The following is a 53320-nucleotide window of genomic DNA, read 5'->3' as shown; positions in this document are numbered from 1 at the left end:
GTTGTCGATCGACCAGCCGCCCGGCATCCGCGCCGCGCACGACAAGCTGGCCGCGAAGCTCGACTCGACCCACGACGCGCAGCACGCGATCATGGAATGTCTCGGCGAGACGATCTGGGAAGCGCAGCGCACCAACACGCCGCCCGATACCGACGCGTACCTGCAGCGCATCCTGCGCCGCGCGTCGCGCGACTGAGCGCGCAGGCCCGGCACATCCCGCCGCGCCGGGCTGCGGACAGCCGGGCCGCGGACAAAAAAATACCCCGCCGAGGCGGGGTATTCTTGCTGCGCGAGCCCGTGAGGCCCGTCGCGCTTACTTCTTGAACACGAGGTCGGTTTCCTTCAGCGATTCGATGTAGGACGCGATGTCCTTCATGTCGCTGACCGACAGGTTCTGTACCTGCGCCTGCATGATCGCGTTGTTGCGGCCGATCAGCGGGTTCGTCAGCCCCATCTGGTACTGGCGCATCGCCCACACGAGATAGTCGGCGTGCTGGCCGGCGAGGCGCGGGTACTCCGCGTTGATCGGCTTGTTCAGCTGCGCGCCGTGGCAGGCCGCGCAGTTGTGCGATTCGACCAGTTCCTTGCCCTTCGAGATGTCCGCGGCGTGCGCGGTACCGATCGCGAGGCCGGCCGCCAGTGCAACCGCCGCCGTCTTGAATGCGTTGTTCATGAATGCTCCTGTCCCGCCGGAGAGATCGGCGGCGCGCGCTTTACTTGTAGGGGTTGTCCTTCGTGTCGGCCTTCTGGGCGGCGTAGTACGCCGACAGATCCGCGATGTCCTGGTCGGTCAGCGAGCCGGCGATCGCATTCATCGACGGGAAGTGACGATCCTTCTTGCGGTAGGCCTTCAGCGCGTTCTCGAGGTATTGCTGGTTCTGGCCGCCGAGGACAGGCACCCGGTAGACCTCCGGGTACGCCGCGCGGTAGTCCTGGATGCCGTGGCAACCGATGCACATGGCGGCCTTGCTCGCCCCGTCCTTCGGGTTGCCGACCACACCGGCCGCCTGCGCGCTGCCCGCGAGCGCCACGAGCGCTGCGACAACGACGTGTTTGCCGACGAATTTGTTCATAGCTCTTGTAACCTAGCTTGAGGGGAAACTGGCGCCGAAGCGGCAACGGCCCGCGCCGTTTTGCTTGTCGGTCGCCACGCAGGCCAAAAAAAACGGCCAGATTGTACCGCGTCGGCGGGGAACGCGTCCATACGGCGCCCCGGTTCGCCCCGCCACAGCCCTGCAACGATACGCGGGCGCGGCCCGCCCGGACAGCCCTTCTGACTTATACTGGGTTTTTTCCCCGATGAAGAAGAGCGTCGCCATGCGTTTCGAAGGGTCCTCGCACTACGTCGCCACCGACGATCTGAAGCTCGCGGTCAATGCCGCGCTGACGCTGCAACGCCCGCTGCTGATCAAGGGCGAGCCCGGCACCGGCAAGACCATGCTGGCCGAGGAAGTGGCCGCCGCGCTCGACATGCCGCTGCTGCAGTGGCACATCAAGTCGACCACCAAGGCGCAGCAGGGCCTGTACGAATACGACGCCGTGTCGCGGCTGCGCGATTCGCAGCTGGGCGACGAGCGCGTGAAGGACATCGCGAACTACATCGTCAAGGGCGTGCTGTGGCAGGCGTTCGACGCCGAGCAGCCGAGCGTGCTGCTGATCGACGAGATCGACAAGGCCGACATCGAATTCCCGAACGACCTGCTGCGCGAGCTCGACCGGATGGAGTTCCACGTGTACGAGACGCGCGAGACGGTCCGCGCGAAGCACCGCCCGCTCGTCATCATCACGTCGAACAACGAGAAGGAGCTGCCCGACGCATTCCTGCGCCGCTGCTTCTTCCACTACATCCAGTTTCCCGACCCGTCGACGATGCAGAAGATCGTCGCGGTGCACTTCCCCGACATCCGCGAGGAACTGCTGCGCGCGGCGCTCGAGAGTTTCTTCGAATTGCGCGGCGTGTCGGGCCTGAAGAAGAAGCCGTCGACGTCCGAGCTGCTCGACTGGCTGAAGCTGCTGCTCGCCGAGAACATCCCGGCCGACGCGCTGCGCGGCGCGGACGCGAAGCAGATCGTGCCGCCGCTCGCCGGCGCGCTGCTGAAGAACGAGCAGGATCTGAGCCTGCTCGAGCGGCTCGTCTACATGAACCGGCACAACCGGTAATCCTCCCTCACCCCGCGAAGGCCCGGCCATGCTGCTCAATTTCTTCTACGCGCTGCGCGCAGCCAAGCTGCCCGTCTCGGTGAAGGAATACCTGACGCTGCTCGAATCGCTGAAGGCCGGTCTGATCTCGCCGTCGATCGACGCGTTCTACTTCCTCGCGCGGATGACGCTCGTCAAGGACGAGCAGTACTTCGACAAGTTCGACCAGGCGTTCGGTGCGTATTTCCATGGCGTGTCCGCGCTGCCGTCCGAGGCGTTCGACATCCCGCTCGACTGGCTCGAGAAGCGCCTCGAGCGCGAGCTGTCGCCGGAAGAGAAGGCGCAGATCGACGCGATGGGCGGGCTCGACAAGCTGATGGAGCGTTTGAAGGCGCTGCTCGACGAGCAGAAGGAACGCCACGAAGGCGGCAACAAATGGATCGGCACGGGCGGCACGTCGCCGTTCGGGCACGGCGGCTACAACCCGGAAGGCGTGCGCATCGGCGGCCCGTCGAACGGCAACCGCACCGCGGTGAAGGTGTGGGAAGCACGCGCGTACCGCGACTACGACGATTCGGTCGAGATCGGCACGCGCAACATCAAGGTCGCGTTGCGGCGGCTGCGCCGCTTCGCGCGCGAAGGCGCCGCCGAGGAGCTCGACCTGCCCGGCACGATCCGCAGCACGGCCGCGAACGCGGGCTGGCTCGACCTGCGGATGGTGCCCGAGCGCCACAACAACGTGAAGGTGCTGATGCTGCTGGACGTCGGCGGCTCGATGGACGACCACATCAAGCGCACCGAAGAGCTGTTCTCGGCCGCGAAGGCCGAATTCAAGCACCTCGAATTCTTCTACTTCCACAACTGCGTGTACGACCACCTGTGGAAGAACAACCGCCGCCGCCACGCGGAACGCACCGCGACGTGGGACGTGCTGCACAAGTTCACGCCCGACTACAAGCTGATCTTCGTCGGCGACGCGACGATGAGCCCGTACGAAGTGCTGCAGCCCGGCGGCTCGGTCGAATACAACAACCCGGAAGCCGGCGCCGTGTGGCTGCGCCGTCTCGCCGACCAGTTTCCGCATCATGCATGGCTGAACCCCGAGCCCGAGCGACTATGGGAGTACCGGCAGTCGGTCGCGGTCATCCGCGACCTGCTCGGCCATCGCATGTATCCGCTCACGCTCGCGGGCCTCGAAACCGCGATGCGCGCACTCAGCAAGTAACGACACCCACTCGCAGATATACAGGCCGCATCCGAGCGGCCGCCCCGGAGAGAGCATGAACCCTTCGTCCACCGCGAGTGCCGGCCGCGCCGGCGGCCGCCGCTTTTTCGCCGATACGTCCGTGTCCGCGCTCGTCGCCGGCTTCGTCGCGATGATGACCGGCTACACGAGTTCGCTCGTGCTGATGTTCCAGGCCGGCCGCGCCGCCCACCTCACCGATGCGCAGATCTCGTCGTGGATCTGGGCGCTGTCGATCGGCATGGCGGTGACGACGATCGGCCTGTCGCTGCGCTACCGCGCGCCCGTCGTGGTCGCGTGGTCGACGCCCGGCGCCGCGCTGCTGATCGCGTCGTTGCCCGGCGTGCCCTACCCCGAGGCGATCGGCGCGTTCGTCGTGTGCGCGCTGCTGCTGACGGCCGTCGGCGTGAGCGGGCTGTTCGACACGCTGATGAAGCGCATTCCGGCCGGCATCGCGGCCGCGCTGCTCGCGGGCATCCTGTTCGAGATCGGCATCGAGATCTTCCGCGCCGCGCAGTTCCAGACCGCGCTGGTGCTCGCGATGTTCTTCACCTACCTGATCGTGAAGCGCCTCGCGCCGCGCTATGCGATCGTGACGACGCTGATCGTCGGCACAGTGGTAGCCGGCGGCCTCGGCCTGCTCGATTTCAGCCGCTTCCACATCGCGCTCGCGCAACCCGTGTTCACGATGCCCGCGTTCTCGATCGCGTCGATCGTCAGCATCGGCATTCCGCTGTTCGTCGTCGCGATGGCGTCACAGAACGTGCCGGGCATCGCGGTGCTGCGCGCGGACGGCTACCCGACGCCGTCGTCGCCGCTGATCGCGACGACCGGCCTCGCGTCGCTGCTGCTCGCGCCGTTCGGCTCGCACGGCGTGAACCTCGCGGCGATCACGGCCGCGATCTGCACCGGCCCCGAAGCGCACGAGGACCACGCGAAGCGCTACACGGCCGCCGTGTGGTGCGGCACGTTCTACCTGGTCGCCGGCGTCTTCGGCGCGACGATCGCCGCGTTGTTCGCGGCGCTGCCGAAAGCGCTCGTCGTGTCGGTCGCGGCGCTCGCGCTGTTCGGCTCGATCATGAGCGGCCTCGCGAACGCAATGCAGGACGTGAAGCAGCGCGAAGCGGCGCTCGTCACGTTCATGGTGACCGCGTCGGGCCTCACGCTGCTGTCGATCGGCTCGGCATTCTGGGGGCTCGTCGCCGGGGTCGTCACGCAGGTGATCCTGAACGCGCGGCGCCCCGGGTGACGCGGCTCGGCCGCCTGCCGCGGCGCGCGCCGCCGCGCCCGCCCGGCACGCCAAAACGTGCGCGACACGAATCGGGCCTAAAATGATGGATCGGAAGCGGCGTCCGGCGCCGCTTCGCTTCGCCGCCGCGCTCGCGCGGCCCGTGAGAACCCGGCGCCCCGCGCTCTTCTTCCGAATCGCCATGACTACCGCACTCGACCAGTTGAAGCAGTACACGACCGTCGTCGCCGACACGGGCGACTTCCAGCAGCTTGCGCAATACAAGCCGCAGGACGCGACCACGAACCCGTCGCTGATCCTGAAGGCTGTCCAGAAGGAGGCGTACAAGCCGATCCTCGAGAAAACCGTCCGCGATCATCGCAACGAAAGCACCGATTTCATCATCGACCGCCTGCTGATCGCATTCGGCACCGAAATCCTGAAGCTGATCCCGGGCCGCGTATCGACCGAGGTCGACGCGCGCCTGTCGTTCGATACGCAGCGCTCGATCGACAAGGGCCGCGAGCTCATCAAGCTGTACGAAGCAGCCGGCGTCGGCCGCGAGCGCATCCTGATCAAGCTCGCGTCGACGTGGGAAGGCATCCGCGCGGCCGAGGTGCTGCAGAAGGAAGGGATCAAGTGCAACATGACCCTGCTTTTCTCGCTCGTGCAGGCCGCCGCGTGCGCGGAAGCCGGCGCGCAGCTGATCTCGCCGTTCGTCGGCCGCATCTACGACTGGTACAAGAAGCAGGCCGGCGCCGAATGGAATGAAACGCGCGACGGCGGCGCGAACGATCCGGGCGTGCAATCGGTGCGCCGCATCTACACGTACTACAAGACGTTCGGCTACAAGACCGAAGTGATGGGCGCGAGCTTCCGCACGACCAGCCAGATCACCGAGCTCGCCGGCTGCGACCTGCTGACGATCAGTCCCGATTTGCTGCAGAAGCTGCAGGAGAGCAACGAGACGGTCGCCCGCAAGCTGTCGCCGGAAACGCTGCAGGACAAGCCGGCCGAGCGCGTCGCGATCGACGAGGCGTCGTTCCGCTTCCAGCTGAACGACGAAGCGATGGCCACCGAAAAGCTCGCCGAAGGCATCCGTGTGTTCGCCGCCGACGCGGTGAAACTCGAGAAGCTGATCGACGCGCTGCGCTGAGCCGCACTGCGCGTCAGCGGCTGTCAGCAAGACTGACAACAGCCGTCAGCAAGCGCTGCAAACGGTCGCGAACATGATGTTCGCGGCCGTTTTTATTTTTCATTCCATCGTCAAGCGCGCGCACTACAATCCACGTCACGGGTGCGACGGCCGCCTCCCGATGCGCCCTTTCCCCAGTCAATCTTGCACGACGCCACGCCGGCGCCGACGCGCCGGCACGGCTCATTCCAGGAGACAACGATGCAAGTTCAACCGTACCTGACGTTCTACGGTCGTGCCGACGAAGCCCTTCAGTTCTACGAAAAGGCACTCGGCGCGAAGACGATGTTCAAGATGCACTTCAAGGACGCCCCGCCGAATCCCGATTACCCGATGTCGCCGGAGATGAGCGACAAGGTGATGCACGCGAGCTTCACGATCGGCGACTCGATGATCATGTGCTCGGACGGCGATTGCAGCCAGCCGGCGGGCGCCGCGCACGCCGGCTATTCGCTGTCGCTGAACCCGGCGACGGTCGAGGAAGGCCAGAAGCTGTTCGATGCGCTCGCCGACGGCGGCGAAGTGACGATGCCGTTCGGCAAGACGTTCTGGGCGCTCGGCTTCGGGATGGCGAAGGATCGCTTCGGCGTGCACTGGATGGTCAACGTCGAGGATCTGTCGCAGCGCGAGGAGCTCGCGAAACGCGCGCAGGGCTGACGCAAAGGAAACGCCCGCCACCTTGCGGTGGCGGGCGTTTTCGTTGCCGGGCAGCCGGCAATGCGTCGTGCGCGGCACGCGGCCGCGCACGGCCCGTATCAGCTCTCGACGACGTCGAGATAATCCTCCGGCCGCGTGCGATCCTCCGCATGCGCCATGCCGATCACGCGCACCAGCACGCTCACGACCACCGATACCACCAGGTTCACGATCAGCGACCACACGGCCGCGTAGCCGGGAATTGCGAGGCCGAACAGGTGGATCGTGAAGATCGAACTCGCCAGCTTCAGCGAGACCGCCATCCACGTGCCGCAGATGATGCCGGCCGCCCAGCCGGCCAGCAAGCCGCGATGGTCGAGCACGCGCGTGTACAGGCCGAGCACGATCGCCGGCAGCGTCTGGATGATCCAGATCCCGCCGAGCAGCTGCAGCTGGATCGCGTAGGTCAGCGGCAGCCCGAGGATGAACGCGACCGCGCCGACCTTCACGATCAGCGACACGAGCTTCGCGACGTGCGTCTCCTGGTCGTGCGACATGTTGCGGTTCACGAACTCGCGGTGGATGTTGCGCGTGTACAGGTTCGCGGCGGCGATCGACATGATCGCCGCCGGCACCAGTGCACCGATGCCGATCGCCGCGAACGCGACGCCGACGAACCACGACGGGAAGTACTCGAGGAACAGTGCGGGCACCGCGAAGTTCGGGCCGAACGCCTTGAAGTACGGCGCGTACTGCGGCATGTCCTTCACGCCGGAGGCGAGCGCCATGTAGCCGAGCAGCGCGAGCAGGCCGAGCACGAACGAGTACGCGGGCAGCATCGCCATGTTGCGGCGGATCGAGTTGCCCGACGACGACGACAGGATCGCCGTGACCGAGTGCGGATACAGGAACAGCGCGAGCGCCGAGCCGATCGCGAGCGTCGCGTACGCGCTGTAGCCGTTCAGGCTCATCGCGTCGGGCGCCTTCAGCAGCAGCTTCGCGGGCGGCACGGCGGAGAAGATGTGCCCGAAGCCGCCGAGCTTCGCGGGGATCACGATGACCGCGGCGGCGATCGTGACGTAGATCAGCACGTCCTTCACGATCGCGATCATCGCGGGGGCGCGCAGCCCCGACGTGTACGTGTAGGCGGCGAGGATCGCGAACGCGATGATCAGCGGCAGGTCGCCGACGAAGCCGGTCGTGTCGAAGCCGAGCGCGCCGATCACCACCTCGATGCCGACGAGCTGCAGCGCGATGTACGGCATCGTCGCGACGATGCCCGTCACCGCGATCGCCAGCGCGAGCATCCGGCTGCCGTAGCGCGCGTTGACGAAGTCGGCGGCCGTCACGTAGCCGTGCCGCTTCGCGATGCTCCACAGTTTCGGGAACACGACGAACGCGAACGGATAGATCAGGATCGTGTACGGCAGCGCGAAGAAGCCCATCGCGCCGGCGCCGAACACGAGCGCGGGCACCGCGACGAACGTGTAGGCCGTGTAGAGGTCACCGCCGAGCAGAAACCACGTGACGATCGTGCCGAAGCGGCGTCCGCCGAGGCCCCATTCGTCGAGATGGGCGAGATCGCCACGCCGCCAGTTCGCGGCCAGGAAACCGATGATCGTGACGCCGATGAACAGCAGGACGAAGACGAAGGTCGCGCCGAGATTCATTGCGCACCTCCTTGCGTACCGCTCGCCTTCCACGCGTTCTTGGTCTTGAAGTACACGAACGCGGTGATCACCGCGCTGATGAAGACCCAGAGCAACTGGTACCAGTAGAAAAACGGAAAACCGAACCATTGCGGTTCGATCTTGCTGTACGACGGCACCCAGACCATCGCGATCAACGGCAGTACCAGCAGCCAGAGCCAGCGCTTCGCGGCCCGGTTGGCGTCGGCATCGTGAGCCATGACGTCTCCTCTTCTATCCCGGTTATCGATCTTGTTGAGCGGGTACGGCACCGAGAGGAGCGGCGAAACGGGTAGGCTGCGGCTCCCCTGGCTTCGCGCCAGTATAGGAGCCGCGAGTACGCGGTCAAGCAGGGGCGAACCCGAGGTGATCCGCCCCTTGTCACTGGGATGCGCCGGCCTGCGCCGGCGCATCCGGCGTCAGATCGAGAACGCGGTATCGCGTGCGCCGTCCGTTGCTTTCAAAGCTTTCACCCACTTGCGCGCGGGCAGCTTGAGCGTGTCCTCGATCAGCTTCGCGCGGGCGTCGAGCTGGGCGAACGGCACGTCGAGCGCGGGGCCCGAGAACGCGATCGCGATGCGGTTGCCGTCGTGCACTTCGGGCAGCGCGATCACGCGGTGGTCGAACGCCGCATTCAGGTGCTTCATGTTGCGCACGAAGCTCGGATGATCGCCGAACAGGTTGATCGTCGCGATGCCGGCATCGGCGAGGCAGCCGCGCACCGCGCGGTAGAACGCGACGCTGTCGAGCACGGGGCCGCGCGCGGTCGCGTCGTACAGGTCGATCTGGATCGCGCCCGCCGTGCCGCGGTTGGCCGGGTCGTTGACGAAGTCCCACGCGTCGGCTTCGTGCACGGCGAGGCGCACGTCGTCGGGCGGTAGCGCGAACATCGTGCGCGCGGCGACGATCACCGCCGGGTTCAGCTCGACGGCCTCGACCTTCGCGTGCGGCAGGAAACGATGCGAGAACTTGGTCAGCGCGCCGGTGCCGAGCCCGAGCTGGACGATCCGTTCCGGCGTTTCGAGAAACAGCAGCCAGGCCATCATCTGCTGCGCGTATTCGAGCTCGATATGCAGCGGCTTCGAGATCCGCATCGCGCCCTGCACCCACTCGGTACCGAAGTGCAGGAAGCGCACGCCGCCTTCTTCGGAGAACGTCACGGGCGCGAAACGCGGCTTGCGCGGCGCTTCGAGTACCGGCACGTCGTCGTGTTCGTCGATGTCCGGGCGGCGCTTCACGCGCGGCGGCTGGAGTTTTTCGGAGCCGTTGTAGGCGGACGGCTTGCGTTGCTTGAACGCGCGTGCCTCGGCGGACGCACGCTTGATCAGTCGGGTCATGATGGTTGAATCTCGCTGGGTGACGCTGGATGAGCGGACGAGAGGATAGCATTGGTGGGAGGCGGAGGCCGCCGACGCGTGCCCCGCCACGCGTGACGTCGAATCCCGTCGGCGCTACGCTGCATTCGCGGACCCACAGGAGAGCGCATGACCTCGCACGACAAGAAGATCTGGTTTCCGGCGAAGCGCTACGGCTGGGGATGGGGATTGCCGGTCGCGTGGCAGGGCTGGGTCGTGCTGCTGTTCGCGATCGGCGTCATCACGAGTGCATGGCTCGTGCCGCCGCATCGGTCGCCGGTGGCGTACGGGGCATGCCTCGTGGTGCTGGTCGCGCTGCTGACTGCGGTGTGCTGGCTCAAGGGCGAGAAGCCCCGGTGGCGATGGGGCAACGACGATTGAGCGTCGACGCGATACGCGAGCCCATGCGTTTTTGCTGCCTGACGACCGCGCGTCGTACGGCAGTGCATGCAACGTCGGCTCGCCGCGCACCGTGCCCGGCAGCCGCCGGAACGGGTCGCCATTTTGTTCAGTTTGACACCGGCGTTGGCCAGACAGCATGCTGGTGCCGCGCACGCATTTTCTTTCGACGGGACCGGTTGCGCCGTAACGTCATCGAAGCCTGCCAATATCCGCTCTGGCCATACCTGCTCCATCACACGGGATTTCGTAAGCATGAGTCACATCCACTTCATTGGCGGGGAAAAGGGCGGCGTCGGCAAATCGCTCGCAGCCCGCGTGCTGGCCCAGTATTTCATCGATCGGAGCATGCCCTTCGTGGGCTTCGATACCGACCGATCGCACGGCGCGCTCCTGCGGTTCTATGCCGATTTTGCCGCGCCTGCCGTGCTCGACCAGCATGACAGCCTCGATCCGGTCATGGAATCGGCGCTCGAAGATCCGCAACGGCGCATACTGGTCGACCTCGCGGCCCAGACGCGGCAGTCGCTCGCCAAGTGGCTCGACGATTCCGACGTAGTCGACTTCGCCGAGGAACACGGCCTAACGCTGACGTGGTGGCACGTGATGGACACTGGACGCGATTCGGTCGATCTGCTGCGGCAATGGCTCGACGAATTCGGCGGACGAATCAAGCTGGTGCTGGTGCTGAATGAAGTCCGCGGCGATCGCTTCGAGATTCTGGAGGCCTCCGGCGAACGCGAGCGGGCCGAAGCCCTCGGCGCCAGCGTGATTACGCTGCGCCGCCTGCCCGATACGACGATGCAGAAGATCGATCGACAAAGCGCGAGCTTCTGGGCGGCGGTCAATCATCCCGACCGCGCCGCCACGGGGCTCGGCTTGCTGGAGCGGCAGCGCGTCAAGGTCTGGCTGCATCGTACTTACGAGGAGCTGGGCACGCTCGCCCTGTAGCACGGGCCCGTGACGGCACGGAGTGTGCGGCGGGTTGCCCGCGTGGCTCATACCGGGAAAACTTGGAGGTTCGATGGCCGAGCACGACAGACTGCATCCACTCCGTCCGTTCCTGAAAAACTGGGTCTGGGAGCACGGTCGAATCGGGACGCGCTATCTGGACTGCGTGGATGGCGAAATCAAGTTCGACGAAGGCAAGAAATCGCATTTCGCCGCCGAGCAATATACCTACGTGCCGCTGGGCAAGAACGCTGAGGACGACACGTCCGCGGAGGGTCCCGCGATCCACGATGCCGGACTTGCCCGCTTTTTGCGGGCGGCTCAATTGGGCACGCCCGGGGAAGCCGGTTCCGTGGCGGAGGTTCAGCGCGCCGTGCAGGATTGCGTGGAGATCGGCCTGTTCAGCGCGTATCAACGGGAGGCTCGCCAGGCATGGGCCCGCTACGCGCAGGAACCGATGTTCGAGGACGAGATCCGCGCGGCGGTCGTCGACGACATCCGGCGAATTTACGTCGGCATGCGAGAACAGCTGGCGCTGTACGATTTCAGTGTGCTCTACGGCTTGCCCACGCCGCTGCTGATCAGCGACACACCGTTCATCGACTGGCGCGTGATCGCCAGTCCGGCACTGCCGTTCGTCTCGCTTCCGCTGGGACCTTATTGCCTGCTGGTAGGCGCGCCATCGGGCAGAAGTAGCCGAATCGGCCCGGTGGTCTGGAAGGCCGCTGCCGCGCTGGGGCCGTTGAAGGACCACAACCGCCGGATCGAGGAGCATGCACGTCTGTGGCTGGTGGCGACCACCGATGATCAACTCGTGGCGGCACAAAGCCGCATCGTCTCGGCCGCGGGCGCTAGGCAAGGCGAGGCAAAGCCTTGACCGGTAGCGTCGAGTGGCGGCGCGATCGCATCAGGTCCGGTTTGTCCTGTTGCCGCTCCCGCCCCTGCGACCGCTCGCCGTGGCCATCACCAACGTCTTGCGATATCCCCGCTATCTAGATCCGCCGAACGGTCGCTCATCGAGCTTAAATTTGGCTCGATCGTGCTAAATTTTGGCTCGATCGTGCTAATATCACGGCTTATGACAAAGCTCGGCGACGCCCTCTTTTCCAGCGCACAGCAACCCATTCTGGCCTGCCTGTTTGGGCAGCCCGAACAGTGGTTTCACGTCAAAGAGTTGATCCGGCTGACCAGTCTCGGTAGTGCCAGCGTCCAGCGAGAACTGAATCGTCTCGAAAAAGGTGGCCTCATCGAAACTCGACGCATCGCCAATCTCAAACAGGTGCGAGCGTTTGCCGGCAGCCCCATTTTCAGTGAGCTGCGTCTCATCGTCCTCAAAACCTTCGGGGTCGTCGAGGTGCTCCGCGAAGCGCTGTCACCGCTGACCTCAGAGATACAACTCGCCTTTGTATACGGTTCGGTTGCCCAAGGCAGCGACCACGCCGGTAGCGACGTCGATGTCATGTTGGTCAGTGAGACGCTCAGCTATGGACAAATCATGGCCGCACTCGAATCGGCTGAAAGACAGCTCGGCCGCTCGGTCCAGATCACACAATATACTCACGAGGAATTTCTCGAACGGAAACGCAAAAGTCATCCGTTCCTCGCGGAAGTGCTGCGCCAACCGAAGCTGATGATTATCGGAACCGAGGACGACATTGACCGCATTGGATAACCTCGTACGCATCGGAAAACTCAAACCCCTTCCGGCGAACCGCGGCGAATTCGAGCATCTGCTCGGCCTCGCTCGAACCTTGCTCGATACCGTCACAAGCAGTAACGGAATGGCGACGGAGAGCCAGTTCATCCTCGCCTACGATGCCGCTCACGCCGCGTCACGTGCTGCGTTACGGGCTCACGGATACCGGAGCGACGACCGATATCTGGTCTTTCAGTGTCTCGAACACACGATCGGCTGGCCGACCGAAAAATGGCGCGTGCTCGACACCTGCCATCGCAGGCGCAATGCGGCCGAATACGAGGGCAACATAGATCTTCCAGCGAGTCTGACCGCCGAGTTGGTTCGGCTCACTGCTGAACTCATTGAAACCGTATCTCTACTCGACCGCCTGCTGCCGTCCACCTGATACTGCTTCGCGGGATACTCTGAATCCAACGAGTTTCAGGCGCGAATCCCGCGCCAAAGCACCAGCTTCTGCTCGAACGACAGCATCGCGTTCGCCGGGCTCGACGAAGGCAGCACGAGCGTCTCGTACCCAGCCTGGCCGATCACGTCGGCGAACCGCCCCGCCGTCTTGCCGTTGAAGCACACGCGCTTCAGCAACGGCGCATGCTCGCGCAGCGAATCGAAGTCGTTCGGCTTCGCGTTCCTGATCGCGGAATCGAGGCTGCCCTGACGATGGCACGCATCGAGCACGTCCCAGATGCCGATGCCGTGCGACAGCACGCGCTCGAGCCGCGCGTCGTACGGCAGCTCATGCAGCGACGGCTCGCCGAGCACCGCGCCGAGCAGCCGCCAGAACTGGTTGCGCGGATGCGCGTAGTACTGCGCGGCGTCGAGCGACGCCTCGCCCGGAAAGCTGCCGAGGATCATCGTGTGCGTATTCGGCGCGACGACCGGCGGAAACCCTTGCAGCATCACGCGCCTCCGTGCGACCCGACGGACCGCGGCCCGTCGCCGTGCGCATCGAGGTGGCGCCACAGCGCCGGCAGCATGCACTCGGTGACCATCAGCGGCTTGCCGTGACGCTGGAACACCGAGCGTCGCGCGACGAACGCATGCGGCGCCCGCGCGCCCAGCAATGCATGGCTCGCGAGCGCATACAGCGGATGGCCGGCGATCACGCGCCGGCTCACGAGCGCCGAGCGCTCGACCTGCGGATCGCTGTACAGCAGCTCCGCGAGCGGTCGCGTGCGCAGCCGCCGCATCGCCTGCCACACGCCCTTGCTGGCCGCGAGCGGCGCGATGCTGTGCGCGGCGACGTACGGCATGCCGTCGACCGACAGGATCACCTCGCGCACCCACATCGGCGCGCGCGGCGAACTGGCGAGCGCGTCCGGCTCGTCGAACCACGGGCGGTCGACGGCCTCGCGCGTCACCCGCACGTTCACGCGGCCGAGCCGCGCGAGGTGCGCGGTCAGCGATCCGCCGCGCGTCAGCCAGTCGCGCTGGTCGAGCGTGCAGCCAGGCCGTGGCGTCTCGCGCCAGCCGGCCTGCCCACCGTCGAATCGCATGCGCGCGTTCACGCGGCGCGCGACAGCAGCAGCGCGTTGGTCCGCTTCACGAAGCTCGCCGGATCGTCGAGCATGCCGCCTTCGGCCAGCAGCGCCTGATCGAACAGCAGATGGCACCAGTCGCCGAAATCGGCGCTGTCGGCGTTCAGTTGCTTCACGAGCGCGTGCTCGGGATTGATCTCGAGGATCGGCTGCATCGCCGGCGCGTTCTGGCCGGCCGCCTTCAGCATCCGCTGCAGGTAGCCGCTCATGTCGTTGTCGTCCGCGACGAGGCACGACGGCGAATCGGTCAGGCGGAACGTGACGCGCACTTCCTTCACCTTGTCGCCGAGCGCTTCCTTCATCTTCTCGACGACCGGCTTGATCGCCTCGCCGGCCTGCTCCTGCGCCTTCTTCTCCTCGTCGTTCAGCTCGCCGAGATCGAGGTCGCCGCGGGCCACGCTGGCGAGCGGCTTGCCGTCGAATTCATGCAGGAACGACAGCATCCATTCGTCGACGCGATCGGTCAGCAGCAGCACCTCGACACCCTTCTTGCGGAACACCTCCAGATGCGGGCTGTTCTTCGCGGCCTGCCACGTATCGGCGGTCACGTAGTAGATCTTGCTCTGCTCGGGCTTCATGCGCGACACGTAGTCGGCGAGCGACACGTCCTGCGCGTCGGTGTCGCCATGCGTCGATGCGAAGCGAAGCAGCTTCGCGATGCGCTCGCGGTTCGCGTGATCCTCGCCGAGGCCTTCCTTCAGCACCTGGCCGAACGCGCCCCAGAACGTCTTGTACTTCTCCTTGCCGGCATCGTCTTCCGCATTCGCGAGCTCCTCGAGCATCGACAGCGCGCGCTTGGTCACGCCTTCGCGGATCGCCTTCACGTCGCGGCTTTCCTGCAGGATTTCACGCGACACGTTCAGCGGCAGGTCGGCCGAATCGACCACACCCTTCACGAAGCGCAGGTATTGCGGCAGCAGCTGTTCGGCGTCGTCCATGATGAACACGCGCTTCACGTACAGCTTCAGGCCGCCGCGATAGTCGCGGTTCCACAGGTCGAACGGCGCGTGCGCGGGCACGAACAGCAGCTGCGTGTATTCGCTGCGGCCCTCGACGCGGTTGTGCGTCCACGTGAGCGGGTCCTGGTGATCGTGCGCGATGTGCTGGTAGAACTGCGTGTACTGCTCGTCGGTGACGTCGCTCTTCGAACGCGTCCACAGCGCGCTCGCCTGGTTGATGGTTTCGTCCTCGTCCTTCAGGACCATCTCGCCCTTTTCCTGATCCCACTCTTCCTTGCGCATCAGGATCGGCAGCGCGATGTGGTCGGAATACTTCTGGATGATCGACTTCAGGCGGTGCGACGACAGCAGGTCGTCCTCGCCTTCGCGCAGGTGCAGCGTGATCGTCGTGCCGCGTTGCGCGCGCTCGATCGCGTCGATCGTGAAATCGCCCTCGCCCGCGCTTTCCCAACGCACGGCTTCGTTCGCCGGCAGGCCCGCGCGACGCGTTTCGACGGTGATCTTGTCGGCGACGATGAAGCCCGAGTAGAAGCCCACGCCGAACTGGCCGATCAGCGCCGCGTCCTTCTGCTGGTCGCCCGACAGCTTCGTGAAGAATTCCTTGGTGCCCGAACGCGCGATCGTGCCGAGGTTCGCGATCGCCTCGTCGCGGCTCATGCCGATGCCGTTGTCGTCGATCGTGATCGTGCGGGCGGCCTTGTCGTAGCCGATGCGGATGCGCAGGTTCGGATCGTTCTCGTACAGCGCGTTGTCCGCGAGCCCTTCGAAACGCAGCTTGTCGGCCGCGTCGGACGCATTCGACACCAGTTCGCGCAGGAAGATTTCCTTGTTGCTGTAGAGCGAATGGATCATCAGGTGGAGGAGTTGCTTGACCTCTGCCTGAAAGCTCATCGTTTCGTGTGCCATGGATGCTGTTTCCTCTTACTTGAACTGAAAAGGGTGACGCCGGCGCCCGGCGCGCGATGCCGGCGGACCCGTGAAGGACGCCCGGTTGGGACAACCGGGTTGGGGCGGCCCGTTCGGGACGGCCCCCTCTGGGACGACCGCCTGGCGCCGGCGGTTTGCGCGCGTATCTGGGGACGGCACGCGCCATTTCAAGAGCCGGCCTGCCGCGCCGCGTCACGACGCGCGCCGCACCGCCGAGTCGATATAGCCCGCCAGCAGCCCCGGCAGCGCCGGATCGCCGCAGTTCGCGACGTTGAAGCGCATCCACGTGGACGGCGACTGCTGCGGCGAGAACAGGCTGCCGGGCGTCAGCAGGAAGCCGGCTTCGTGCGCGACCGCCGCGAGCGCGTCCGAATCGACGCCCGTGTCGGCCCACAGGAACATCCCGGCCGCCGGCATCGTGAAGAGCCCGAGCCCCGTGCGCTCGAGCATCCGCGCGGTCTTGTCGCGCACGCCGTCGAGCCGCGCGCGCAGCCGCTCGACATGGCGCCGGTAATGCCCTTCGGTCAGGATCTTGTACAGCACGCGCTCGTTGAGCTCGGGCGTGGTCATCCCGACCAGCATCTTCTGGTCGGTGATGGCCTTCGCGATCTCCGGCGCGCAGGCCACGTAGCCGACCCGCAGGTTCGCGGCGAGCGTCTTCGAATAGCTGCCGAGATAGATCACGCGCTTCAACTGGTCGAGGCTCGCGAGGCGCGTGGCCGGATAGCTGGGCGGACACAGGTCGCCGTACACGTCGTCCTCGACGACGAGGAAGTCGTAGGCCTCCGCGAGCTTCAGGATCCGGAACGCCTGCGCGGCCGACAGCGACGTGCCGGTCGGGTTCTGCAGCACCGAGTTGATCACGAGCATCTTCGGCCGCCACATCTGCACCAGGGTTTCGAGCGCGTCGAGGTCGGGGCCGTCGGGCGTATACGGCATCCCGACGAGTTGCGCGCCCTGCGCCGCGAAACGGCCGAACATCTGGAACCACGCCGGATCGCCGACGATCACCGCATCGCCCGGGCGCATGTAGATCCGCGAGATCAGGTCGATCGCCTGCGTGATGCCCGACACCAGCACGATCTGTTCGGGCTTCGCGCCGATCTCGACTTCGGCGAGGCGCGTCTGCAGTTGCTGGCGCAGCGGCAGGAAACCCTGCGCGGTGCCGAAGCCGAGCATCTGCGCGCCCGACTGGCGCCCGAGCGCGCGCAGCGCGCCGGTGATCAGCTCGCCGTCGAGCCAGCGGCCCGGCAGGTAGCCGAGGCCCGGGCCCTTCTCCGGGCTGACCGTGTGCAGCATGTTGCGCAGCAGCCAGACGACGTCGATCGTGTTGTGCACGGGCGCGGCCTCGGCCACGCGCGCGACGCCATCGGCCGGCTGCGGGCCGGCGCCGGTGCGCTCGCGCACGTAGAAGCCGGAGCCGCGCCGCGAGTCGAGGTAGCCCTGCGCGACGAGACGCTCGTAGGCCTCGACGACGGTGAAGCGCGACACGCTCTTGTCGAGCGCGAGCTTGCGGATCGACGGCATGCGCATGCCGGGACGGAACACGCGTTCGTCGATGCGCCGCCGCGCCCACTGGACCAGCTGGTCGACGAGCGTGAGCGTGGCCGTGTCGTGCGGCGCGGGAATCTGGGCGAGGGGGACGGTGGACATGGGCGGCAGGCTCCAACTGTACCGAAGGCTATCGCGCCGATTGTACCGTTACTGTGCCGGTAGCGACGATTACAGTTGACCGGAATGGCGATCGTGCGGCCGCCGTTCCGGCCCGCCGCACGTGGCGCAGTGCACGCCGAGGCGCCTCGCGAGCGGTGCGCCGGCCGGTGCAGCCCCCGCCCGGCACGCCGTTCGCCTACCCTGACACTTTCGCTTTCCGACCGACCCTCATGCCAGCCCGCTCCCTGACACTCGACCATCTCGTGATTGCCGCGCGCACCCTCGACGAAGGCGTGCGCCATGTCACCGATGCACTCGGCATCGAACCGGCCGGCGGCGGCCGCCACCCGCTGATGCGGACCCACAATGCGCTGTTCGGCGCGTGGGGCGGGCTCTATCTCGAAGTGATCGCGATCGACCCCGACGCGCCCGCGCCGGAAGACGGTGCAAAACCGCCTCGTGCGCGGCTGTTCGGGCTCGACGATCCGGCGATCCAGGCGCGGCTCGCGCAGCAGGGCCCGTTTCTCGCGCACTGGGTCGCGCGCGTCGACCGCCCGCGCCAGCTTGCGCTGTGGCAGCGCCAGTATCCGGCCCGCATCGCGCCCGTCGTCGCGATGCGGCGCGGCGATCTGAGCTGGGGCCTCACGGTGCCCGACGACGGCAGCTTCCCCGCGTGGCAGGGTGCGGGCGACGGCCTCGTGCCGTCGCTGATCCAGTGGGACAGCCCGCGCCATCCGGCCGAATCGCTGCCGGCCGACGGCATCGCGCTGAAAGTGCTCAAGGGCGCCCATCCACGCGCGGATACGATCCGCGCGCAACTCGACTGGCTCGGCGCCGCCCACCTGCTCGACGTCGAAGCCACCGACGGTCCGCCGGCGCTGGTCGCCGAATTCGACACGCCGCAGGGCCCGCGCACGCTGCGCTGACGCCGCACGCGCGGCCGCCCTGCTCGTCACACCATACGCACCTCGCCAATACGGAGACACCCACGACATGAATTCGCGCGAAACCCGGGGCATGCTGCTCGGCCTCATCGGCGTGATGATCTTCAGCCTGACGCTGCCGATGACGCGGATCGTCGTATCCGAACTCAACCCGCTGCTCAACGGGCTCGGCCGCGCGCTCGCCGCCGCCGTGCCGGCCGGCCTGCTGCTGTGGTGGCGCCGCGAGCGGCTGCCGACCCGCGCGCAACTGAAAAGCCTCGCGATCACGTCGGCCGGCGTGATCATCGCGTACCCGGTGTTCTCGGCGTGGGCGATGAAATCGGTGCCGGCCTCGCACGGCGCGGTGGTCAACGGATTGCAGCCGTTGTTCGTCGCGCTGTACGCGGCGTGGCTGTCGCACGAGCGGCCGTCGAAGGCATTCTGGGCCAGCGCGGTGGCCGGCAGCGCGCTCGTGATCGCGTTCGCGCTACGTGACGGCGGCGGCACCGTGCAGGCTGGCGACGCGCTGATGCTCGTCGCAGTCGGTATCGGCGCGCTCGGCTATGCGGAAGGCGCGCGCCTCGCGCGCCAGATCGGCGGCTGGCAGGTGATCTGCTGGGCGCTCGTCGTGTCGGCGCCGTTCCTCGTGCTGCCGGTCGGCTGGCTCGCATGGATGCAGCACGCCGCGCATCCGGGGCCACTCGCGCCGCGCACCTGGCTCGCGTTCGGCTACGTGACCCTCTTTTCGCAATTCATCGGCTTTTTCGCCTGGTATGCGGGGCTCGCGATGGGCGGCACCGCGCGCGTCGGCCAGGTGCAACTGCTGCAGATTTTCTTCACGATCGCCTTTTCCGCGCTGCTGTTCGGCGAAACGGTCACGTCGTCGACGTGGCTGTTCGCCGCCGCCGTGATCGCGACCGTGGTGCTCGGGCGCCGCTCGGCGGTCGCCACGGCGCCGCGCCCCGCTCGCGCCGGCTGATGAGGTGCGCCATAATGGACGTTTTGCCTGATCGGTTTCGCCTGACTGGCCGTGCCCACCCAGCCGCGAAGGCGCCATCGTGCTCGCGCTCGCCCACCCGGCGGCGTCGAAGCGATCCGCCTGATCGACCTTTCTTGACTGACCACGATATCCGAACGAGGAGACTATGAATCCGAGCGACCTGCATCCGCCGCACTGGCAGCTTTCCGAACGCGCCCGCAAGCTGACGAGCTCGGCGATCCGCGAGATCCTGAAGGTCACGGAACGCCCCGAGGTCATCTCGTTCGCCGGCGGCCTGCCCGCCCCCGCGACGTTCCCGGCCGAACGCATGCGCGCCGCCGCCGACCGCGTGCTGCGCGATGCGCCGGCCGCCGCGCTCCAGTACAGCGCGACCGAAGGCTACCTGCCGCTGCGCGAGTGGATCGCCGAGCGCTACAGCGTGCGCGTGTCGCAGGTGCTGATCACGACCGGCTCGCAGCAGGCCCTCGACCTGCTCGGCAAGGCGCTGATCGACCCGAACAGCCCGATCCTGGTCGAAACCCCGACCTACCTCGGCGCGCTGCAATCGTTCTCGCTGTACGAGCCGCGCTACGTGCAGGTGCCGACCGACGAGCAGGGCCTGCTGCCGGAAGGCCTCACGCCCGAACTCACGCAAGGCGCGCGCCTGCTGTATGCGCAGCCGAACTTCCAGAACCCGACCGGCCGCCGCCTGCCCGTCGAGCGCCGCCGTGCGCTCGCCGCGTTCGCGCAGACGAGCCCGTTCCCGGTGCTGGAGGACGATCCGTACGGCGCGCTGAACTACCAGGGCGAGCCGCTGCCGACGATGCTGTCGATGGCGCCCGACCACGTCGTGCATCTCGGCACGTTCTCGAAGGTGCTCGCGCCGGGCCTGCGGATCGGCTACATCATCGCGCCCGAGGAACTCCACTTCAAGCTCGTGCAGGCCAAGCAGGCCACCGACCTGCACACGCCGACGCTCACGCAGCGCATCGCGCACGAAGTGATCAAGGACGGCTTCCTCGACGAGCACATCCCGACGATCCGCGAGCTGTACAGCGCGCAGTGCGACGCGATGCTCGGCGCGCTCACGCGCCACATGCCGGCAGGCGTCACGTGGAACCGTCCGGAAGGCGGGATGTTCATCTGGGTGAACCTGCCCGCGCAGATCGACAGCATGAAGCTGCTCGCCGCGGCCGTCGACAACCACGTCGCCTTCGTGCCGGGCGCGCCGTTCTTCGCGGAGAACGCGCAGCAGAACACGCTGCGCCTGTCGTTCGTGACGGTGCCGCCCGAGAAGATCGAGGAAGGCGTCGCGCGCCTCGGCAAGCTGCTGCGCGAGCGCCTCTGATCCCCTTTTTTCCTGTCACGACTCTCTACGAGGAATCGAACACATGGCTAACGTCTACGACAAACTGAAGTCGCTCGGCATCGAGCTCCCGACCGCCGGCGCCCCGGCCGCCGCCTACGTGATGAGCGCGCAAAGCGGCAACACGGTCTACCTGTCGGGCCACATCGCGAAGAAGGACGGCAAGGTCTGGGCCGGCAAGCTCGGCGCGGATCTGCAAACGGAAGACGGCAAGGCCGCCGCCCGCTCGATCGCGATCGACCTGCTCGCGACGCTGCACGCGCACACCGGCGACCTGAACAAGGTCACGCGCATCGTCAAGCTGATGAGCCTCGTCAACTCGACGCTCGACTTCACCGAACAGCACGTCGTGACGAACGGCGCGTCGGAGCTGATCGCCGAAGTGTTCGGCGACGCGGGCAAGCATGCGCGTTCGGCATTCGGCGTCGCGCAGATCCCGCTCGGCGCGTGCGTCGAGATCGAACTGATCGCCGAAGTCGCGTAACGGGCGCAGCGCGATGCCCGGTCGTCTCGTTCGCTTCAAGCAGGTCGACGTGTTCACGTCGGTGCCGTTCAAAGGCAATCCGCTTGCCGTGGTGTTCGACGCCGATTCGCTCGGCGACGACGCCATGCTCGAGATCGCCCGCTGGACGAACCTGTCGGAAACGACGTTCCTCTGCACGCCGACCGATCCGGAAGCCGACTATCGCGTGCGGATCTTCACGACCGGCGGCGAACTGCCGTTCGCCGGCCACCCGACGCTCGGCACCGCGCATGCGTTCCTGGAAAGCGGCGCGCGGCCGCGCATGCCGGGCCGGCTGATCCAGCAGTGCGGGGTCGGCCGGGTCGCGCTGCGCGAGCAGGGCGGCCGCTGGGCGTTCGCCGCGCCGCCGGCACGCGTCACGCCGCTCGACCGTTCGGACTACGCGGTACTGGCCGCCGCGCTGCGCAGCGACGCGCTCGACCTCGATGCCGAGCCGTGCGCGGTGGACAACGGCGCACCGTGGCTGGTCGCGCGGCTGAAGTCGGCCGACGCGTGCATCGGCCTGTCGCCCGATCCGGCCGCGCTGGCGGCACTGACCCACCGCTACGGCGTGGACGGCCTCGCCGCCTATGCGCCGCACGCCGAAGGCGGCCCCGCGACGTTCGAGATCCGCTGCCTGATGACGGGCGGCCAGTTCGGCACGCCCGGCGAGGACCCCGTCACCGGCAGCGCGAACGCCGCACTCGCGGGGCTGCTGACGCGCCAGGAACGCCGCCCCGGCCAATCGTATACGGCCCGCCAGGGCACGGCGATCGGCCGCGACGGCCGCATCTTCGTCAGCTACGACGACGACGGCACGACCTGGATCGGCGGCCACGTCGTCACGGTCGTCGACGGCACGTTCCGGTCACCCGACTGACATTTCGCGATGTGCGATGGCGCCGGCTCGTCCGGCGCCCTACGCTTTGCCCAACTATCGCAAAAACGTTCCAGCCAGTAATATCGGGCCTAATCCGTTGTTTCGGAGGTCTGTCCATGGTTGCGCGTCCCGCGAACGAACAGACGTCGGGACAATCCGAACCATAGCCGGCCATCCAGACGGATGGCGCACGCGAGCAGGACGCCGCCCTCTTCGATGAGCTCCGCCCGGTCCAACCACACGCCGCCGAACCGGCCGCTGCGCGCGCCGCGCAAGTCGCGCCGGCGTGCGCTGTTCGCCATCCCGCTGCTCGGGATGCTGGCGCTCGCGCTGCTATGGGCCGTGATCATCGCGCGTCTGTCCGTCGAAAAGGACAGCGCGTACAAGGAAGCGGCGGCCTCCGCGGCGATCCTGTCGTCCGCGCTCGAGCAGCATACGGTCAAGGCGATCCACCAGGTCGACCAGATCACCCGCTTCGTCAAGTTCGAATTCGAGAAATCGCCGGCGCGCTTCAATCTCGCGAGCGCCGTCGAGAAAGGCGTCGTGCCGAGCGACACGCTGATCCAGGTCTCGCTCGTCAACGCGAAGGGCATCCTGTTCGCGAACACCGCCGAACTTCATCCGCAGCCGATCAACCTGTCCGACCGCGAGCACTTCAAGGTCCACCTCGCGCACAACGACGACCGCCTCTTCATCAGCAAGCCCGTGCTCGGCCGCGTGTCGAGCCACTGGACGCTGCAGATGACGCGGCGCCTGAACAACCCGGACGGCAGCTTCGCGGGCATCGTCGTGGTGTCGGAAGACCCGAGCTACTTCACGAACGATTTCTACAACAACGCGGCCATCGGCAAGGAAGGCGTGATCGCGGTCGTGTCCGACACGGGCGCGGTGCTCGCGCGGCGCACGGGCTCGGTGAGCAACGCGCCGGGCGCGTTTTCGGCGTCGGGCGTCTACCCGATCGCCGAGCGCGTGACGGGCACGATCATCGATCCGATCGACGGCGTGACGCGCATCGTGTCGTACCGCCACCTCGACGGCTACCCGCTCGCAGTGATGGTCGGGCTGTCGCAGACGGAAGAGTTCGCGGACTACACCCACACGCGCAACGTCTACCTGCTGATGACGAGCTTCATCACGCTCGCGATGCTCGCGTTCTTCGGCGTCGCGACGGGCCTGATCGGCAAGCTGCTCGGCCGCGAGCGCGAAATGACGCAGCTCGCCGAATACGACCTGCTCACCGGCCTCGCGAACCGCTATGCGACGCTGCGCGGGCTGCGCAACGACGTGTCGATGCCCGCGAGCCTGTCGCGGCTCGGCCTGCTGTTCATCGATCTCGACAACTTCAAGACCGTCAACGACACGCTCGGCCACAACGCCGGCGACATCGTGCTGCAGATGACCGCGTCGCGCCTGGCCGATGCGGTCGGCGACGAAGGCTCGCTCGCGCGCATCGGCGGCGACGAGTTCGTCGTCGTGATGAAGGGCGACGACGTCGAGCGGCGCGCGGTACGGCTCGCGGAAGCGATCATCCGGATGTTCGGCGAGCCGTTCGACGTGCGCGGCAGTTCGTTCGTGCTGCATGCGAGCATCGGCATCGCGCTGCACACCGTCGCGAACGAAAGCGAGATCGACCTGCTGAAAAAGGCCGACCTCGCGATGTACAGCGCGAAGGACGCCGGCAAGAACTGCTACCAGTTCTATGCGCCGCACCTGTCGCACCGCGCCGACCACTTGATGCGCTGGGAACAGCAATTGCGCGTCGCGCTCGCCGAGGGGCAGCTGTTCCTCGCGTACCAGCCGAAGATCGACCTCACGCACCGCACCATCACCGGCTTCGAGGCGCTCGCACGCTGGGATCACCCCGAGCACGGCGTCATCTCCGCGAACGAATTCATTTCGATCGCCGAATCGACCGGCCTGATCGTGCCGATCGGCGACTTCGTGATCCGCACCGCGTGCGAGCAGATCGCGCGCTGGCGCGACGAAGGCCACGACACGCTGACGCTCGCGGTCAACATCTCGCCCGTGCAGTTCTGGCGCGGCGACCTGATCGAGACGATCTCGCAGGCGCTGCAGGACACCGGCATCCCCGCGAACCGGCTCGAGATCGAGATCACCGAGACCGCGATGATGGAATATCCGGAACTCGTGTCCGAGAAGATCGTCGCGCTGAAAAAGCTCGGCATCCGGATCGCGCTCGACGATTTCGGCACCGGCTATTCATCGCTGTCGTACCTGCACCGCTTCTCCGTCGATACGCTGAAGGTCGACCGCTCGTTCGTGCAGGCGATTCCGAACGACCGCAGCGTGTGCGTGATGGTGTCGTCGATCGTGCATCTCGCGCGCTCGCTCGGGCTGACCGTCGTCGTCGAGGGCACGGAGACCGAGGAGCAGATCACGTGGCTGTCCGCGCTCGGCGAAATCGAGGCGCAGGGCTTCCTGTTCTCGCGCCCGGTGCCGGCCGATGCGATTCCCGCGCTGATCGCCCGCTTCGGCGTGCGCGGCGAGCATCCGAATGTCGTCGCGCATCGCGCGACCGGCAGCACGGGCGCCTGAGCGCCCCCCCTGCTGCAGGTGGGCGCGCGTTGTGCGACGCCGCAATTATTTCGTTTTCCGATCCGATCGCTCAGTTCATTAACTAGCGTTTTCGCGCATGGCAGTGTCATGATGCGCAGCGGACAATCGGGAGGGCCGACGTGTCGGCGGGCCGCCGGCACGGCCATACGCGAGAGATCTGGCCCTGCGCCACCACACAATCATGACAACCGTCGAAGTCGAAGCGACCGCGCGTGTCGAAGAGGCACCGGCATCCCTATGGGCCTTGTTCAAGGTCGTCGCCGGCATTTCGGCCGTTTCGTGGGGCGGGCTTTCTATGATGGCGCAACTCGAACGCCATTACGTGGAGCGGCTGCGGCGCATCGAGCCGCACGTCTTCGGCGATCTCGTCGCGCTCGCGTGGCTCGTCCCGGGCCCCGTCGGCTGCAACGTCGCCGTGCAGGTCGGCCAGACGCTGCATGGCCGTGCCGGCGCGTGGGTCGCCGGCATTGCGAGCGTGCTGCCGTTCTCGATCCTGATGACGCTGTTCGCGATCTTCTATCAGACGCCGCTCGTGCGCTCGCTTGCCGCGCCGATGCTGATCAATCACTTCGGCATGGTGCTCGCCGCGCTGATCGGCGTCACGTGGGTCAAGCAGGTGCGCTCGCTCGCGCGCACGCGACTCGAACAGGCGATCGCCGCGCTATCGACGATTCTGCTCGCTTTCGCGCATAGTCCGGCTGCTTTCGTCGGGATTCTGTTCGCCGCGTTTGCAGCCGGCTGGCTGACGGGGCCGCCGCAGCGCGACACGGTCGATTTCACGCTGTCGAAGCGCGACCGCACCCTGCTCGTGCTGCTCGGCGTGCTCGTCGTGCTGTTCGCGGTGCCGCTACCCGGCGATTACCAGGCGGAATTGCTATGGCCGCGCCTCGCGGGTGCCGGCATGACGCTGTTCGGCGGCGGCTTCTCCGCGCTGCCGGTGCTCAAGACGCTGTTCGTCTCACCGGCGACCGGCATCTCCGATCACGACTTCACGCTGGCGTTCGCGCTGTCGCCGGTCGCGCCGGGGCCGTTGCTGAACGTGGTGCCGTTTCTCGGCTATCTGACCGACGGCTGGGTCGGCGCGCTGCTCGCCACCGCCGCGCTGTTCATTCCGTCGGGATGCCTTGTCGTGTTTGCGCAGAACCATTTGCTCCGGCTCAAGCGCCATTCGCGCTTCGAACACGGGATGCGCCTGCTGCGCGCGGCGACGACCGGCTTTCTCGTGGTCGCCGTCGTGAAAATCCTGCATCGAGAGCCGGCCGACCCGGTTTACTGGCTGACGGGCGCGTTCGCCACGCTGTGCTTCACGCGCTTCAAGGTGCCTGTCTATGCCGTGTACGGCGCGGTCGCCGTGGTGTGCAGCGTGTGGCTGTGGGCCGCGCGCTGACGGGCGCCGGCCGTCGCCCTGTCCGGTCTGGTCCGCCTCACCCGCTCAACCTGCCTGCACCGTAACCCGGCGTGCCATCCAGCGGGCGCGCAGCGCGTCGTACGCGAGGTTGAAGCAGAACGTGTAAGGCAGGAAGAACAGCACGATACCGAGGTCGAGCAGCAACGCCTCGACGAGGCTCACGTTCAGCCACCACGCGGCAACCGGCACCACCATCGCGACGAGGCCCAGCTCGAACGTCACCGCGTGCGCCACCCGCATGCCGAGCGTGCGCGACAACCCGGCCCGGCGCTCGAAGCGGTCGAACAGCGTGTTGAACGTCATGTTCCACGCCATCGCGATCAGCGACACCATCACCGTCAGCACGCCGACGTGCGATACCGGCATGTCGAGCAGCCATGCGCCGATCGGCGCGCACAGCGCGATCGCCACCAGTTCGAACGTCAGCGCGTGCAGCAGCCGTTCCGTCACCGTTTTGTTGATCCGTTTCATGATTCGCTCCAATGCGTTACCTGATCCATGTCGGCCATTTTGATCGGCACAACCGTATGAAACCAGTTTAATATCATCGGTTTTACCGATATAACGCTGCCAGGAGCCCTGCTTGCACCACGCCCCGGAAGCCCTGCTCGCATTCGCCGAAGCGGCGCTGCTCGGCTCGTTTACGGCCGCCGCACGCAAGCTCGGCAAGCGCCAGTCGACCGTATCGGAAGCGATCGCGAATCTCGAAATCGATCTCGGCGTGCAGTTGTTCGATCGCTCGACGCGCGCGCCGACGCTCACCGACGCCGGCCGCGCGCTGCTGCCGCACGTGCAGCGCGCGCTCGAGGCCAGCGCGGCGATCGACCGCACGGCCGCCCGGCTCGCGCACGGCGAGGAAGCGCGGCTCACGCTCGTCGTCTCCGATACGTACCAGTCGAAGCGCTACGAAGAGACGTTGATGGCGCTCGAACGGCGCTTTCCGGCGCTCGAGCTCGAATGCCAGATCGCCGAGCACGACGACGTCCTCGACCTGATCCAGCAAGGCCGCGCGCAACTCGGGCTGATGGCCGCGCGCGCGACCTACCCGGCCGATATCGGCGCGGCGACCGTGGCGGAGGAATCGGAGATCGGGCTGTTCGTCGGCCGCACGCACGCGCTCACCGCATATGGCGACGCCGAGGTGCCGCACGCGGCGCTGCGCGACGTGCGCGAACTGCGACTCAATACCTACGTGAAAACGGAAGGCCGCGGCACCGACGACCGGATCGTCGTCGGCACGCAGCACTGGCTCGCGCCGAGCTACCTGATGCTGCTGGAGATGGCGGTGCTGGGGTTCGGCTGGGCGGAACTGCCGCGCTGGATGGTCGAGCACTTCGCGCGCGACCGCCTGTGCGAGCTGCATGCGCGCGGCTGGCCGCGCCGCGTGCGGGTGGATGCGGTCTGGTCGCGCAACCGGCCGCTCGGGCCGGCCGGGTCATGGCTGCTCGACGCGATGCTGGCCGCGTAGCGGCGCGTGTGCCGTCGAGCCTGCCAGGGACGGAGGGCTGAGGGCTGGCGCCAGCCGGTCAGAAACCGCGCGACAGCACGGCCGCGCCGATCGTGACGACGCCGAGCACGAGGTTCACGACGACGAGCAGGCGCACCGCGTTCACCGCGCGCGCGCCGTCCGGCCAGTTCTGCGCCTGCACCGCACGGCGAATGCGCGGGAACAGCGCGAAGCGGATGTGCCCGAAGATCAACATCATCACGACGCCGAGCCCGGCCATCGCGTGCAGCGACCACGTCGCATGCGCGCCGCCGAAGCTCGTCAGCAGGAAGCCGCCGGACAGCAGGATCACGATCACGGCCCCTGAAACCCAGTTGAAGAAGCGGCCGAACACGCCTTCGATCAGCGGCAGCCGCAGCTGCGGCGACAGGTCGGACAGTGCGGGGCGCAGGCAGAAGTGCGCGAAGACCATCCCGCCCACCCACACGGCGACGGCCAGCAGGTGAAGAAACAGCGCGACGGCAACGGCGTGGGACATGGGGACGATCCTGTGATGAATGGGGTGCAGCGAACGGCCGCGTCGCACGCGGCATCAAGCGACGTTCGACTCGCCAGCCGCGCGGCGGTTCGGACCCTCAGAGCGATTTCACACTATTTTGCAAATTCCGCGTGACAGCGCCACGCTTGCTTACCCGAATCCACCAGCCAGAAAAGAAAAAGCCGCCCGCCTGCCGAAGCGGACGTGCGGCCTTCGATCGCGGCCGAACCGAATGAACCGGATGAACCGGGCGACCCGATCGACCGCGCGGCGTCAGCCGAGCAGCGGACGCAACTCGGTGACGACCTTGAGCTTCGTGTCCGGCGCGCGGCCTTTGCGGGCGCGCTTGCCGATGTGCGGCGCGAGCCCGGCATACGACAGCGTGTCGTCCTGCACCTTGCCGCCGCGGCCAGTGCCGATCAGCACGACGCCGGACGGATCGATCGCGAGTGCCTGCACGAGCGTTTCCTTGTCGTCGAGCGCCATCAGGATCACGCCGCGCCCGCCGCCGGACAGCGTCTTCATCTCGTCCATCCCGAACACCAGCAAGCGCCCGCCGCTCGACAGGCACGCGACCTGCGTCGCGTTCGGCAGCACCGGCATCGGCGCGAGCGGCACCGCACCCGCATCGATCGTCATGAACGACTTGCCGGCCTTCAGGCGGCTCACCATGTCGCCGACCTTCGCGAGGAAGCCGAAGCCGTTGCTCGACGCGAGCAGCAGTTGCTGGTCGGCCGGCGCCGCGTAGTAGTGCATCAGGTGCGAGCCCGATTCGAGCTCGATCAGCGACGTGACCGGCACGCCGTCGCCGCGCCCGCCCGGCAGCACCGACACGTCGACCGAATACACGCGGCCGCTGCTGCCCCACGCGATCAGGCGATCCGGCGTGCGGCACTGGAACGCCGCGTACAGGTGGTCGCCCGCCTTGAACGTGAAGCCGGCCGGATCGAGCCCGTGGCCCTTCAGCGCACGCACCCAGCCCTTCTGCGACACGACGACCGTCACCGGCTCGTCGACCACCTTCGCCTCGAACGTCGCGCGCTTTTCCTGCTGGATCAGCGTGCGGCGATCGTCGCCGTACTGCTTCGCATCGGCCTCGATCTCCTTGATCATCAGCCGCTTCATCGCGCTTTCGTTCGCGAGCAGTTCCTCGAGCTTCGCCTTTTCGTCGCGCAGCGCGTCGAGTTCCTTCTCGATCTTGATCTTCTCGAGCCGCGCGAGCTGGCGCAGGCGGATTTCGAGGATGTCCTCGGCCTGCCGCTCGCTGAGGCCGAACGCGCTCATCAGCGCGGCCTTCGGCTCGTCCGACTCGCGGATGATGCGGATCACCTCGTCGATGTTCAGGAAGACGATCATCCGCCCTTCGAGGATGTGGATGCGGTCGTCGACCTTCGCGAGACGATGGCGGCACCGGCGCGTCATCGTCAGCTGGCGGAATTTCACCCATTCGTCGAGGATCGTCAGCAGGCCCTTCTGGCCCGGCCGGCCGTCGGCGCCGATCATCACGAGGTTCAGCGTCGCGTTCGATTCGAGGCTCGTGTACGCGAGCAGCGTGTTCACGAATTCCGTCTGGTCGATCGTGCGCGACTTCGGCTCGAACACGAGCCGCACCGCCGCTTCCTTGCCCGACTCGTCGCGCACCGCGTCGAGCAGGTCGAGCATCGCCTTCTTCGTGTTGAGCTGTTCGGGCGTCAGCGTCTTCTTGCCGAGCTTGAGCTTCGGGTTGGTCAGTTCCTCGATTTCTTCGAGCACCTTCTGGCCCGACGTGCTCGGCGGCAGCTCGGTCACGACGAGCTGCCACTGGCCGCGCGCGAGATCCTCGATCTTCCATTTCGCGCGCACCTTCAGGCTGCCGCGGCCCGTTTCGTACGCCGCCGCGATTTCGGTGTCGCTCGAGATGATCTGGCCGCCGCCGGGGAAATCCGGGCCGGGAATCAGGTTCATCAGCTCCGCGTGCGTGAGCTTCGGATTGCGGATCAACGCGACCGCCGCCGCCGCGACTTCGCGCAGGTTGTGCGACGGGATTTCGGTGGCGAGGCCGACCGCGATGCCCGACGCGCCGTTCAGCAGCACGAACGGCATGCGGCTCGGCAGCGTCTTCGGCTCTTCGAACGAGCCGTCGTAGTTCGGCATGAAGTCGACCGTGCCCTGGTCGATCTCGTCGAGCAGCAGCTTCGCGATCGGCGTGAGGCGCGCTTCCGTGTAACGCATCGCCGCCGCGCCGTCGCCGTCGCGTGAGCCGAAGTTGCCCTGCCCGTCGATCAGCGGGTAGCGCAGCGAGAAATCCTGCGCGAGCCGCACGAGCGCGTCGTATGCCGACTGGTCGCCGTGCGGGTGGTATTTACCGAGCACGTCGCCGACCACGCGCGCCGACTTCACCGGCTTCGCGTCGGGCCCCAGGCCCATTTCGTTCATCGCGAACAGGATCCGGCGCTGCACCGGCTTCTGGCCGTCGCACACGTCGGGCAGCGCGCGGCTCTTCACGACGCTGACCGCGTAGCTGAGATACGCCTGCTCCGCGTAGTTGCCGAGCGTCAGCGCGTCGCTCTCGGGCGCGTCGGGGCTGGCAAAGAGATCGGAAGTATTGTCGTCCATCTGAATTCCGTATTCGTAAGTGGCGTGAGGCCGGGCCGGGCGTCATGCCCGGCCGCGCGGAAGCGGCCGTGCAGTGTTCGATGTCAAGCGGTGCTGATGCGCCAGCGGATTCGCGTTCGTGGCAAGAAGCAAACCGCAGCGATGCCAGACGCATCGCGAGGATTTGCGACGCCGCCACGGGCGCGAAGGCGCAGCGCATCGGTGCCGATTGGCGTCGAACACTGCACTAAATATCCGCTTCGACGTCGTTACCCTTTTCCTCGAGCCAGCCGCGCCGCGCGGCTGCCTCGCCCTTGCCCATCAGCATCGTCATCCGCGCGACGGTCGCCTCGTAGTCGAGCTCGCCGAGCTTCACCGGCATCAGGCGGCGCGTATCGGGATTCATCGTCGTGTCCCACAGCTGCTCGGCGCTCATTTCGCCAAGGCCCTTGAAGCGGCTGATGCTCCACTGCGTGTCGCGCACGCCGTCCTTGCGCAACTTGTCGAGGATCGCCTCGAGCTCGCCGTCGTCGAGCGCATAGAGCTTCTGCGCGGGCTTCTTGCCGCGCGCGGGCGCGTCGACGCGGAACAGCGGCGGACGCGCGACGTACACGTGGCCGCGCTCGATCAGTTGCGGGAAATGCTTGAAGAACAGCGTGAGCAGCAGCACCTGGATGTGCGAGCCGTCGACGTCCGCGTCCGACAGGATGCAGATCTTGCCGTAGCGCAGGTTCGACAGGTCGACGGTGTCGTCGGGGCTGTGCGGATCGACGCCGATCGCGACCGAGATGTCGTGCACCTCGTTGTTCGCGAACAGGCGGTCGCGCTCGGTTTCCCACGTGTTCAGCACCTTGCCGCGCAGCGGCAGGATCGCCTGGTATTCCTTGTCGCGGCCCATCTTCGCGGAGCCGCCCGCCGAGTCGCCCTCGACGAGGAACAGTTCGTTGCGCGCGATATCTTCCGTCTCGCAATCGGTCAGCTTGCCTGGCAGCACCGCGACGCCCGAGCTCTTGCGCTTCTCGACCTTCTGGCCGGCGCGCGTGCGCGCCTGCGCCTGCTTGATCACGAGTTCGGCGAGCTTCTTGCCGTGCTCGACGTGCTGGTTCAGCCACAGTTCGAGCGCCGGACGCGAGAACGACGACACGAGCTTCACCGCGTCGCGGCTGTTCAGCCGCTCCTTGATCTGCCCCTGGAACTGCGGATCGAGCACCTTCGCGGACAGCACGAACGACACGCGCGCGAACACGTCTTCCGCGAGCAGCTTCACGCCCTTCGGCTGCAGATTGTGCAGTTCGACGAAACTCTTCACGGCCTGGTAGAGACCGTCGCGCAGGCCCGACTCGTGGGTGCCGCCGGCCGGCGTCGGGATGAGGTTCACGTACGACTCGCGCACGAGCGAGCCTTCCTCGCTCCATGCGACGACCCACGACGCGCCCTCGCCCTCGGCAAAGGTTTCGTCGGTCGAACGCGAATCGGCGAAGCGCTCGCCTTCGAACAGCGGGATCAGCAGCTCGCTGCCGTTCATTTCGTCGAGCAGGTAGCCGCGCAGGCCGTCTTCATACTTCCACGTCTGGCGCTCGCCCGTCTTTTCGTTGACGAGCACGACTTCGACGCCCGGCAGCAGCACGGCCTTCGAGCGCAGCAGGCGCTGCAGCTCGCCGAGCGGCAGGTTCGGCGAATCGAAGTACTTCGGATTCGGCCACACCTGCACGCGCGTGCCGGACTTCTTCTCGCCGCGGCCCGCGCCTTGCGTGGACAGCGGCTTCACGACGTCGCCGTCGGCGAAGCCGAGTTCGGCGATCTTGCCGTCGCGCCACACCGTCACGTCGAGACGCGTCGCGAGTGCGTTCGTGACCGACACGCCGACCCCGTGCAGGCCGCCCGAGAACGTATAGGCGCCGCCTGCGGCCTTGTCGAACTTGCCGCCCGCATGCAGGCGCGTGAACACGATCTCGACGACCGGCACGCCTTCTTCGGGATGCATGCCGAACGGGATGCCGCGGCCGTCGTCTTCGACCGAGACCGACTGGTCGGCATGCAGCGTGACCGTGATCTGCTTGCCGTAGCCGCCGAGCGCTTCGTCGGACGCGTTGTCGATGACTTCCTGGATGATGTGCAGCGGATTCTCGGTACGGGTGTACATGCCGGGCCGCTGCTTGACCGGCTCAAGACCCTTGAGCACCTTGATCGATGCTTCGCTATAGGCCGCGCTGGGTTTCTTCGTTGACATAGGCGCTGAATTTCGTCATTCATCGGGACGTTGTCCACACCTCGTGTGGATAACGTCGTGGACAAAACGTTGAGTTCCGTAAAAAAGCGAATCGAAACAACGGTGTGCTTGGACTGCTCCGAAAGCGGGCGCGCGGCGTGTGCGGCGCTGCCCTGGACGCGCGGTATTTTACTGGTTCCGCGTGGCGCGCCAATCGCGGGATCGGCGCGCACCGCGCGCGTCACACCGGCTTGCGCTTCGCCTCGAGCGTTTCCCACCGTTCGAGCGCGGCGAGCAACTCGTCGTCGATCGCCGCGAACCGCTCGGTCAGGCGCGTGCCTTCCTGCGGGTCCTTCGCGAAAATCGCGCCGTCCTCGAGCTGCGCGTTGATCGTCTTCTGCTCCGCTTCGAGCGCGGCGATCTTCTCAGGCAGCGAATCGAGCTCGCGCTGCTCGTTGAACGACAGCTTCACCGTGCGCTGCGCGTTGCGGCCGGCCGCGCTCTTCGCCGGCTCGTCCTTCGCGGGCGCCGCTTCCTTGACCGCGCGCTTCGCCGCTTCCTGCTGCGCGAGCTGCTCCGAGCGCTCGCTCTGGATCTGCCAGTCGGTGAAGCCGCCGACATATTCACGCCACTTGCCGTCGCCCTCCGCCGCGATCACCGACGTCACGACGTTGTCGAGGAACGCACGATCGTGGCTGACCAAGAGCACCGTGCCGTCGTAGTCCGCCAGCAGCTCTTCGAGCAGTTCGAGCGTCGGGATGTCGAGGTCGTTGGTCGGTTCGTCGAGCACCAGCACGTTGGCCGGGCGCGCGAACAGGCGCGCGAGCAGCAGCCGGTTGCGCTCGCCGCCCGACAGCGACTTCACTGGCGAACGCGCGCGTTCCGGCGCGAACAGGAAATCGCCGAGGTAGCTCATCACGTGCTTGCGCACGCCGCCGATCTCGACCCATTCGCTCCCCGGGCTGATCGTATCCGCGAGGCTCTTCTCCTGGTCGAGCTGCGCGCGCATCTGGTCGAAATACGCGACCTGCAGGTTCGTGCCGGTGCGCACCGTGCCTTCGTCGGGCTTCAGGTCGCCGAGGATCAGCTTCAGCAACGTCGTCTTGCCGGCGCCGTTCGGGCCGACGAAGCCGATCTTGTCGCCGCGCATGACCGTCGTCGAGAAGCGGTCGACCACCGTGCGGCCGCCGTAGCGCTTCGTCACGTCGGTCAGCTCCGCGACGATCTTGCCGGACTTCTCGCCCTGCGCGACATCGAGCTTCACGTTGCCCTGCGCATTGCGGCGCTCCGCGCGCTCGTTGCGCATCTGCACGAGCCGCGCGATGCGGCCGACGCTGCGCGTACGGCGCGCTTCGACTCCCTTGCGAATCCACACTTCTTCCTGCGCGAGCAGCTTGTCGAACTTCTCGTTCTCCACGCGCTCGACTTCGAGCTGCTGCGCCTTGCGCGTCTGGTATGCCGAGAAATTGCCCGGATACGACAGCAGCCGACCGCGATCGAGCTCGACGATGCGCGTCGCGACGCGGTCGAGGAACGCGCGATCGTGGGTGATGAACAGCAGGCCCGCGCGCTGCGCGACGAGCAGCTCTTCCAGCCAGCGAATGCCGTCGAAGTCGAGGTGGTTGGTTGGTTCGTCGAGCAGCAGCACGTCGGGCTGCAGCACCAGCGCGCGCGCCAGCGCGACGCGCTTCTGCATCCCGCCCGACAGCGCGTCGACGCTTGCGTCGACGTCCTGCAGGCCGATCTGCGCCAGCGTCATCGACACGCGCGTGCGCCAGTTCCACGCGTCGTGCGCGTCCAGCGACGACTGCAGCGCGTTCATCCGCGCGAGCAGCGCATCGTGCTCGGCGCCCTCCGGGATCTCCGCGAGGCGGTGCGCGATCGAATCGTATTCTTCGAGCAGTTCGCGCGTGTGCGCGAGCCCCGACGCGACCGCGTCGAACACCGTCGCGCCCGGCTCGAACTCGGGCTCCTGCGGCACGTAGACCGTCACGAGCTCCTGCTGGCGCGTGACCAGCCCGTCGTCGGGCTTCGCGAGATCGGCGACGATCTTCAGCAGCGACGACTTGCCCGCGCCGTTGCGGCCGATCAGGCCGACCCGCTCGCCGGCTTCCAGCGAGAAATCCGCGTGATCGAGCAACGCGACGTGACCGAACGCGAGCTGCGCGCCGGTAATGGAATAGAGCGACATGGGGAGACGGCGAAGAGAGAAATCGGAAGCGCCCATTGTACCGGGCGCGCGGGCCGGTATCGGCTTGGCTGGATGGACGAGCGCCGCAGGTGGCGCTTGAAGTGCGTCGGCGCGGTGCCGTGAGCGGGTTGCGGGCGGTTTTTCGCTTTGGTGCCAATCGCCGTTTACGTGCCCGCGTAAACGGCCGAACGCCGGCCGGATGCCCGCGGCCGGCCGATCGGCCGATCCCGTGCACGGCGCGGCGAGCGCCGGCGCGGGACGTACGGTTACTTCACGTTGATCGTGATCGTCGAGCTCAGTTCGGGACCGTACGAACGGTGCGCGCCGTCACCGAGCTGCAGCGTCAGCGTGTGCTGGCCAGGCGGCAGCTTCACGTCGGTTTCGGTCTGGGCCTTGCCGAAATGCAGCGAATGGTCGGTCGCCGGGATCACGTCGCCCTTCGGCACCGGCTTGCCGTCGATCAGCAGATGATGGTGACCGGTATCCGGGGTCATGTCGCCGGCCGGCTTGAGCGCCATGCCTTCGAGACCGAACTTCACGTGTACGGGGCTCGACACCGTCGCGCCGTCCTGCGGCTCGACGAAGAACACACGCGCCTCGGCGCGCGCGAGCGTCGATACGGCCAGCGCCGCGACACAGACTACACCCGCGATCCACTTTCTGTTGAGCATCGTTTCCTCCTTCAGATTGACAGGCCCACGAAGCATACACTGCATGCCCGACCGACGCGACGGCGCCGGTTGTTCGCGATGCGTACGTTTAAAACGACGTTGCGCAGGCGTTAGGCGAAATTCCGGTACCATTGCGCCTTTCGTCCGGCGGCCACGCTGCGGACGGCATCGCCGAATTTTCATTATCCCGAGCGCAACATGAGCGAAGTAACCGAATACCAGAGCTGGGTCTGCCTGATTTGCGGGTGGGTCTACAACGAAGCGGAAGGGCTGCCCGACGAGGGTATCCCGGCCGGCACGCGTTTCGCCGACATTCCCGCCGACTGGCGCTGCCCGCTGTGCGACGTGGGCAAGGAAGATTTCGTCGTCGTCGATTTCTGATTTTCTGTTTCGATCGCGGTTGGTCACGCGATACGCGCGTCGGAGGTGCATTCCGCCCCGCCGACGCGCCGCGCGTTTGCTATACTCTGCGCGCTGTCCACACCGCCGTCCGGTTCGCCATCTCTTGCGCGAATGCCCGGATATGGCTCTCCCCGTAGTTCAATGGATAGAACAAGCGCCTCCTAAGCGCTAGATACAGGTTCGATTCCTGTCGGGGGGACCAGCCTGATTCCCAAAGACTGCCCCGCTCCGACGTCCCCCCTATCGAGCGGCGTCACAAAAAATAGCACTGCTTCTGATCGCTTGTGTCGGTGGTGATTCGCCGAACGTTTAGGACACTATACGAAGGCGTATAGATTCTCTATCGCTCCGTATAGCGGCCTATACCTTCATCCTGCTATGCCCAACCGCCACCGCACTGGTAGATGCGCAAATTGATTGTCCTGATCATTGGCTCAATCCAGTCGAACGATTCCATCACGTTGATCTCCGCGAAAAAATATCCTGTTGACCCTGCGTTACGAGGACGCAGACTCACACAGGAGCCATGATGATGAAGTCGAAGAAGGAGCAGCTTAGCCGTCGCATGCAAGCCGTCGAAATGATCAAGCGCCACCCGGGAATCACGTCAGCGGAAATCGCGGAAAAGCTCGAGCTGGAAAATTCCACGAAAGTCTCCGGCGCAGTCTGGCCAGAGGTACGAGCAGGTCGCGTGCTGGTTGAGCGCATCGTCCGTAACGGAACGACGATGAACGCTCATTACATGGCCGATGATGTTCCGCCAGACGCCGTAGAACGTGTTCAACAGAAAATCGTCGACGTGCAGAACGTCATCCCAATCGCGAAATCGGACGATGCACGTACCAGTGTATTCGACACTAAGCGACTGAAAACAAAGCGTAAGCCGGGCGTCGCGAAGCCTGCCCCAGCAGCACCCCATGTTACGACGCCGCTCCCGAAGATCGGGCCGGCGGGATTCGCATGCGCCGTGACAAACGACGGAAGCTTGGTATTGATGCGCGAAGGGACAATCCAGTTTTCGCTATCAAGCGTCGAGGCGACGACGTTGCAGAGCTATCTGGTGAAGCGAGCGGCCGCCAGTCTCTTCGCGAGCATGACTTGATAGAAATGCCGCATGCCGGCGACACAGCCGGCATGATCATTTGGCTCGTTTGGACTTGTTCCGCTCTTCGATTTCTTCGAGCGCCAGGCGCTCGGCCAATCTCAACGGCCGATTTCCTTCCTGGTAGATGGCTTTCTCTTCGACGTAGTACACGTTACCGACCTTGATGGGAAGTAGGTAGATCTTCCCCTGCTTGATCCATCGCGAGGCCGTCCGCATCGCGGGCGGTGGAAAGAACTCGCGCTCGAGCCAAAGGTTCAATCTGATCTTCATCAGCGACCTCATAGCAGAGACCACTACGGCGGCGTGATCCAGTTGAGTTCACAACCGCAGCGTCAACAATGTATGGACCATAAAAATGCCTACCCGCGCTTGGCACGAGCAGGCAAGGAAACGACTCAGCGTTCGGGGCACAGGCTGTCCAGCCCTCTCACTTCGACTCAGCAAGCAACGTGTCTCGCTCTCTTAACGCCCAGAAAACAGCGCCACGCCCGTCACCAATTTGAATTACTCGTCGCAAACGGGGAAATTTCACCAACAAGCCCCTGAATGGTTGAGATATTACCAACAAGAATGAATCTTCTTAAAGAATGCCAAGAGTTATCAGCTATCGTTGCAGAGGGATCGGATTTTCCGACCATAGTGAAATATGACAACTCATTCGTCGATCCAAATCGATGACTCAGATAAAACGCCGTGTCGAAATTTGAGTAAATAGCCATGCACACACCCTGCCCAGAATTATTTGTGGCATTTGGTATAGAGCAGAGAATCACCGCCCTCCCTACTCCAGAATAGTTTACAAGAGCAGGCCACTGGGTGATATCGTTAGTGTATGCGCCATTTACAGAGACCGAGTACGGCAATATTCCACCATTTGTATCTGCGTAATATGCATAGCGCATGAATGAGGCGCTCGCAAAAATCGCCGGCAACTCGGACGCATATTGAATAATATCCTGCCCGCCGGTCAATTTTTGAATTGACATATCAACCACCATCGCTTCTTTTGGAAGAGATACGCCATCTCCAATGGTAACGCCAAAATTAAACTGATACGGCAGCAGGGCACCATTTCCGGCACATCCTTGGTCTCCGCTGCTGGGATCATTATAATTTCGAGGCTGCACACCCAGCAAAATTCCGTTTTGAGCGGGCACCCCAATTGAGGCCCCATTCCAATTCTCCAAAATTCCGTTCAGGAGCGACGGGTTCCCACGGCAGTCTCCGCCTTGCGTTGGATTATAGGCATTACCCTGCGCGCTTCTGGCGGTCATCTGGAAATCAGCACCAGCGTTATCGTGCGGTACTGCCGTAGCACCCAATATTTTGAAATTTGTTATCATTGGGTAACCATACCCATTAAGCTCGACATGGATTACGCCATTATCCTTTGTATATGTTTGGCAGATTCCAGAAGCATGAATAAAAACCAAAGACAAAAAAATCGCCAGCTTTTTCATTGACCCTCCCTCGCTTATGCAGATCGCCCACCCCAAGCGGCCATCCAAAATTCAATTTCTTAACACTGGTCAAATCAAGACAAATCGATCAAACGAAAGCCACAAGAAATTCAAGAAGCGATATAACGTAACGGCCTTTGGAAAGACACGGCCATTGCAATGAATTTCTACTCCACCCCGACCATCCGGTCAAGGTCGCTTACACGAATAGCACGATCTGTTGATAATCGCGTGGAATTCGCGCAACTAGGACACGGTATGGCAGTGATAAGTGAAGAGAACAATCTCATCTTGACGTATCTTGTCCGGCATTCATGAAAATCCTGTTAAGTGCGTTTTTGGGGCAATCAAAAGCTACTGTGGCTCCGTAACCATGGCCTCCGCTGGATAGAGCCGGAGCATTGCCCGCGCGGCTTCGACGTTCGACGTCGTCAGCTACTCCCCCCCGGTCGTCCGGCCGCAGGATCACCGCCTACCGTTTTCCCCGCTTGGCCGATGCATGTAACGCCCGAAGGCCTGGTCGCAGCACTAGGTGTTACCCCCTATACAACAAGAACCTTTCCGTAAAGTTACACTTCCATTACCCAAAAAAACTAGACTGGAGACCAACATGTCACAAATATTCGAAAATCCGTTGCCGGGTGTCCCTTCTGTCGAGTCGCCGTTTTTCACACAAATATTCGAAGCTGAAGGAGTCGACCCAGAAATTCGGAGAATCGCCCATGATTTGCATCACAACGGTTTCGCGATCATTGATTTCCCGGACACCGAGTTTGACCAGCTCGCTGAACGTATCAAGGACGATTTGCGCGATCAATACAAATGGGACTACTGGTTTGATGATGGTTACAACATCGGGGACGGCCTTCGGATTCAGGATGCGTGGAAGTTCAACGACGACGTGAAGCGGATCGCGACCAACTCGCATATCCTCCATCTGCTGAAGAAACTCTTCGGGCGGCACGCATGGCCGTTCCAAACGCTCAATTTCCCCGTCGGAACGCAGCAGCACATGCATACGGATGCAGTGCACTTTAGTTCTGCTCCCGAGCGCTTCATGTGCGGCGTCTGGACGGCCTTCGAAGATATCGGCGAGGACGCAGGACCGTTGCTCTACTACCCTGGCAGCCACAAGTGGCCGATCTTCACGAACGAGCACATTGGCATTTGCGCGACTCATCTCGAACGCAAGCCGACGCAGTCGGTCTACGAATCGATGTGGCGGGCCCTCGTCGACGCTCACGGGATACAGCCGCAGACATTCCGCGCCAAAAAAGGCCAAGCCCTGATCTGGCTTGCCAATCTATTGCACGGTGGGACTAAGCAGCTCGACAAGACAAAAACTCGCTGGTCGCAGGTGACTCACTACTATTTCGAAGACTGTGCCTACTACACACCGATGTGGTCCGATCCGTTCTATGGAAATATCGCATTCCGCGAGCTGCCGAACATCGTAACGGGCGAGATCACGAGAAACGCATACCTCGGGAAGCAAATCCCGATCGAACGAGTGGGATCAGCACATGTGACCCGAGGGTTACCCGCCGATTTCGATGCAGAACTCTACTTCGCGGCTAATCCAGACGTACGCGCTGCCGGCGTCGGTGCCGAGGAGCACTACCTTGCACACGGTTGGAGAGAAATGCGGAGTCTCAGACCATGAGCACACGCAGTCCGGGACACACTGAAGTTTGAAACGTTGCGCGCGTAAGCCGCGAAGTGTGTTCCGGTGCGTCTGGCGTGTCTCGCTCAATCGCCGCTCTACAGCGAATTCTCACTGGCCAGTACACGCGATTGCGCCCATTACTCCGTCTGCTGCGCGAGGAGATGCGGCGCGCGGGCATGCGGTGATCGTCGCTCAGTTACCGGTCGTTTGCCACCACCACATGTCCGTTTGGTCAATAACCAATCCGGCGCCGAAAAATACCTCGATCATCGGCAGCCAGGTTGAGTTGTTGCCAAATTCATTCCGCAGAAAACCTGCCCCGCCATTGTACTTGTAGCTTGCCGGGGTAGGCTTATAGGTTCCATTCGCACCAAGTGACGCGAAGTGTTGCCAGGTGCCATTACTCAAACTGGTCCACGGCATCTGATAAACGTCCATTGTCGCCTCATCGTTTATACGATTTGTGACCATATAGACATTTCCGCCATTGTAGTCAAACGCGAAATCGGCTTCGGTGATGAAATTCCCTATCACACCAGACTCTGAGACCTGGAACTTGTATTGCAGGTGCACCCCATCGGTGGAGTAGTACAGGTGGTAGTGCTGAGGCGACGAGTCGAGCTTCTGCAGGACGAACAGCCACACCGCGGATTTCCCATCCGCGCTTATTGCTGACTGCTCGCCAATTCCATACTCCGCCGATGAAGTTCTCAATATAGGGGATGGCCACTTCCGCCAATTAATCCCATCATTTGAGTACGCAACTCCGACGCCGTTGTCAATTCCTCCATTGGTTGAATTATCAGTCCCCGTGTAGTACATCAAGTAGGAGTAATGCACCCCACTGCCATCCGGATAGACAAAATCGCCCATGATCACCGATGGGTCGCATACAAATGCGGAGTCCCATGAGCCACTCACGCCTTCCACGAGGACCTGCGTCGTATCCGTAATGATCTGCTGCGTATTTGCGTTGATGGAGCGGTAAAGAATGACATCGCTAGACGCTCCTCCGGCGCACCACCACATCTTCTGCGTCCCGTCCGCGAGCATGATCACGCTCGGAACATAGTTGTATCGATTGCTTGGTCCCTTCTGAATCAGCAGCCCCGACTGATCCGCGTGTACGTATATGCCGAATGTCGATAGCAGGAGGAACATCAACCATATCGCGAGGTTTCTTTTCGTCATGATCGGTCCTTGCCGCGGTAGCTAGTATTGAGCTGAGGACGAGGATGAAGAGTTGTCCAGCGTCATGCACCGGCGCCATCATCGCGTGGCCCAACCTATCAAAGCGGCTTCTTCCAGTTGGGTTCTGTGCGTCTTTGCGCCGCTGGCTGAAGCACGTTGTTGATCTGCTCCCACGTGATCATCGGCGTTCCGTCGATGCGCCGGGGCGCTTTGATGCCGAGGGTGCGCTCGATCCAGCGAATTTGGGCAGCGCCCTGCTTGAGGCCGCCGGTGAGCTCGATCAGTTCTTCTTTCGTGAGAATTCCCATTGCCGTCGATCCCGTGACGTTCGTCAACGCGTCAAGCTACCTCCGCGCGCACATAGATAAGGACGCTGGATCGCTCGATCGCAGCCTTGATAATCGGCGTCTCTTCTTCGTCGAAGAATTCCAGATCAATTTCGAAGGGTGCCAGTGCCGAAATCTCGGCATGCCATGGCTTCGTGTCGAACATCCACGTCGCCAGAGCATTGCCATTTACGCCATCGATCTCGACAGCGACATCAAGATCGCTGTCCTCGCGAAAATCATCGCGTGCGCGGCTACCAAAAATGAACACTCTCCGGATGATCGGCTTCGTTGCCGCCCATCTCGCGATTGCTGTTGCAGCGGTCTTTACGTCGCTTTCCATTGCCTCAACTCTCGAATTCAGGACGGTTCGCAAACTGTATCAGTTTGGCGCCGGTTCGGCCGCCATCTCCTCGGCCGGGTAAAGCTGTAGCATCGCACGCACCGACCTCGACGTTACGTGCACTCAGAAGTCGGTAATGTCGTATGCAACTCGGGGTTCACCCCTCCCGCTTCCGAACTGCTTTGTCTGCCACTCGAGCACCCGTGCGGCCTCGTCCAACTCATTTCGAAATCGAATCCACGGTCTGCCATAGCTACCCCCGCATATCATGTTCGATGCCGGGACCGGACATCTGTCGATTTCAACTAGGGCCTCTCGAACTAGGCGCTTGACCTTGATGAAATACTCGATCGCCTCCATGGTCGGAATAGACGACAGTGAGATTGCCTCAAGTTCGCTCAGAATTTCGAGCATTCCCTGTTTCTGCCAAACCCTCATCTCGGAGGTTTCATCGAAGTCTTCCCGAGAACGCGTACCCCCTATCCCTTCAGCTCGATTTTTTGAACTTCTTGCAAGGAGTGAAGCCAGCCGTAGCACTCGCCAAGCGGCAGCGCGCTCATCTCGTCGGCGACGCCTCTGCTCAAGAGAATGCTGACAAAAGACCACACCAAACGCGCCCACGATCGCCGCGGTCGACGCAGCAGCCTGCGAAAAAGACAACCAGTCCCCGAGGTGCCAACTCATGTGTTGGTTTCCTATCCGATCAGATGAATTGGGAAATTTTGCAGCGTGGCGATCGTAGCACCGATCAAAGCCGGCTCGTATAGATCAGGACAACGCCAAGCGCGTCTGTCACGGCCACAAAATGAAAAGCCCCGCTCGGGGCGGGGCTTCATCTCGGCCAAGTCACACTCACTGCAGTTTGTCGCCGCTGTCGAGCTTCGACTTATCCAAGGTGAACGACTTGCCGCTATGAGGCTTGTGCTTCTTCGCCTTGGCACCAGCCTTCGCAGGTGCGACGGCTGGCGCCGAAGCCTGAGCGAATGTGGCAGTGACCAACATCGATGCAACGAGAGCAACAGCGAGTTTCTTCACGTCATTCTCCAAACGCAGATTCGTTGATTGTGATTGCCAGAACAATTACTTCTTTTTGCCGGGTACCGCAGCAAACTTGACGCCGAGAGCATGCATCAGTTTGTTTACTGTCTCGAATTTCGGGTTGGCTCCCGGTCTGAGAGCCTTGTACAGGCTCTCTCGGCCCAATCCAGCATCGGCTGCTACCTTAGCCATGCCTCTGGCTTTCGCGACGTCAGCGAGAGCTAGAAGAAGAACATCTTGGTCGTCTGCTTCAATCGCTGCACTGATATAGCTCGCGATCGTGTCTTCGTCGTCAAGGTATTCCGATGCATCAAAGGGCGTCACTTTGATCGCTTCGGTTGTTGTCATGGCTGCTCCTTCCTCAATTGCTCCCAGATCGCCTTTGCGTGCTTGATATCCTTTTCCTGAGAGGATTTATCACCCCCGCAAATGAGCAAGTACACTACCTTGCCTTCGCGGCCGAAATAGACGCGGTAACCAGGTCCTACATCGATCCGCATCTCCCAAACACCATCACCCAAGTCCTTCTGGTCGCCAAAATTTCCGCCGCGAGCGCGGGTGATTCGACCGAGGATGGCACCCTTTCCGACCTTGTCCTTCAGATCGTGGAGCCAATCATGGAACTCGTCTGTTTGGTTGATCGTGTTCATGAACCAACTGTATCCGTACGGATACATTGTAGCAAATAGGATTCTTCAATCGGCGCGGTGGCACTTTAGTACCAGGTAAGTCTATTCGGGGACAGCTATGTATCGCCCGGCTCCACAGCCCAAGTAGTCGCCCCACAACTGCATCCTCTTCCGGCGCTCGGGCAGTACTCCGCCTGGTTGTACGTAGCCCGGACGCCGTCACGGCTCGCTGTGCGCCAGTTGTCGCTCGATCCAGTCCCGGTTGGTTGAAATTGTGCTCGCTCAGGATAGTCGAGGCGAGACCGCAGAAACGGTCCGCCATTATTCGTGAGGGGTAGCCTCTCCGGCGAGCCTTGGGAACCGCACCTGTAGAATTCACGACTACGATTTTTTAGGGGTGTTTTTGGGGGTATAAATTTGGAAAACTCGCCTACAATGCCCCGCTGTCATTGACGCATGAATTCTGTCGGGGACCAGTCAAGCTCCCAACCATCCTAAGATTCAGAGAACTCCCTCTCAAACAACAACCGTAAACTCAACCCCCGACTCAAAATCCAGCGTCGTAGTCGAAAACCGCGGCTCCTCGTCGAGGTATTGCTTGTACGGTCGAACGGCGTCCTCGGCCGTGTACATGTTGTCAGCCAGCACGACCGATCCCGGCCGCAGCAAGTGCTCGATCTGCTTGAACAGCTTCAGATAGGCGTCGGCCCCTATGTCGATAAACACCATGTCGACAGGCCCGTCCAGTTCAGCAACCGTCTCGAATACATCGCCCTCCCGCAAGTCGACATAGGCATCCAGACCCGCAGCTTCAACATGAGCCCGCAAACGCGCGCACTTGCGCGCATCGCATTCGGTCGCGATGACCACACCACGGCCCAGCGTGCGCAACGCGTCGGCGAAATACAAAGTCGACACGCCGCACGAACTGCCGAGTTCAAGGATTCTGGTCGGGCGTTGCGCGAGCACCATATTGCGCAAAAATCTTCCCGTTTCCGCCGACACGGCCAACGATAAAGCACTGCCTGCCGACAACTCGAAATCTTCGGTGAACAAGCCGAACGTTTCGAGAAACCGCCCTCGCAACCTCGGGGCGAGTGCTTCGTATTCGTCGACGAGCGTCGGAAACGCCTCGTTCGGCCCTTGAAATTGCGCGCGTGCGCGGGCGATGATTTCGCGCTGGCTCTCTTCATGAAGCCGTTGCAAAAGAGCGTGGGTGGTAGAAACCAAGTGCATTCCTTGACGAGATTGATCACGTAGAGGGCGTATCCAGCGACCGCTATCCGCCATCAGACCTGCGGCGCCGCCGTTCCATCATCAGCAAGCACGAGCGACGCTATGCCCTTCGTGCAAGCGTAATCGCGCGTTCAGGGCACGCCGTCACGCAAAGCCCGCATGACCGGCAGGCTTGCTCATTCGGCGTGTACGCGACTTTCATTCCATGCACGCGCAGCTTCAAGCGATGCATCAAACCAAGATCGAGATAATCGCCCTGATCGATGCGCCGGACCTCGAACACGTTTTCAGGGCAAACGGTGACGCAATCGCCCTTGCCTTCGCAACGTTTCAGATCGACGACAGGCGCAATCACGCCCGCCTTCTGCTTGCACTCAGCCGCTGATTTCTCACGCATGTTCACTCCCCCGTGGCCCGCTTGCTGCGCGATCGCCATGCGGCCCGAAACTGCTCGCGCTCTTCAGGCGTCATGGCTTCCCACTTGCGCCAGTGACGTCGGCCGTGCCAGCCGCGGTGTCCGCGGAATCCGCCGAACAGGATGCGGCTCAACACGAGCAGGCCCAGCGCATGGGCGAAGTCGATCGTCCGGGCACCGACGAATAACCCCGGAATCACCCAGTTCCACAGCATCATGACGACCCATCCGAGCACACCGATGGCGACCACCACGAGCAGCGCTTTGCCCGCACATCTGATTCGAAAATTCATCCGTCGACTCCTCTAGTTATCCAGTTCGTCATAAATGGGTTGCAGTCGAGCACGCAGATGCAGGACCGCGTAGCGTTTGCGCGCGAGCAGCGTATTGAGCGTGACGCCGCTCTGCGCGGCCATCTCCTTGAACGACAGCCCTTCCAGTTCGTGCGCGATGAAAATCTCGCGCTGATTCGCCGGCAATTCGTCCAGCGCATCCTGCAACGCCTTGAGCAACAGCGTGCGAGCGTAGAGCGCTTCAGGGCCGGCATCGTGCGCAGGTAGCGCGAGATCCAGGCGATACTCGCTGTCCGCTTCGTCCTCGGCACCGAGCAGATCGGTCAGCGGCTGCTCCTTCTTCTTGCGAAAACGATCGATGATGCGGTTGCGCGCGGTACGGAACAGCCATGCGCTCGCCTGTTCGATTGGCGCAGGAAGCCGATAGGCCTGTACGAATTCGTGAAGTACATCCTGCAGAACGTCCTCGGCATCGTCCGGGTCGCGGATCCGGCGCCGAATGAAGTTCCCTAGCCTCGTTCGTTCACGCATCACTGTCGCAGTGATGTCGCGGTCTGGGTCGGTCATCGTTTGCGAAGTGGGTGGCGGTTCCATGCGTCTGAAGACGTTTCAGGCGCGCGAATATTGTGGCGAGTGTGAAAAATTTGCGGCGGTACGCATCGGCTTCACTGCGCTGCAGTCGTTTCAAGGAACAGGCCCGATATGGCATCAACCCGTCGTCGCAGGAATCGATTGACTCCCCGCATCAACCCGAAGTACACTTCGCGCCGCGGGGTGGAGCAGTCTGGCAGCTCGTCGGGCTCATAACCCGAAGGTCGTAGGTTCAAATCCTACCCCCGCAACCAAATGCCGAAGCCCGCTTTGCGAAAGCAAGCGGGCTTTTTGCTGTTCGGCGGTCCGGGGATGTTGCTTGCCTGTGCAGCACAACACACGAAGAGGTGTGCAATCGGGCGTTCACCACGACGTGCGACACGTAACCACACCTCGTCCATTCGCCGCAGACATGCAGCGAACATTGCGTAGAATTCCGAACCTTCTTCGGTTCAGCACACGGACTTCTCGAATGATTCGAACGATCGCGGCACTCGCCGCGCTTTCAACGATGACCGCCACGGCAAATGCCGCCGACGCCGGCACGGCCTCTGCGAAACAGCGCTACGTCAGCCCGGGCATCGCCAACGTCACTGCGTCGGCCGCACCACGCCCGGAAAGCACCTCCTCCGACGCCCGCTGCCGGGAACTGGCCGCCGGCATCGACGCGGTCACGCACTTGCCCGACCGCGGCCAGAAGGTCGTGCGCGGGATGGGCCCGGACGGCAAGCCGCGCAACGAACTACGCGCCTACGACAAACGGGCCGACCTGGAAGCCGAGCACCAGCGCCTCGGCTGCCAATAACGAACAACGAACGCACCGCCACCCGGCCAACTCACGCCGGGCATCGGCGTTTACGCGTTCGCCCCGCCATCGATCGTCAACCCGGTCCCGTTGATCGACCGCCCTTCCGGCCCGACGACGAACGCCACGAGCGCCGCCACGTCGTCGGCCTTGCCGTACCGTTGAATCGCCATCCGCGAACGTTGCGCATCGGCATGCTCGCCATCGGCCGGGTTCATGTCGGTATCGGTCGACCCCGGATGCACGATGTTGACCGTGATGCCGCGCGCGCCGAGGTCGCGCGCGAGCCCTTGCGTCCAGCCGATCAACGCAGCCTTGCTCGCCGCATAGAGGCTCATCCCCGCATCGGGCACGCGCGTCGCGAGGCAACTGCCGGCCGACACGATGCGCCCGCCCTCCCCGAGGTGTCGCGCCGCCGCCTGCGACGCGACGATCACCGCACGCACGTTCACGTTCAGCGTCGCGTCGATATCGTCGAGCGTGAGGTCGTCCAGCGCGCCGGCCCGGAAAATCCCCGCGTTGTTGACGAGGATGTCGAGGCCGCCGAGCACTTCCGCGGCACGGTCGACCGCGTTGCGCACGGCAACCGGATCGGCGCTGTCGGCCTGGATCGCAACGGCTCTGCGGCCCAGCGCTTCGATGCCGGCAACCACTGCCTCCGCCCGCTCGGCCGATTTTTCATACGTGATCGCGACGTCCGCGCCATCGGCCGCCAGCCGTTTCGCGATCGCCGCGCCGATGCCGCGGCTGCCGCCCGTGATGAGTGCACGCTTGCCCTGAAGTCGATTCATGTCGGTTCCTTTCCTCATTTATGTAACGACCAACACAGAATGTGACAAGTTGCGCCGCACAGTCAATTGATTTATTTTATCGATCGATACAGATATCGACGAAGGGACGGACGCAATGGCTGAACGAGGCCGACCGAGAAGCTTCGACAAGGAAGCGGCGCTGGATCGCGCGATGGAGGTGTTCTGGCGTCTCGGCTACGAAGGGGCGTCGATGACGGACCTGACGGCCGCGATGGGCATCGCATCGCCGAGCCTGTATGCGGCCTTCGGCAGCAAGGAAGCGTTGTTCCGGCAAGCGCTCGAGCATTACCGCGCAACCGAGGGACAGGAAATCTGGGGGGGGGTCGAACGGGCGGCGAGCGCGTACGACGCCGTGCAGAACTACCTGATGGATACCGCGCGCGTGTTCACGCGGCGCTCGAAGCCGGCCGGCTGCCTGATCGTGCTGTCGGCGCTGCATCCGGCCGAACGTTCGGACATGGTCCGGCAAACGCTGATCGGGATGCGCGAGGGCACGGTCGACGCGTTGCGGGAACGCCTCGCGCAAGGCGTCGCGACCGGCGAAATATCCGCGCACGCGAATCTCGATGCGATCGCCCGCTACTACGTGACGGTTCAGCAGGGCATGTCGATCCAGGCGCGCGACGGCGCGAGCCGCCGCGATCTGGAGGCCATCGCGCAAGCCGCGCTGGCTGCCTGGCCGGCGCTCGTCGGTACGGGCAGCGCGGCCGGTGTGTAGCGGCAGGACGCCGCTGAAAGGAAAGGTTACTGCTTCGCAGCCTGCTGCACGTCCTTCGACGCGTGCCAGACGCGATAACGCACGTCGAAGCCGTCCGGTACATAGACGACGAGCGGCAGGCGGCTGTTGTAGCGCAGCAGTTGACCGTCGCCGCGCACCTGCACGAACCGCTGCTGCGGCGCCTGGCCCGGGCACGCCATCAGCGTCGATGCCGGCCCCTTCACGTCGGTGAGCCGGTAATACGTGTAGCCCCAGCCCTTCACGTCCTCGGCGGTCAGCTCGCCGCCGAACCACTGCTGGTTGCAGTCGGTCTGCAGCGTCTTGCCGATCATCAGCTCGACGCGCGCATCGCCCTCGTTCTCGAGCGCGGGCAGCGCGATCACGACGCGCTGCTGGCCGGCCGCGGCCTGCGGGAACATCTTGATCGACTCGGCCGGCACGGCGGGTGCGGAGGCCGGCGCGGCCACGCATGCGGCGGCGGTCGTCACGCAGAGGGCGGCCAGCGCGGCCCGGATCGCGAATGTCATCGATGTACTCCTGAAAAACAAATGAGCCCCGGATGCTAACACTTTCGTCGCAAGACCTTACGAGGCTGTAATTTGGCGACACAATTGCAAACAGCCGGCAATCCCCGGGCGCGGTACTTATAGCGCAACCAACGGAGAACATCATGCTGAAGCTCATTGCTGCCGCCGGCGTCGCCACCCTGCTGGCCGGTTGCGTCGTCGCCCCGGACGCCGGATACGGCTACGGCCAGCCCTACTATTCCGATCCCGGCTACGCGTACGCCCCGTCTCCCGTGTACGGTACGGTCAACATCTGGGGCGGTGGCGACGGACGCGACTGGGATCGCGGCCGGCGCGACTACCATCACTGGGACGGCGATCGCGGCAACCGCGGCAACGGCTGGTGGCGCGGCGGCGGACGCCGCGGCGACTGGAACGAAGGCGGCGGCGGCGGACACGGTCGCGGCGACGGCGGCGGCCATCGCCACTGACGCGCAATTGCAACCGTTTGTATCCGCGCACGGCTAGCTGATGGCCTGCGGCACGCCCCGCAGGCGAACGAACGGCCACACAAAAGACAAAGGCCCTCGCATCGAGCGAGGGCCTTTCGTCGTTCGGCCCGGCGAAGCAAACGTCGACCGCTGCTGGCCGAGCGGCCCGGAATCCGCTCGCGCCACGCGTGCTTGAATTACCAGCCGGCCGGCCGCGCGTACCCGCCCTGCACCGGCGCCCCGCACACATACGCACGCTGGTAGCGGTCGTAGCAATAGTTCGGGCCGTCGTCCTGGTACTGCGCCTGCTGATAGGTCGGGTAGGCCGGCTGCTGGTACGCAGGCGCCTGGTAGTACGTCGGCGGCTGATAGGCCGGCGCCTGGTACACGGGTGCCTGATACGCGACGGGCGGATTCATCGCCGACGTCACGATCGCGCCCAGCACCGCGCCGCCGATCAATGCGCCGATCACGGCGCCGCCGTCGCGGCCATGCGCGGACGCCGGGCCCGCGACCGCGAGCGAACCGGCAAGGACACACACTGCGGCAATCTTTTTCATGATGGACTCCCACGCGAAGTGGTACTGGATGGGATGCATTGTGGCGGTGCGCGGCCGTAATAGATGCAGCAAGTGGTAACGCGCGATTACCGGTATCGCTCGCGCCGAAACGCGTCGTCGCCGTGCTACGATTTTCGGCACACAGGAGACGCCTTCATGCAGCCCGAAACCGCCCGCCGTTTCGATACCGAATTCGCACCGCGCATCGCGCAGGCGATCGCCGCGTTCTTCGCGGAACACGTGCAGACCGACGTCGTCCCCTATGGCGGGCACGGACACCCGACGCGCGTCCAGATCCGCAGCGCGCCGCACGAGCACGTGAGCGGCTTCGTGCATCCGCTGAATCTCGAGCTGACGTGGGACACCGACGAGATCGAGCGGCTGATGGAACCGGACGGCCCGGAGCGCTTCGAGCACTATCTCGCCGCGCTGCCGAGAAAGCTCGGCGCATGGCAAAGCGCGCGCGACATCGATCTCGCGTCGCGCACGCAGGCCGAGCCGCTCGTGCGGCTCGGCGGTCTCGACTTCGAAGGCTGAATGCGCGCGCCAGCCGGCCACTGCGCGGCTTGGCGGCGCGCGATGCGGCCCGGTGATACACTCGACCGGCCCCGCGCCGGTGCAGCCGCGCCGGCCGGGGGCCGTTCATCGCCGCCACCCTTGCACATGGTTGCGCACGCAACCTGCAACCGGGCGCGCGGACAACCCAGCTCTCGCTCCCGTCATGAACGCCGATACCGGCCTGCCGCTTCCGCAACGCTACTGGGCGATCGTCTGCGTCGCCCTGGGCATCACGCTCGCCGTGCTCGACGGCGCGATCGCCAACGTCGCCTTGCCGACCATCGCACGCGACCTGCACGCGTCCGACGCCGCGTCGATCTGGATCGTCAACGCGTACCAGCTCGCGGTCACGATCACGCTGCTGCCGCTCGCGTCGCTCGGCGAACGCATCGGTTATCGCCGCATCTACATCGCCGGGCTCGCGCTGTTCACCGCGGCGTCGCTCGGCTGCGCGCTCGCCGGCTCGCTGCCGATGCTGGCCGTGATGCGCGTGATCCAGGGGTTCGGCGCGGCCGGCATCATGAGCGTCAACGCGGCGCTCGTGCGGATGATCTACCCGTCGTCGTTGCTCGGGCGCGGGCTGTCGATCAACGCGATGGTGGTCGCGCTGTCGTCGGCGATCGGGCCGACGGTCGCGTCCGCGATCCTGTCGTTCGCGTCGTGGCCGTGGCTGTTCGCGGTCAACGTGCCGATCGGCATCGCGGCCGTGCTCGGCAGCCTGCGGGCGCTGCCGGCCAACCCGCTGCACGACGCGCCGTACGACTTCGCGAGCGCGCTGATGAACGCATGCGTGTTCGGCCTGCTGATCACGGCCGTCGACGGGCTCGGTCACGGCGAAGGTCATACATACGTCGCGGCCGAACTGGCCGTCGCGGTCGTGGTCGGCTACTTCTTCGTGAAGCGTCAGTTGTCGCAGCCGGCGCCGCTCCTGCCCGTCGACCTGATGCGCATCCCGATGTTCGCGCTGTCGGTCTACACGTCGACGGCGTCGTTCACGTCGCAGATGCTCGCGTTCGTCGCGCTGCCGTTCTGGCTGCAGAATTCGCTCGGTTTCTCGCAGGTCGAGACGGGCCTTTACATGACGCCTTGGCCGCTCGTGATCGTGTTCGCCGCGCCGCTCGCGGGCGTGCTGTCGGACCGCTATTCGGCCGGGATTCTCGGCGGGATCGGGCTCGCGCTGTTCGCCGCCGGGCTGCTGTCGCTCGCGACGATCGGTGCGCACCCGGGCACGGTCGACATCGTGTGGCGGATGGCGCTGTGCGGCGCGGGCTTCGGGCTGTTCCAGTCGCCGAACAACCGCGCGATGCTGTCGTCGGCGCCGCGCGAGCGCAGTGGCGGCGCCGGCGGCATGTTGAGCACCGCGCGCCTGACGGGCCAGACGCTCGGCGCGGCGCTCGTCGCGCTGATTTTCGGGCTCGCGCCCGACCGCGGGCCGACGATCGCGCTCTATGTCGCCACGGTGTTCGCCGCGGTGGCCGCGGTCGTCAGCCTGCTGCGCATCGCGTCGCCGCGGCCGGACTCGGCGGCCTGACACCCGCCGCCGTGCGCCGCACCCGCGGCGGGTATCAGGCCGCGTCGAGCGTGTCCATCACGAAGCGCACGCGCGCCTTCACGCTCACGCGCGGCAACTCGATCAGCCGATAGCCGTACGACGTATAGCAATCGACCATCGCGTCATGGGTCCGCACCGCTTCCGCGAAATCCTGCCGGCGCTCGGCGTCCTGCGCATAGATGTCGGGCCACGGCGGCGCGATGAACACGCGCCGGTGATAGCGGAAACGCCGCGCCGCGGCTTCCGCGTGCGCGGGTACCGCCAATCCGGTCAACTGCAGATAGCCGATCACGTCCGGCACGCCGCGGTCGAAGAACACCGGCCCGCGGGCTTGCCGCGCGAGATGGTAGGACCGCATCTCCCAGCCCAGCATCAGTTCGGCGAACGCAGCCGGGTCGCGCCACGGCAGCGCCGGACCGTCGATGGCCATCTGGTCGCGGATCACGCCGCGTCCGGCCTCCTGCGAACGTGCGTACCCGGCACGTTCGAGCGCATCGAGCAACGTGCTCTTGCCCGAACCCGGGCCGCCCGTCACGACGAAGAAACGGCCGGCGGTATCGTCGGCCGCTTCGTCGTCGCTACCGGCGCCCGGCACGGACTCACGCATGCGCGACGCGCCGGCCCGCACGCCGCGTGACCGACGCCGCCGCCGCGACGCTGCGCAGGTCGGCGACGAACGTATCGCGCCACACCGACAGGTCGTTCTCGCGCAGCCGCGCGAGATTCTGCTCGTGACGGGCCTGCCGCTCCG

61 protein-coding genes and 2 tRNA genes (2 of these 63 only partly in view) are annotated in these 53320 nt (G+C 64.7%); 30 read left to right on the top strand and 33 right to left on the bottom strand.

Annotation, left to right across the window (positions count from 1 at the left end; all coding sequences use genetic code 11):
* Window positions 1-196 carry the final stretch of a DUF1841 family protein gene (locus BLS50_RS13030; RefSeq protein ID WP_074802376.1) on the top strand. The gene continues 239 nt to the left of window position 1, outside the view, so the window shows 196 of its 435 coding nt (coding positions 240-435); its start codon lies beyond the left edge, outside the window; the stop codon is at window positions 194-196.
* Between the two features lie 117 nt (window positions 197-313).
* Here BLS50_RS13030 and BLS50_RS13025 read toward each other — a convergent pair whose 3' ends face one another.
* The gene (locus BLS50_RS13025) at window positions 314-673 is read right to left on the bottom strand and encodes a c-type cytochrome (RefSeq protein ID WP_006478193.1); all 360 of its coding nucleotides are present in this window, start codon (window positions 671-673) and stop codon (window positions 314-316) included.
* 40 nt (window positions 674-713) lie between these two features.
* The gene (locus tag BLS50_RS13020) at window positions 714-1073 is read right to left on the bottom strand and encodes a c-type cytochrome (RefSeq protein ID WP_006478192.1); all 360 of its coding nucleotides are present in this window, start codon (window positions 1071-1073) and stop codon (window positions 714-716) included.
* A 244-nt stretch (window positions 1074-1317) separates the two neighbouring features.
* Here BLS50_RS13020 and BLS50_RS13015 point away from each other — a divergent pair, with 244 nt between their 5' ends.
* The 5 genes from BLS50_RS13015 (at window position 1318) to BLS50_RS12995 (ending at window position 6462) form a co-directional block, all read left to right on the top strand.
* A complete protein-coding gene (locus BLS50_RS13015; protein WP_027806662.1) occupies window positions 1318-2160 on the top strand; it encodes an AAA family ATPase in 843 nt (280 codons plus the stop codon).
* Between the two features lie 28 nt (window positions 2161-2188).
* Window positions 2189-3364 (top strand): vWA domain-containing protein, encoded by a 1176-nt coding sequence (locus BLS50_RS13010; RefSeq protein ID WP_027813786.1) that lies wholly within the window; start codon window positions 2189-2191, stop codon window positions 3362-3364.
* A 55-nt stretch (window positions 3365-3419) separates the two neighbouring features.
* Window positions 3420-4631 (top strand): benzoate/H(+) symporter BenE family transporter, encoded by a 1212-nt coding sequence (locus BLS50_RS13005; RefSeq protein WP_074802375.1) that lies wholly within the window; start codon window positions 3420-3422, stop codon window positions 4629-4631.
* Between the two features lie 181 nt (window positions 4632-4812).
* Window positions 4813-5766: a transaldolase gene (gene tal, locus BLS50_RS13000; protein ID WP_074802807.1), complete on the top strand. Its 954-nt coding sequence runs from the start codon at window positions 4813-4815 to the stop codon at window positions 5764-5766.
* Between the two features lie 240 nt (window positions 5767-6006).
* Complete coding sequence (locus BLS50_RS12995; protein WP_011545874.1) at window positions 6007-6462, top strand: VOC family protein; 456 nt, start codon at window positions 6007-6009, stop codon at window positions 6460-6462.
* A gap of 98 nt (window positions 6463-6560) precedes the next feature.
* Here the strand turns inward: BLS50_RS12995 and mctP are convergent, their stop codons facing one another.
* The 3 genes from mctP to BLS50_RS12980 form a co-directional block, all read right to left on the bottom strand.
* Window positions 6561-8111: a monocarboxylate uptake permease MctP gene (gene mctP / locus BLS50_RS12990; RefSeq protein WP_011545875.1), complete on the bottom strand. Its 1551-nt coding sequence runs from the start codon at window positions 8109-8111 to the stop codon at window positions 6561-6563.
* A complete protein-coding gene (locus BLS50_RS12985) occupies window positions 8108-8350 on the bottom strand; it encodes a DUF3311 domain-containing protein (protein WP_006478185.1) in 243 nt (80 codons plus the stop codon). The genes mctP and BLS50_RS12985 overlap by 4 nt, the downstream gene beginning before the upstream one ends.
* 198 nt (window positions 8351-8548) lie before the next feature.
* Window positions 8549-9466, bottom strand: coding sequence for a class I SAM-dependent methyltransferase (locus BLS50_RS12980; protein ID WP_027813788.1), 918 nt, complete (start codon window positions 9464-9466; stop codon window positions 8549-8551).
* A gap of 147 nt (window positions 9467-9613) precedes the next feature.
* On the opposite strand from BLS50_RS12980, the gene BLS50_RS12975 reads away from it, so the two are divergent.
* The 5 genes from BLS50_RS12975 to BLS50_RS12955 all read left to right on the top strand — a co-directional run bounded on the left by BLS50_RS12975 (window position 9614) and on the right by BLS50_RS12955 (window position 12918).
* Window positions 9614-9865 carry a hypothetical protein gene (locus BLS50_RS12975; RefSeq protein ID WP_074802374.1) on the top strand — a complete coding sequence of 84 codons (252 nt, stop codon included), beginning with the start codon at window positions 9614-9616 and terminating at the stop codon, window positions 9863-9865.
* Window positions 9866-10138: 273 nt separating this feature from the next.
* A complete protein-coding gene (locus BLS50_RS12970; RefSeq protein ID WP_011545877.1) occupies window positions 10139-10834 on the top strand; it encodes a P-loop NTPase family protein in 696 nt (231 codons plus the stop codon).
* Between the two features lie 73 nt (window positions 10835-10907).
* Complete coding sequence (locus BLS50_RS12965; protein ID WP_074802373.1) at window positions 10908-11711, top strand: hypothetical protein; 804 nt, start codon at window positions 10908-10910, stop codon at window positions 11709-11711.
* A gap of 201 nt (window positions 11712-11912) precedes the next feature.
* Complete coding sequence (locus BLS50_RS12960) at window positions 11913-12506, top strand: nucleotidyltransferase domain-containing protein (protein WP_074802372.1); 594 nt, start codon at window positions 11913-11915, stop codon at window positions 12504-12506.
* On the top strand, window positions 12499-12918 hold the full coding sequence (locus BLS50_RS12955; protein ID WP_256333998.1) for a hypothetical protein: 420 nt from the start codon (window positions 12499-12501) through the stop codon (window positions 12916-12918). The genes BLS50_RS12960 and BLS50_RS12955 overlap by 8 nt, the downstream gene beginning before the upstream one ends.
* A 35-nt stretch (window positions 12919-12953) precedes the next feature.
* On the opposite strand, the gene BLS50_RS12950 is transcribed toward BLS50_RS12955, so the two are convergent.
* The 4 genes from BLS50_RS12950 to BLS50_RS12935 all read right to left on the bottom strand — a co-directional run bounded on the left by BLS50_RS12950 (window position 12954) and on the right by BLS50_RS12935 (window position 17607).
* Window positions 12954-13430, bottom strand: coding sequence for a DNA-deoxyinosine glycosylase (locus BLS50_RS12950; protein ID WP_012328956.1), 477 nt, complete (start codon window positions 13428-13430; stop codon window positions 12954-12956).
* On the bottom strand, window positions 13430-14026 hold the full coding sequence (locus tag BLS50_RS12945) for a chorismate--pyruvate lyase family protein (RefSeq protein ID WP_074802806.1): 597 nt from the start codon (window positions 14024-14026) through the stop codon (window positions 13430-13432). Before BLS50_RS12945 ends, BLS50_RS12950 begins: the two co-directional genes overlap by 1 nt.
* An 8-nt stretch (window positions 14027-14034) precedes the next feature.
* Window positions 14035-15933, bottom strand: a complete 1899-nt coding sequence (gene htpG / locus BLS50_RS12940; RefSeq protein WP_074802370.1) for a molecular chaperone HtpG — start codon at window positions 15931-15933, stop codon at window positions 14035-14037.
* Between the two features lie 213 nt (window positions 15934-16146).
* Complete coding sequence (locus BLS50_RS12935) at window positions 16147-17607, bottom strand: aminotransferase-like domain-containing protein (RefSeq protein ID WP_027806654.1); 1461 nt, start codon at window positions 17605-17607, stop codon at window positions 16147-16149.
* A gap of 230 nt (window positions 17608-17837) precedes the next feature.
* Here BLS50_RS12935 and BLS50_RS12930 point away from each other — a divergent pair, with 230 nt between their 5' ends.
* From BLS50_RS12930 to BLS50_RS12895, 7 genes are all read left to right on the top strand, one after another.
* A complete protein-coding gene (locus BLS50_RS12930) occupies window positions 17838-18533 on the top strand; it encodes a VOC family protein (protein WP_074802369.1) in 696 nt (231 codons plus the stop codon).
* A gap of 67 nt (window positions 18534-18600) precedes the next feature.
* Window positions 18601-19509, top strand: a complete 909-nt coding sequence (locus BLS50_RS12925) for a DMT family transporter (protein ID WP_012328960.1) — start codon at window positions 18601-18603, stop codon at window positions 19507-19509.
* Window positions 19510-19675: 166 nt separating this feature from the next.
* Window positions 19676-20857: an aminotransferase-like domain-containing protein gene (locus BLS50_RS12920; protein ID WP_006478175.1), complete on the top strand. Its 1182-nt coding sequence runs from the start codon at window positions 19676-19678 to the stop codon at window positions 20855-20857.
* Between the two features lie 43 nt (window positions 20858-20900).
* Entirely contained in the window at window positions 20901-21359 is a 459-nt protein-coding gene (locus BLS50_RS12915) for a RidA family protein (protein WP_006478174.1), read from the top strand.
* Window positions 21360-21372: 13 nt separating this feature from the next.
* On the top strand, window positions 21373-22257 hold the full coding sequence (locus tag BLS50_RS12910) for a PhzF family phenazine biosynthesis protein (protein ID WP_074802368.1): 885 nt from the start codon (window positions 21373-21375) through the stop codon (window positions 22255-22257).
* 216 nt (window positions 22258-22473) lie between these two features.
* Entirely contained in the window at window positions 22474-24813 is a 2340-nt protein-coding gene (locus tag BLS50_RS12900; protein ID WP_027813796.1) for a bifunctional diguanylate cyclase/phosphodiesterase, read from the top strand.
* A gap of 202 nt (window positions 24814-25015) precedes the next feature.
* Window positions 25016-26221 (top strand): chromate transporter, encoded by a 1206-nt coding sequence (locus BLS50_RS12895; RefSeq protein WP_027813797.1) that lies wholly within the window; start codon window positions 25016-25018, stop codon window positions 26219-26221.
* Between the two features lie 45 nt (window positions 26222-26266).
* On the opposite strand, the gene BLS50_RS12890 is transcribed toward BLS50_RS12895, so the two are convergent.
* Complete coding sequence (locus tag BLS50_RS12890; protein ID WP_074802805.1) at window positions 26267-26713, bottom strand: multidrug/biocide efflux PACE transporter; 447 nt, start codon at window positions 26711-26713, stop codon at window positions 26267-26269.
* A gap of 112 nt (window positions 26714-26825) precedes the next feature.
* On the opposite strand from BLS50_RS12890, the gene BLS50_RS12885 reads away from it, so the two are divergent.
* Window positions 26826-27710 (top strand): LysR family transcriptional regulator, encoded by an 885-nt coding sequence (locus tag BLS50_RS12885; protein WP_074802367.1) that lies wholly within the window; start codon window positions 26826-26828, stop codon window positions 27708-27710.
* A gap of 58 nt (window positions 27711-27768) precedes the next feature.
* On the opposite strand, the gene BLS50_RS12880 is transcribed toward BLS50_RS12885, so the two are convergent.
* The 5 genes from BLS50_RS12880 to BLS50_RS12860 form a co-directional block, all read right to left on the bottom strand.
* Window positions 27769-28227, bottom strand: coding sequence for a CopD family protein (locus tag BLS50_RS12880; protein WP_006487629.1), 459 nt, complete (start codon window positions 28225-28227; stop codon window positions 27769-27771).
* A 273-nt stretch (window positions 28228-28500) separates the two neighbouring features.
* A complete protein-coding gene (gene parC / locus BLS50_RS12875) occupies window positions 28501-30822 on the bottom strand; it encodes a DNA topoisomerase IV subunit A (RefSeq protein ID WP_074802366.1) in 2322 nt (773 codons plus the stop codon).
* A 226-nt stretch (window positions 30823-31048) separates the two neighbouring features.
* A complete protein-coding gene (gene parE / locus BLS50_RS12870) occupies window positions 31049-33031 on the bottom strand; it encodes a DNA topoisomerase IV subunit B (RefSeq protein WP_006478167.1) in 1983 nt (660 codons plus the stop codon).
* A gap of 220 nt (window positions 33032-33251) precedes the next feature.
* Window positions 33252-35201 carry an ATP-binding cassette domain-containing protein gene (locus tag BLS50_RS12865; RefSeq protein ID WP_023476763.1) on the bottom strand — a complete coding sequence of 650 codons (1950 nt, stop codon included), beginning with the start codon at window positions 35199-35201 and terminating at the stop codon, window positions 33252-33254.
* A gap of 266 nt (window positions 35202-35467) precedes the next feature.
* On the bottom strand, window positions 35468-35872 hold the full coding sequence (locus tag BLS50_RS12860) for a DUF4399 domain-containing protein (protein WP_074802365.1): 405 nt from the start codon (window positions 35870-35872) through the stop codon (window positions 35468-35470).
* Window positions 35873-36070: 198 nt separating this feature from the next.
* On the opposite strand from BLS50_RS12860, the gene BLS50_RS12855 reads away from it, so the two are divergent.
* The 3 genes from BLS50_RS12855 to BLS50_RS12845 all read left to right on the top strand — a co-directional run bounded on the left by BLS50_RS12855 (window position 36071) and on the right by BLS50_RS12845 (window position 37376).
* A complete protein-coding gene (locus tag BLS50_RS12855; protein ID WP_006478164.1) occupies window positions 36071-36253 on the top strand; it encodes a rubredoxin in 183 nt (60 codons plus the stop codon).
* Between the two features lie 148 nt (window positions 36254-36401).
* Window positions 36402-36476: transfer RNA gene (locus tag BLS50_RS12850), tRNA-Arg, on the top strand.
* 330 nt (window positions 36477-36806) lie between these two features.
* On the top strand, window positions 36807-37376 hold the full coding sequence (locus BLS50_RS12845) for a hypothetical protein (protein WP_124481430.1): 570 nt from the start codon (window positions 36807-36809) through the stop codon (window positions 37374-37376).
* A 36-nt stretch (window positions 37377-37412) separates the two neighbouring features.
* On the opposite strand, the gene BLS50_RS12840 is transcribed toward BLS50_RS12845, so the two are convergent.
* On the bottom strand, window positions 37413-37649 hold the full coding sequence (locus BLS50_RS12840; protein ID WP_069233378.1) for an excisionase: 237 nt from the start codon (window positions 37647-37649) through the stop codon (window positions 37413-37415).
* Window positions 37650-37870: 221 nt separating this feature from the next.
* A complete protein-coding gene (locus BLS50_RS35320; protein ID WP_124622145.1) occupies window positions 37871-38839 on the bottom strand; it encodes a hypothetical protein in 969 nt (322 codons plus the stop codon).
* 610 nt (window positions 38840-39449) lie between these two features.
* Here BLS50_RS35320 and BLS50_RS12835 point away from each other — a divergent pair.
* Entirely contained in the window at window positions 39450-40502 is a 1053-nt protein-coding gene (locus BLS50_RS12835; RefSeq protein WP_069232968.1) for a phytanoyl-CoA dioxygenase family protein, read from the top strand.
* Window positions 40503-40697: 195 nt separating this feature from the next.
* Here BLS50_RS12835 and BLS50_RS12830 read toward each other — a convergent pair whose 3' ends face one another.
* The 11 genes from BLS50_RS12830 to BLS50_RS12780 form a co-directional block, all read right to left on the bottom strand.
* A complete protein-coding gene (locus tag BLS50_RS12830; RefSeq protein ID WP_143028337.1) occupies window positions 40698-41696 on the bottom strand; it encodes a glycoside hydrolase family protein in 999 nt (332 codons plus the stop codon).
* 98 nt (window positions 41697-41794) lie between these two features.
* Window positions 41795-42004 (bottom strand): DUF4224 domain-containing protein, encoded by a 210-nt coding sequence (locus tag BLS50_RS12825; RefSeq protein WP_074802363.1) that lies wholly within the window; start codon window positions 42002-42004, stop codon window positions 41795-41797.
* 31 nt (window positions 42005-42035) lie between these two features.
* On the bottom strand, window positions 42036-42365 hold the full coding sequence (locus tag BLS50_RS12820; protein ID WP_074802362.1) for a nucleotidyltransferase family protein: 330 nt from the start codon (window positions 42363-42365) through the stop codon (window positions 42036-42038).
* Between the two features lie 123 nt (window positions 42366-42488).
* Window positions 42489-42779: a hypothetical protein gene (locus BLS50_RS12815; protein ID WP_124622147.1), complete on the bottom strand. Its 291-nt coding sequence runs from the start codon at window positions 42777-42779 to the stop codon at window positions 42489-42491.
* Between the two features lie 438 nt (window positions 42780-43217).
* Window positions 43218-43400 carry a hypothetical protein gene (locus BLS50_RS12810; RefSeq protein ID WP_124622149.1) on the bottom strand — a complete coding sequence of 61 codons (183 nt, stop codon included), beginning with the start codon at window positions 43398-43400 and terminating at the stop codon, window positions 43218-43220.
* Between the two features lie 45 nt (window positions 43401-43445).
* Entirely contained in the window at window positions 43446-43751 is a 306-nt protein-coding gene (locus BLS50_RS12805; protein WP_069232973.1) for an addiction module antidote protein, read from the bottom strand.
* Window positions 43748-44053: a type II toxin-antitoxin system RelE/ParE family toxin gene (locus BLS50_RS12800; RefSeq protein WP_069233379.1), complete on the bottom strand. Its 306-nt coding sequence runs from the start codon at window positions 44051-44053 to the stop codon at window positions 43748-43750. Before BLS50_RS12800 ends, BLS50_RS12805 begins: the two co-directional genes overlap by 4 nt.
* A gap of 495 nt (window positions 44054-44548) precedes the next feature.
* The gene (locus BLS50_RS12795; RefSeq protein ID WP_412668057.1) at window positions 44549-45268 is read right to left on the bottom strand and encodes an O-methyltransferase; all 720 of its coding nucleotides are present in this window, start codon (window positions 45266-45268) and stop codon (window positions 44549-44551) included.
* Window positions 45269-45368: 100 nt separating this feature from the next.
* On the bottom strand, window positions 45369-45665 hold the full coding sequence (locus tag BLS50_RS12790; RefSeq protein ID WP_074802361.1) for a 4Fe-4S binding protein: 297 nt from the start codon (window positions 45663-45665) through the stop codon (window positions 45369-45371).
* A gap of 2 nt (window positions 45666-45667) precedes the next feature.
* Window positions 45668-45976, bottom strand: a complete 309-nt coding sequence (locus BLS50_RS12785; protein WP_074802360.1) for a hypothetical protein — start codon at window positions 45974-45976, stop codon at window positions 45668-45670.
* A gap of 12 nt (window positions 45977-45988) precedes the next feature.
* Complete coding sequence (locus BLS50_RS12780) at window positions 45989-46570, bottom strand: RNA polymerase sigma factor (protein ID WP_074802359.1); 582 nt, start codon at window positions 46568-46570, stop codon at window positions 45989-45991.
* On the opposite strand from BLS50_RS12780, the gene BLS50_RS35915 reads away from it, so the two are divergent.
* The 3 genes from BLS50_RS35915 to BLS50_RS12770 all read left to right on the top strand — a co-directional run bounded on the left by BLS50_RS35915 (window position 46569) and on the right by BLS50_RS12770 (window position 47372).
* Window positions 46569-46712 (top strand): hypothetical protein, encoded by a 144-nt coding sequence (locus BLS50_RS35915; protein ID WP_176934197.1) that lies wholly within the window; start codon window positions 46569-46571, stop codon window positions 46710-46712. The genes BLS50_RS12780 and BLS50_RS35915 overlap by 2 nt on opposite strands.
* A 32-nt stretch (window positions 46713-46744) precedes the next feature.
* Window positions 46745-46821 (top strand) — tRNA-Met (locus BLS50_RS12775).
* Window positions 46822-47039: 218 nt separating this feature from the next.
* On the top strand, window positions 47040-47372 hold the full coding sequence (locus BLS50_RS12770; RefSeq protein WP_074802358.1) for a hypothetical protein: 333 nt from the start codon (window positions 47040-47042) through the stop codon (window positions 47370-47372).
* Between the two features lie 50 nt (window positions 47373-47422).
* On the opposite strand, the gene BLS50_RS12765 is transcribed toward BLS50_RS12770, so the two are convergent.
* Window positions 47423-48163, bottom strand: a complete 741-nt coding sequence (locus BLS50_RS12765) for an SDR family NAD(P)-dependent oxidoreductase (RefSeq protein ID WP_074802357.1) — start codon at window positions 48161-48163, stop codon at window positions 47423-47425.
* Window positions 48164-48278: 115 nt separating this feature from the next.
* On the opposite strand from BLS50_RS12765, the gene BLS50_RS12760 reads away from it, so the two are divergent.
* Window positions 48279-48902, top strand: a complete 624-nt coding sequence (locus tag BLS50_RS12760; RefSeq protein WP_074802356.1) for a TetR/AcrR family transcriptional regulator — start codon at window positions 48279-48281, stop codon at window positions 48900-48902.
* Between the two features lie 26 nt (window positions 48903-48928).
* Here the strand turns inward: BLS50_RS12760 and eco are convergent, their stop codons facing one another.
* Window positions 48929-49429 (bottom strand): serine protease inhibitor ecotin, encoded by a 501-nt coding sequence (eco, locus tag BLS50_RS12755; protein ID WP_074802355.1) that lies wholly within the window; start codon window positions 49427-49429, stop codon window positions 48929-48931.
* A gap of 143 nt (window positions 49430-49572) precedes the next feature.
* Between eco and BLS50_RS12750 the strand changes: the two genes are divergently transcribed.
* The gene (locus BLS50_RS12750; RefSeq protein ID WP_074802354.1) at window positions 49573-49899 is read left to right on the top strand and encodes a hypothetical protein; all 327 of its coding nucleotides are present in this window, start codon (window positions 49573-49575) and stop codon (window positions 49897-49899) included.
* 197 nt (window positions 49900-50096) lie between these two features.
* Here the strand turns inward: BLS50_RS12750 and BLS50_RS12745 are convergent, their stop codons facing one another.
* Window positions 50097-50459 carry a hypothetical protein gene (locus tag BLS50_RS12745; protein ID WP_012328977.1) on the bottom strand — a complete coding sequence of 121 codons (363 nt, stop codon included), beginning with the start codon at window positions 50457-50459 and terminating at the stop codon, window positions 50097-50099.
* A 156-nt stretch (window positions 50460-50615) separates the two neighbouring features.
* Here BLS50_RS12745 and BLS50_RS12740 point away from each other — a divergent pair, with 156 nt between their 5' ends.
* Together BLS50_RS12740 and BLS50_RS12735 are read left to right on the top strand one after the other, a co-directional pair.
* Window positions 50616-50996 (top strand): DUF5594 family protein, encoded by a 381-nt coding sequence (locus BLS50_RS12740; RefSeq protein WP_012328978.1) that lies wholly within the window; start codon window positions 50616-50618, stop codon window positions 50994-50996.
* Window positions 50997-51180: 184 nt separating this feature from the next.
* Window positions 51181-52548 carry an MFS transporter gene (locus BLS50_RS12735; protein ID WP_074802353.1) on the top strand — a complete coding sequence of 456 codons (1368 nt, stop codon included), beginning with the start codon at window positions 51181-51183 and terminating at the stop codon, window positions 52546-52548.
* Between the two features lie 34 nt (window positions 52549-52582).
* On the opposite strand, the gene BLS50_RS12730 is transcribed toward BLS50_RS12735, so the two are convergent.
* A complete protein-coding gene (locus tag BLS50_RS12730; RefSeq protein WP_069233381.1) occupies window positions 52583-53176 on the bottom strand; it encodes an AAA family ATPase in 594 nt (197 codons plus the stop codon).
* A protein-coding gene (otsA, locus tag BLS50_RS12725; protein WP_074802352.1) for an alpha,alpha-trehalose-phosphate synthase (UDP-forming) crosses the window boundary here: on the bottom strand, window positions 53169-53320 show its 3' portion. Its footprint extends 1270 nt past the window's final position; 152 of the gene's 1422 nt are visible here — the last part of the coding sequence; the start codon falls outside the window, past its right edge; it ends in the stop codon at window positions 53169-53171. Before otsA ends, BLS50_RS12730 begins: the two co-directional genes overlap by 8 nt.

The organism is Burkholderia orbicola, from assembly GCF_900100915.1.
Lineage (GTDB): Bacteria > Pseudomonadota > Gammaproteobacteria > Burkholderiales > Burkholderiaceae > Burkholderia > Burkholderia orbicola.
This window is presented reverse-complemented; position numbering and strand designations above follow the sequence as displayed.

Bases quoted from the DNA above. Each gene is read 5' to 3' on its own strand.
- BLS50_RS13025 (WP_006478193.1), bottom strand. From the start codon at position 673: ATGAACAACGCATTCAAGACGGCGGCGGTTGCACTGGCGGCCGGCCTC.
- BLS50_RS13020 (WP_006478192.1), bottom strand. From the start codon at position 1,073: ATGAACAAATTCGTCGGCAAACACGTCGTTGTCGCAGCGCTCGTGGCG.
- BLS50_RS13015 (WP_027806662.1), top strand. From the start codon at position 1,318: ATGCGTTTCGAAGGGTCCTCGCACTACGTCGCCACCGACGATCTGAAG.
- BLS50_RS13010 (WP_027813786.1), top strand. From the start codon at position 2,189: ATGCTGCTCAATTTCTTCTACGCGCTGCGCGCAGCCAAGCTGCCCGTC.
- BLS50_RS13005 (WP_074802375.1), top strand. From the start codon at position 3,420: ATGAACCCTTCGTCCACCGCGAGTGCCGGCCGCGCCGGCGGCCGCCGC.
- tal (WP_074802807.1), top strand. From the start codon at position 4,813: ATGACTACCGCACTCGACCAGTTGAAGCAGTACACGACCGTCGTCGCC.
- BLS50_RS12995 (WP_011545874.1), top strand. From the start codon at position 6,007: ATGCAAGTTCAACCGTACCTGACGTTCTACGGTCGTGCCGACGAAGCC.
- mctP (WP_011545875.1), bottom strand. From the start codon at position 8,111: ATGAATCTCGGCGCGACCTTCGTCTTCGTCCTGCTGTTCATCGGCGTC.
- BLS50_RS12985 (WP_006478185.1), bottom strand. From the start codon at position 8,350: ATGGCTCACGATGCCGACGCCAACCGGGCCGCGAAGCGCTGGCTCTGG.
- BLS50_RS12980 (WP_027813788.1), bottom strand. From the start codon at position 9,466: ATGACCCGACTGATCAAGCGTGCGTCCGCCGAGGCACGCGCGTTCAAG.
- BLS50_RS12975 (WP_074802374.1), top strand. From the start codon at position 9,614: ATGACCTCGCACGACAAGAAGATCTGGTTTCCGGCGAAGCGCTACGGC.
- BLS50_RS12970 (WP_011545877.1), top strand. From the start codon at position 10,139: ATGAGTCACATCCACTTCATTGGCGGGGAAAAGGGCGGCGTCGGCAAA.
- BLS50_RS12965 (WP_074802373.1), top strand. From the start codon at position 10,908: ATGGCCGAGCACGACAGACTGCATCCACTCCGTCCGTTCCTGAAAAAC.
- BLS50_RS12960 (WP_074802372.1), top strand. From the start codon at position 11,913: ATGACAAAGCTCGGCGACGCCCTCTTTTCCAGCGCACAGCAACCCATT.
- BLS50_RS12950 (WP_012328956.1), bottom strand. From the start codon at position 13,430: ATGCTGCAAGGGTTTCCGCCGGTCGTCGCGCCGAATACGCACACGATG.
- BLS50_RS12945 (WP_074802806.1), bottom strand. From the start codon at position 14,026: ATGCGATTCGACGGTGGGCAGGCCGGCTGGCGCGAGACGCCACGGCCT.
- htpG (WP_074802370.1), bottom strand. From the start codon at position 15,933: ATGGCACACGAAACGATGAGCTTTCAGGCAGAGGTCAAGCAACTCCTC.
- BLS50_RS12935 (WP_027806654.1), bottom strand. From the start codon at position 17,607: ATGTCCACCGTCCCCCTCGCCCAGATTCCCGCGCCGCACGACACGGCC.
- BLS50_RS12930 (WP_074802369.1), top strand. From the start codon at position 17,838: ATGCCAGCCCGCTCCCTGACACTCGACCATCTCGTGATTGCCGCGCGC.
- BLS50_RS12925 (WP_012328960.1), top strand. From the start codon at position 18,601: ATGAATTCGCGCGAAACCCGGGGCATGCTGCTCGGCCTCATCGGCGTG.
- BLS50_RS12920 (WP_006478175.1), top strand. From the start codon at position 19,676: ATGAATCCGAGCGACCTGCATCCGCCGCACTGGCAGCTTTCCGAACGC.
- BLS50_RS12915 (WP_006478174.1), top strand. From the start codon at position 20,901: ATGGCTAACGTCTACGACAAACTGAAGTCGCTCGGCATCGAGCTCCCG.
- BLS50_RS12910 (WP_074802368.1), top strand. From the start codon at position 21,373: ATGCCCGGTCGTCTCGTTCGCTTCAAGCAGGTCGACGTGTTCACGTCG.
- BLS50_RS12900 (WP_027813796.1), top strand. From the start codon at position 22,474: ATGAGCTCCGCCCGGTCCAACCACACGCCGCCGAACCGGCCGCTGCGC.
- BLS50_RS12895 (WP_027813797.1), top strand. From the start codon at position 25,016: ATGACAACCGTCGAAGTCGAAGCGACCGCGCGTGTCGAAGAGGCACCG.
- BLS50_RS12890 (WP_074802805.1), bottom strand. From the start codon at position 26,713: ATGAAACGGATCAACAAAACGGTGACGGAACGGCTGCTGCACGCGCTG.
- BLS50_RS12880 (WP_006487629.1), bottom strand. From the start codon at position 28,227: ATGTCCCACGCCGTTGCCGTCGCGCTGTTTCTTCACCTGCTGGCCGTC.
- parC (WP_074802366.1), bottom strand. From the start codon at position 30,822: ATGGACGACAATACTTCCGATCTCTTTGCCAGCCCCGACGCGCCCGAG.
- parE (WP_006478167.1), bottom strand. From the start codon at position 33,031: ATGTCAACGAAGAAACCCAGCGCGGCCTATAGCGAAGCATCGATCAAG.
- BLS50_RS12865 (WP_023476763.1), bottom strand. From the start codon at position 35,201: ATGTCGCTCTATTCCATTACCGGCGCGCAGCTCGCGTTCGGTCACGTC.
- BLS50_RS12860 (WP_074802365.1), bottom strand. From the start codon at position 35,872: ATGCTCAACAGAAAGTGGATCGCGGGTGTAGTCTGTGTCGCGGCGCTG.
- BLS50_RS12855 (WP_006478164.1), top strand. From the start codon at position 36,071: ATGAGCGAAGTAACCGAATACCAGAGCTGGGTCTGCCTGATTTGCGGG.
- BLS50_RS12845 (WP_124481430.1), top strand. From the start codon at position 36,807: ATGAAGTCGAAGAAGGAGCAGCTTAGCCGTCGCATGCAAGCCGTCGAA.
- BLS50_RS12840 (WP_069233378.1), bottom strand. From the start codon at position 37,649: ATGAAGATCAGATTGAACCTTTGGCTCGAGCGCGAGTTCTTTCCACCG.
- BLS50_RS35320 (WP_124622145.1), bottom strand. From the start codon at position 38,839: ATGAAAAAGCTGGCGATTTTTTTGTCTTTGGTTTTTATTCATGCTTCT.
- BLS50_RS12835 (WP_069232968.1), top strand. From the start codon at position 39,450: ATGTCACAAATATTCGAAAATCCGTTGCCGGGTGTCCCTTCTGTCGAG.
- BLS50_RS12830 (WP_143028337.1), bottom strand. From the start codon at position 41,696: ATGACGAAAAGAAACCTCGCGATATGGTTGATGTTCCTCCTGCTATCG.
- BLS50_RS12825 (WP_074802363.1), bottom strand. From the start codon at position 42,004: ATGGGAATTCTCACGAAAGAAGAACTGATCGAGCTCACCGGCGGCCTC.
- BLS50_RS12820 (WP_074802362.1), bottom strand. From the start codon at position 42,365: ATGGAAAGCGACGTAAAGACCGCTGCAACAGCAATCGCGAGATGGGCG.
- BLS50_RS12815 (WP_124622147.1), bottom strand. From the start codon at position 42,779: ATGCTCGAAATTCTGAGCGAACTTGAGGCAATCTCACTGTCGTCTATT.
- BLS50_RS12805 (WP_069232973.1), bottom strand. From the start codon at position 43,751: ATGACAACAACCGAAGCGATCAAAGTGACGCCCTTTGATGCATCGGAA.
- BLS50_RS12800 (WP_069233379.1), bottom strand. From the start codon at position 44,053: ATGAACACGATCAACCAAACAGACGAGTTCCATGATTGGCTCCACGAT.
- BLS50_RS12795 (WP_412668057.1), bottom strand. From the start codon at position 45,268: ATGCACTTGGTTTCTACCACCCACGCTCTTTTGCAACGGCTTCATGAA.
- BLS50_RS12790 (WP_074802361.1), bottom strand. From the start codon at position 45,665: ATGCGTGAGAAATCAGCGGCTGAGTGCAAGCAGAAGGCGGGCGTGATT.
- BLS50_RS12785 (WP_074802360.1), bottom strand. From the start codon at position 45,976: ATGAATTTTCGAATCAGATGTGCGGGCAAAGCGCTGCTCGTGGTGGTC.
- BLS50_RS35915 (WP_176934197.1), top strand. From the start codon at position 46,569: ATGCGTCTGAAGACGTTTCAGGCGCGCGAATATTGTGGCGAGTGTGAA.
- BLS50_RS12780 (WP_074802359.1), bottom strand. From the start codon at position 46,570: ATGGAACCGCCACCCACTTCGCAAACGATGACCGACCCAGACCGCGAC.
- BLS50_RS12770 (WP_074802358.1), top strand. From the start codon at position 47,040: ATGATTCGAACGATCGCGGCACTCGCCGCGCTTTCAACGATGACCGCC.
- BLS50_RS12765 (WP_074802357.1), bottom strand. From the start codon at position 48,163: ATGAATCGACTTCAGGGCAAGCGTGCACTCATCACGGGCGGCAGCCGC.
- BLS50_RS12760 (WP_074802356.1), top strand. From the start codon at position 48,279: ATGGCTGAACGAGGCCGACCGAGAAGCTTCGACAAGGAAGCGGCGCTG.
- eco (WP_074802355.1), bottom strand. From the start codon at position 49,429: ATGACATTCGCGATCCGGGCCGCGCTGGCCGCCCTCTGCGTGACGACC.
- BLS50_RS12750 (WP_074802354.1), top strand. From the start codon at position 49,573: ATGCTGAAGCTCATTGCTGCCGCCGGCGTCGCCACCCTGCTGGCCGGT.
- BLS50_RS12745 (WP_012328977.1), bottom strand. From the start codon at position 50,459: ATGAAAAAGATTGCCGCAGTGTGTGTCCTTGCCGGTTCGCTCGCGGTC.
- BLS50_RS12740 (WP_012328978.1), top strand. From the start codon at position 50,616: ATGCAGCCCGAAACCGCCCGCCGTTTCGATACCGAATTCGCACCGCGC.
- BLS50_RS12735 (WP_074802353.1), top strand. From the start codon at position 51,181: ATGAACGCCGATACCGGCCTGCCGCTTCCGCAACGCTACTGGGCGATC.
- BLS50_RS12730 (WP_069233381.1), bottom strand. From the start codon at position 53,176: ATGCGTGAGTCCGTGCCGGGCGCCGGTAGCGACGACGAAGCGGCCGAC.